The organism is Yinghuangia soli, from assembly GCF_021502675.1.
Classification (GTDB): domain Bacteria; phylum Actinomycetota; class Actinomycetes; order Streptomycetales; family Streptomycetaceae; genus Yinghuangia; species Yinghuangia soli.
In genome coordinates this window covers 54,351-111,277 of record NZ_JAKFHA010000007.1, presented here as the reverse complement: position 1 = coordinate 111,277, position 56,927 = coordinate 54,351, and the positions used below count along the sequence as shown (strand labels likewise).

The window sequence follows — 56,927 nt, the reverse complement described above, 5'->3', positions numbered from 1 at the left end:
CTCGGCCCCGAGGGCGAGGCCAAGCTGGCCGAGCAGGGCGTCTCGGTGCGCTGCCTGGTCACCGCCGACGGCGAGGTGCCGGACGCCGACGACCAGCCCGGCAACATCGCGATCGTGGCCCGCGCCTACTGACTGGCGCCTCCCGCCGTCGGAGCGCGGTCTTTGCCGCAGTCCGTACGCCCCGGATCCCCGGTGGATTGGGATCCGGGGCGTACGTCTGGCAGAATGGCCCGCTGAGTACCCGGAGCATCGTCGGACCCTCTCTCCGCATGACTTCGTGTCCACTGACCGGCCGGTCGCATGTCCCCACGTGTCGACGCGGTCGCTCACCCACGTCAAGATGCAGGAGACACCACTCTCGTGGCAGTCAAGATCAAGCTGAAGCGCCTGGGCAAGATCCGCAGCCCGCACTACCGCATCGTCATCGCCGACGCCCGCACCAAGCGTGACGGCCGCGCGATCGAAGAGATCGGTATCTACCACCCGATGGAGAACCCCTCGCGCATCGAGGTCGACTCCGAGCGTGCGCAGTACTGGCTGGGTGTCGGCGCGCAGCCGACCGACGCCGTCGCCGTTCTGCTGAAGCTCACCGGCGACTGGCAGAAGCACAAGGGCCTCCCGGCTCCGGAGAACGCCCTCCAGGTCAAGGCGCCGAAGGCCGACAAGAAGTCGCTCTTCGAGGCCGCCGCCAAGGAAGCCGCGGACGAGCCGAAGGACGGCGCCACCACGCCGAAGGCGAAGAAGGAGAAGAAGGCGGAGGCCCCCGCGGCCGAGGCTGAAGCTCCCGCCGCCGAGGCCGCCGAGTCTGCGCCGAGCGAGGGCTGACCATGCTCGAGGAGGCCCTCGAGCATCTGGTCAAGGGCATCGTCGAGAACCCCGACGACGTGAAGGTCCGGGCTCGGAACCTGCGTCGCGGGCGGATTCTCGAGGTCCGCGTGCACCCTGACGACCTGGGCAAGGTCATCGGGCGCGGCGGCCGCACCGCCCGGGCCCTGCGTACCGTCGTGACCGCCCTGGGCGGCCGCGGCGTCCGCGTCGACCTCGTCGACGTCGACCAGGTGCGCTGAACGACCTGGCGCGCACCATGCAGCGCAAAGGTGGCCTCCCCCATCGGCTCGGCCGATGCGGGAGGCCACTCTTTTTTGTCTTTCCGGCCGCGCCGCGGCCGCCGTCGAGGAGTGAACAGTGCAGCTGGTCGTCGCCCGGATCGGCCGGGCCCACGGGATCCGCGGCCAGGTCAGCGTCGAGGTACGCACCGACGAGCCGGAGGTGCGCCTGGCGCCCGGCGCGGTGCTCATGACCGACCCCCCGTCCGCCGGACCGCTCACCATCGCGGCCGGCAAGGTGCACAGCGGCCGGCTGCTGCTGTCCTTCGAGGGCGTGGCGGACCGCAACGGCGCCGAGGCGCTGCGCAACGTGCTGCTCATCGCCGAGGTCGACCCGGACGAACTGCCCGAGGACCCCGAGGAGTTCTACGACCACCAGCTGGTCGGGCTGGACGTCGTGCTGGCCGACGGCACGCTGGTCGGCGAGGTCCGCGAGATCGCGCACCTGCCGTCCCAGGACCTGCTGATCGTGCGTGCCGAGGACGGCCGCGAGGTCATGGTGCCGTTCGTCGAGGAGATCGTCCCGGAGATCGACCTGGAGGAGCAGCGCATGGTCATCACGCCGCCGCCCGGGCTGATCGACCCGGAGGAGGCGGAGGTGGCGTCCACGCGGGACGCCGAGGCCGGAGCCGAGGCCGGCGGGGAATCCGAGGGCGGTACGGAATGAGGATCGACGTCGTCTCGATCTTCCCCGAGTACCTCGCCCCGCTCGACGTCTCGCTGGTCGGCAAGGCCCGCGCCAAGGGCCTGCTGGACGTGCGCCTGCACCAACTGCGCGACCAGGCGCACGACGTGCACCGCACGGTCGACGACACGCCGTACGGCGGCGGCCCCGGCATGGTCATGAAGCCCGAGCCGTGGGCCGCGGCGCTGGAGGAAGTGGCGCCCCTGGACGGGGAGTCCGTGCCGCGGCTGATCGTCCCGACCCCGTCCGGCCGGCCGTTCACCCAGGAACTGGCCGTCGAACTGGCCGCCGAGCCCTGGCTGGTGTTCGCACCGGCCCGCTATGAGGGCATCGACCGGCGGGTCATCGAGGACGCCGCGACGCGCATGCGCGTCGACGAGGTCTCCATCGGCGACTACGTGCTGGCCGGCGGCGAGGTCGCGGTGCTGGTGATGGTCGAGGCGGTGGCCCGGCTGCTGCCCGGCGTCCTCGGCAACGCCGAATCGGTGCGCGACGACTCGTTCGCGCCGGGCGCGATGGCGAACCTGCTGGAGGGCCCGGTCTACACCAAGCCCGCCGAATGGCGCGGCCGCGAGGTGCCGCCCGTCCTGCTCTCCGGCAACCACGGCGCGATCGCCCGCTGGCGCCGCGACCAGGCCCTCGCGCGGACCGCGGAAAACCGCCCTGACCTGCTGGAACGCCTGACCGCAGGGGAAGCGGACAAGAAGGACAGGGCGACCCTTGCCGCACTCGGCTGGAGCGAGCGGGACGGCCGGTTTTCGCCGGACGCCACCCCTGTGGCAGACTGAACAGCTGTTGTCGTACGACCTGGTCCGGAACCGCGCTCGGCGCAGGCGCCGGAGGTGCCCCTGCCACAGGGGGAGCACCACTGCAGAGGTCGGCGGCCCTCTTTCTGTAGACACCACGACATGCCGTGGGTGACCTGTGGCACCTGCGAGAAAGCGACGCCATCATGGCCAACATCATCGACGGCCTCGACGCAGCCTCCCTGCGCGACGACGTTCCGGCCTTCCGCGCCGGTGACACCCTCAAGGTGCACGTGCGCGTCATCGAAGGCAACAAGTCCCGCGTCCAGGTCTTCCAGGGCTTCGTGCTGCGCCGCCAGGGTGCGGGCGTCCGCGAGACCTTCACGGTCCGCAAGGTCAGCTACAACGTCGGCGTGGAGCGCACCTTCCCGGTGCACACCCCGGTCATCGAGAAGATCGAGGTCGTGACCCGCGGCGACGTCCGCCGCGCGAAGCTGTACTACCTGCGCGACCTGCGCGGCAAGGCCGCGAAGATCAAGGAGAAGCGCGACGCTTCGGGCCGCACGGTCTGACGCAGCGCCTCCGATCAGGTCGGGGTGACCGGCCCGTTAGGCTCGTCCGCAATGGACGACGCAGCGCGCACGGTCGAGACGGGGGAGACCCCGCGACCCGCCGAACCGGACAACGGCCGCGGCTCCACGGTGGAGACCTCCACCGGCTCCTCGCGAAGCGAGGGCACGGAGCCGCGGCCGACCCATGCCCAGGAACGCTCGGCGGACCCGGCGGAGGACGATTCGGCGGGTGAGAAACCGGTGGGAGAGCCGGTCGGACAACCGGTCGGAGAGCCGGTCGGGGAGCAGGCGGGTCCGGATGCCGCCGAGGTCTCCGAGGCGCCGGAGGACGCGGGGGACGCGGTGCCTTCGGAGGACGTGGAGGACGCGGAGGGCTCGGAGACCGCCGAGGAGTCCGCGGAGGAGTCCGCGGAGTCCGAGCAGCCGGAGCGCCCGGACGACGACGGCGACTCGGAAGCCGCGGACGCCGAGGAGTCTTCGGAGACGTCGGAGTCCTCGGCCGAGGAAACCGACGGCGATGGCGAGGCCGACGCCAAAGACGACGCCAAAGACGACGCTGACGACGGCGCCGAGGCCGAGGCCGAGGCCGAACCCGAAACTGAAGCCGACAGCGAAGCCGAGGCCGTACCGGCCGCTGCCGAGGCTACTGCCCAGCTCCGCGTCCCCGCCGCGGCCCGCCCGGCTGCCGAGGGCGACGCTTCGGGTGACGCCGACGAGCGTGGCAGTGCAGAAGGCACCGAAGGCGCGGCCGGCGACGCCACGGCGCAACTGGCCGTCCCGGGCCGCCCGCGGAGTTCGTCCGGCGATGTGACCGCCCAACTGAAGGCGCCGGCTGCCGCGTCCGTACCGGCCCCGGCCCCCGTGGCGGAGACCGAGGCACCTGCGTTGCCCGCGGCGACGCCGGTCTCGTCGGCGGGCGGTGCCGCCACCGCCGCGACGGTCGTCCTGACCAAGCCCAAGCCCGAGGCCAAGCCGCAGCCCGCCGCGGCCACCACCGCCGTCACCGAAGCCGAGGTCGACAGCGACGCGGACGAAGACGAGGACGGCGAGGACGAGTACGCGCGCCGGCGCCGGTTGCCCGCATGGGTGGAACTCCCGTTGATGCTGGCCTTCGGGCTGCTGGTCGTCGTGGTGCTGCATTCGTACGTTGCGCAGCCGTTCGTCATCCCCAGCGGTTCTATGGAGAACACGCTGCAGATCGGCGACCGCGTCCTGGTCAACAAGCTTGCGTACACATTCGGCGACAAGCCCGAGCGCGGCGACGTCGTGGTGTTCGACGGGACCGGCGTGTTCACGTTCGACGGCAAGCGCGACAGCGGTTCGTCGAACCCGATAGGGCGCGCGGTCGAAGGCGTCGGGTCGATGTTCGGGTTCGGGAACTCCGGCGAGACCGACTTCGTGAAGCGCGTCATCGGGATCGGCGGCGACCATGTGGTGTGCTGCGATGCGCACGGCCGCATCACGGTCAACGGTGTCGCGCTGGAGGAGTCCGGCTACCTCTATCCCGGCGACGTGCCGTCGAAGGTGCCGTTCGACATCCGGGTGCCCGAGGGCGAGTTGTGGGTGATGGGCGACCACCGCGGGAACTCCGCCGACTCGCGCGAGTACATGGGCAAGCCCGGCGGCGGGTTCGTGCCGGAGGACCGGGTCGTGGGGCGCGTGGACTGGATCATCTGGCCGGTGGGCCGGATCGGCGGCATCGACCGCCCGTCGACGTTCTCGCAGCCCGGCATCGGCCGACAGGAGCCGCCGGCGGTCCCGGGCCGTGGGTAAGCGGGGCAAGCCCCGCGGATCACGGAGTTCGGGGGAGAGCGCGCGGCCGTCCGCGGCGGAGAGTCCGCGACCGCCTGCCGCAGAGGGCGCGCGACCGCCTGCGCCGGAAGGCCCGCCCGCGCTCCCGGACCCGGAGGCCACCGCGCAACTGCGCGCCGTCGTACCGCTCGGCGGCGCGGCGGCCGAACCTCCCGCGGGCACGGGTGAGGCAACGGGCGTACCGGTGGCGGGCGGTCGGGCCGCCGCGCGCGGGCGGACGCCGCGGCGGCGCTGGCGGCGCAAGGACAAACCGTTCTCGCTGATACGCGAGATCCCGATCCTCGTGGTGACCGCGGTGGTCCTCGCGCTGCTCATCAAGACCTTCTTCGTACAGGCGTTCTTCATCCCTTCGGGTTCGATGCAGCAGACGATCGGCATCGGCGACCGGGTGCTGGTCGACAAGCTCACGCCGTGGTTCGGCGCCGAGCCGGAACGCGGCGAGGTCGTGGTGTTCCGCGACCCGGGCGGCTGGCTCGGGCGCAAGCCGAAATCCGATCCACCGCCGGTGATCAAGCAGCTCAAGCAGGGTCTGGTGTACGTCGGACTGCTGCCGTCGGACGACGAGCAGGACCTGATCAAGCGGGTCATCGGGGTGGGCGGCGACACCGTCGTGTGCTGCGACGACACCGGGCGGATCACGGTCAACGGGGTGCCGCTGGACGAGCCGTACATCTATCCCGGCGACGCGCCGTCCAACGTGCCGTTCTCGGTCAAGGTGCCCAAGGGCCGCCTGTGGGTGATGGGCGACCACCGCGGCGATTCCTCCGACTCGCGCGCCCATCAGGACAGTCCCCACCAGGGCACGATCTCCGAAGACGACGTGGTGGGGCGGGCGTTCACGGTGGCCTGGCCGGTCAGCCGGTGGAAGGGGCTGCCGGTGCCGTCGACGTTCGAGGGTGCCGGAAAATTTGCCAATCCTGGCAACGCGGCTGCGGTTCTCTCGCCCGTTCCGGTCGTTATGGGGGTGGCGGGCGCCGTTCCGGTGATCCTGGTCCGTCGGCGTGTACGCTCGCGCCCGCGGGACCAGGGCTGCCAGGCGATCCCACCGGGCACGTGATGCGTGCCGACATTCGAAGCATGACGATGGACGGACGGCAGCGCGCCAAAGTGCCGGGCGCCGCCGTCATGGTCACAGGTACGAGGAGGCGCCGTGGGGGAAGTCGTGGTCGGAGCACGGTCCGCAGGTGGAGACGACGAGTCGGGCCGCCGGCCCGAGGAGCCGCACCGGCAGCCGGAGTCCGGGGAACCGGGCGGTGCGGACTCGCCGTTCCCGCCGGTCGGCCCGGGCGACGCGGCTTCGCCGGACGGTCCGGGGGCGCCCCCGGTGCCGCCCGTCCCGCCTCTCCCGCCGGGTCCGCCCGCTGCGGGGACCGGAGTTCCCGCGCAGGAACGTCCCCGTGAAGGCGCCGCCGCAGCCGGTGCCGGCAGCGGCGCGGAGGCCGGCGCCGAGGCCGAGTCGGATGCCGAGGACACCTCGGGCCGGCGCAAGAAGAAGCAGCGCAAGCCGGCGAAGAAGGGGTCCTTCTGGAAGGAACTCCCGCTGCTGCTGGGCATCGCGCTGGTGCTCGCGCTGATCATCAAGACGTTCCTGGTGCAGGCCTTCTCGATTCCGTCGGAGTCGATGGAGGACACCATCAAGGTGGGCGACCGGGTGCTGGTCGACAAGCTCACCCCGTGGTTCGGCGCGGAGCCGGAGCGCGGCGAGGTCGTCGTGTTCAAGGACCCGGGCGGCTGGCTGGAGGGCGAGCCGCAGCAGTCCGACAACGGTCTGGTGCGGGCCCTGCAGAAGGGCCTGTCGTTCGTCGGCCTGATGCCGTCGACGAACGAGAAGGACCTGATCAAGCGGGTCATCGGGGTCGGCGGCGACACCGTCGAGTGCTGCGACGCCGAGGGCCGCATCCTGGTCAACGGGGTGCCGCTGAACGAGACGTACCTCAAGCCCGGGGTCGCCCCGTCGGACAAGCCGTTCAAGGTCACGGTGCCCAAGGGGCGCCTGTGGGTGATGGGCGACAACCGCGCCAACTCCGCGGACTCGCGCGCCCACGTGGCACCGGGTGACCCGGCGGCGGGCACGGTCGACAAGGACCAGGTCATCGGGCGCGCGTTCACGGTCATCTGGCCGCTCGGCCGCATGCACTGGCTGGGTGTGCCGGACACCTTCGACCAGAAGGGCCTGTCGTCCTCGGCCGCGCCGCTGGCGTTCGGCGCGGCGGGCGCGGTGCCGCTGCTGCTGTGGCGGCGGCGCTGGACCGAGCCGAAGCGCGGCGACGCGGGCACCGGGGCGCCGCCGGCCTGAGCCGGGCCCGGACACCCCGGACACCCCGCACGCGCGCCGGAGCGGCGCGGCGCGAGGCCGGAACGAGACGCGACACGAGGCCGGAATTCGTACGCCAGTGCGAGTTCCGGCCTTCGTATGCCCGGCAGGGGCACAATCGGCAGATGACTTCGAACGCCGCCGCCCCGCCGCCCGCGGGATCCGTCAGCCCCTGGCCCGACGCGCTGCCGCATCCGGTCCCCGATTACCCCGCCGACCTGCGCGTCGACCTGGTCCGCAAGGCCGTGCGGGTGGTCCTGCTGGACGCCTCGGACCGGATCCTGCTGTTCAACAACAACGTGCCGGCCAGCCGCCCCTCCGAGTGGTGGGACCTGCCCGGCGGCGGCCTGGACCCCGGGGAGACGTACGTGGACGCGGCGGTGCGCGAGATCGCCGAGGAGACCGGCCTGCAACTGGCCCCGGAGGACATCGGGGCACCCACATGGCGGCGCAGCTCCACATGGACCCGCGGGGAGTACCGGAGGGTCCAGCACGAGTTCGTGGTGGTGGCCCGGGTGGCCGCGGAGGCCCCCGAGATCGACGCCCACGGGTGGACCGAGGAGGAGGTCGACGAGTACGTCGGCGCCCGGTGGTGGACCCTTGAGGAGATCGTCTCCAGCCCGCAGCACTTCTATCCGGGGCGGCTGCCCGAGTTGCTGCCCGGGTTTTTGGCGGGTGAGCTGGTGGACGAGCCGTTCGAGTGGTGGAACTGACCCGTACCGCGGGAGTGTGGACCGGACCGCGGTACACAATGGGAACGACAGCGAAGCGCAGGAGCGAGGGGCGCGCATGAGTGCGGAGGATCTCGAAAAGTACGAGACCGAGATGGAGCTTCAGCTCTACCGCGAGTACCGCGATGTCGTCGGCCTCTTCAAGTACGTCATCGAGACGGAGCGGCGCTTCTATCTCACGAACCAGTACGAGCTGCATGTGCGCTCGGCCGACGGCGAGGTGTTCTTCGAGCTCGCCATGGCGGACGCATGGGTCTGGGACATGTATCGTCCCGCCCGATTCGTGAAGAATGTTCGAGTTTTGACCTTCAAGGACGTCAACGTCGAGGAGCTGACGAAGAGCGATCTGGAGATGCCCTCGGGCAACGAAGGCTTCGGAGGATAGAACCTGCCGGTCCACCGGCCTGACGCCTGGTCCACCGCCCGGCCATACCCGATTCCGGGCGGGCCGGACACCCGCCGTCCACAGACGCGGTTGTCCACAGGCTGGTGATCGTGAACCTGCGCCTCCGCCCCCGAACCCGTCAGGGTCGGGGGCGGAGGTGGTCGTATGACCGGCAAGGGCGAAGAGGAAATCCGCGGCACGAGCGCACAGGCGTGCGCGGGCATGGCCGCGGGAGACAGCCCGTCCCAGGGCGCCGGCGGTGTTCGCCGTGGCCGGGCGGTCGGGGGTGCGGATCCGGCAGGCGGCCGTCCCCCGCGCGGTGGGCGGAACGGTGCGGTGGGCGGGTACGGCGAGCGGGTCGCGGAGCGGCATCTGGTCGAGGCCGGGCTCGTCGTGCTGGACCGCAACTGGCGCTGCGCCGCGGGTGAGCTCGATCTCGTGGCGCTGGAGCGCGGCCTGCCGCCGCCCGGTGCCGACCAGGCCGACTGCTTCGGCCCGCCGTCCGGTCCGGGCGTCCTCGTCGTGTGCGAGGTCAAGACCCGGCTGAGCCCCGGCTTCGAGCATCCGTGCGAGGCGATCGGCCGCCATAAGGCCGAGCGTCTGCGCGCGCTCGCCGAGCAGTGGATCGCGGCCCATCCCCATCTGGTGCGGCCCGGCTGCGACGTCCGGGTCGACCTGGTCGCGGTGCTCCCCTCGGCGCGCGGTGCCGCGCGCGTGGAGCACGTGAAGGGGGCGTGCTGACATGGCGTTCGCCCGGACCCGCTCGGTGACCCTCCTCGGGGTGGACGGCGTGGTGGTCGAGGTGCAGGCCGACATCGAGCCCGGCCTCGCGGTGTTCAACCTGGTCGGGCTGCCCGACAAGAGCGTCAGCGAGTCCCGCGACCGGGTGCGCGCCGCGCTGGTCAACTCGGACGAGGAATGGCCGCCGCGGCGCATCACCGTCGGACTCTCCCCGGCCACCGTGCCCAAGACCGGCAGCGGCTTCGACCTCGCGGTGGCCTGCGCGATCGTGGCCGCCAACGGCAAGCTCGACCCGGACCGGCTGGCCGACTGCATCATGCTCGGCGAGGTCGGCCTGGACGGCCGGGTGCGGCCGGTCCGCGGCATCCTGCCGTCCGTGATGGCGGCCGCCTCGGCCGGCTGCCGCAAGGTCGTGGTGCCCGAGTCGGTGGCCGTCGAGGCCCGCCTGGTGCCCGACGTCGCGGTGCTCGGCGTCCGGTCGCTGCGCCACCTCTTCGCGGTGCTGCGCGGGCTCCCGGTTCCGGAGGAGCCGGTCGAGACCGGCGGTCAGGGACCCGATCCCGACCTGCTCGGCCCGATGGTGGTGAGCGGCCCCGGGGTGCCCGGCGAACCGCCCCCGGACCTCGCCGACGTGGCCGGCCAGGCCCGGGCCCGCCGCGCGCTGGAGATCTGCGCGGCCGGCGGCCACCACCTCTACCTGCTCGGCCCGCCGGGCGCAGGCAAGACGATGCTCGCCGAGCGCCTGCCCGGGCTGCTGCCGCCCCTGCAGCCCACCGCGGCGCTCGAAGTCAGCGCGGTCCACTCGGTCGCCGGCACCCTGCCGCCGGACCGCCCGCTGGTCACCGAGCCGCCGTTCTGCGCGCCGCACCACTCCGCGACCATGCCGAGCCTGGTCGGCGGCGGCAACGGACTCCCGCGCCCCGGAGCAGTCTCGCTCGCCCACCACGGAGTCCTCTTTTTGGATGAATCGCCCGAATTCAGTACAAGAGCTCTGGACGCCCTGCGCCAGCCCCTGGAAGGCGGCATGGTCACCGTCGCGAGGTCCGCCGGGACCCTGCGCTTCCCGGCCCGCTTCCTGCTCGTGCTCGCGGCCAATCCCTGCCCGTGCGGCCGGTTCGCGGGCAAGGGGCTGGACTGCACGTGCTCGGCGGTCATGCGGGCCAAGTACCTCGCACGGCTGTCCGGGCCGCTGCTGGACCGGATCGACGTCCGGGTGACCGTGGACCCGGTCTCCCGCGCCGAACTGCTCGAACCGTCCGGCACCGGCGAGACCACGGCGGTGGTCGCCGCCCGGGTCCGCGAGGCCCGCGCCCGCGCCGCGCACCGCTTCGCGGACACCCCGTGGTCGGTGAACGCCGAGGTCCCCGGCCGCGAGCTGCGCAGCTGCTGGGCCACCGACCCGGACGCCCTGGCGATGGCCGCCCGCGACCTGGAACGCGGCCGCCTCACCGCGCGCGGCCTGGACCGCGTGCTGCGCGTCGCCTGGACCGTCGCCGACCTCCGCGGCCACGACCGGCCGACCTCCGACGACGTCGGCACCGCGCTGGAGCTCCGCACCGGAGTCGTGCGCGGAGCAGGCACCACCCTCGGCACCCGCCAAGGGCGGCGACCACCGGTCCCGGACAAGCCGGTGGACGCATCCCAGGAGGTCCTGGCCCACCTGGCCACCCTCGATCTGGACCGGGAGCGAAGGGAGATGGCCTATGCCCGGGACGGCGACGACGACAGCGGCGACGTGATGTGACACGTGGCTGCCTGCCCCAGGCCGTCGCCGGGCGCAACGTCCTCGACGACGTCCGCCCCGGTGACCCGCTGCCCGCGGCTGGGCACCGGGTGCGCAGTTCGTCGATGCTGCGCACCCACTGCAGCCCGAGGCCGGTCCGGGCCGTGGTCCGGGCCGGAGCTTGGGTGCGGGGCGGAGTCTGCGTCCGAATCCGCTTCCAGGCCTGAGGCGGAGTCTGCGTGTGCATCGGAATCGGCGTGCGAATCGAACTCGGTCCCATCATCGGAAGGGAGGCGTCGTGGACGAAGAGCATGTGGCTCGGGCCGCATTGGCGCGGCTGGCGGAGCCGGGGGATACCGCGCTGGGGGCGGCACTTCGGGTGCACGGTCCGCAGGAGGTGCTGCGCGTGCTGCAGGACGACGGGCCGTTGCCCACCGAGTTCCGCAAGCGGGATCCGGCGGGGTACCGGGTCCGGCTCGGCGGGCCGTCCGCGGCGGACGACCTCGCGACCGTGGCGCGGCTCGGCGGCCGGTTCATCGTGCCGGGCGACCGGCATTGGCCCACGCAACTGGACGATCTGGGCGATGCCCGTCCCGTCGGGCTGTGGGTGCGCGGTCCGGTGCCGCTGCGGCATGCCGCGCTGCGTTCGGTCGCGGTGGTCGGGGCGCGGGCGGGCAGCGACTACGGCACCTACGTGACGCACGAGTTGGCCATCGGCCTTGCCGAGCAGGGCTGGACGGTCGTGTCGGGCGGCGCCTACGGCATCGATGGCGCCGCCCACCGCGGCAGCCTCGCCGGAGGCGGGCCGACCGTCGCGGTGCTGGCCTGCGGGGTCGACGTCGCGTACCCGCGCGGCCATGAGCGGCTGCTGGCGCGGATCGGCGAGACCGGCACGCTGGTCAGCGAGTTGCCGCCGGGCGGCACGCCGAGCCGCGTGCGGTTCGTGGAGCGCAACCGCGTGATCGCCGCGTTGTCGCGCGGCACGGTCGTCGTGGAGGCGGCATTGCGCAGCGGGGCGCTGATCACCGCCCGGCGGGCCCGTGCGCTGGGACGCATGGTGATAGGGATTCCCGGGCCGGTCACCGCTCCGCAGTCCGCAGGCGTGCACCAGTTGCTGCGCGAGGAGGACACCATGCTGGTCACCGGTGCCGCCGAGGTGATCGAGAACGTCGGGCTCATCGGCGAGGACCTCGCACCGCGCCAATCCGGTCCGGCCACGGTCTGGGACACCCTCGGCGCGGAGGCCGCCCGGGTACTCGAAGCCGTCCCGCCGGGCGGCACGGCCGGCACCGAGGCCATCGCCCGCGACGCGGGCCTCGGCCGCACTGCCGCGCTCGGGCACCTCGAAGAGCTGCTGCGCCTGGGCCTCGTCCGCCACGCCCCGTCCACTGCTCCCGAGGACCATTGGCAGCGCCGGAGGGACCTGTGAAGACCGCCCGGTCCGCGGCAGGCGGCAATTGCCCGCTGCGGGCCGTGCGCAGGCAGTGCGGCGGGGCACGTCCGTGGCAGGGCCGCGCCCACTCGTCGTGGCGGTACTTGACCCCGGCGACCCGACTGATCACCGTGGGGGCATGGCTCCAGCAGAACGTACCGGCGCCGCATCCGGGCCTGCTCCGGGCCCCGCGGCCCCTTCAAGCCCTCCCACGCCCGCCGAACTGGCCGATGCCGCCGAGCGCTTCATCCGGCACCTGCGGGCCGAGCGCGGCCTGTCCGCGCATTCGGTGCGGGCCTACGCGGGTGACGTCGCGGCGCTGCTGGAGCATGCACGGCGCATGGGCGTCACCTCGCCGCGGGGGATCGACCTTGTCGTGCTGCGGAGTTGGCCGGCCCGGCTGACCAGTACCGGGAGCGCCCGCACCAGCATTGCCCGGCGGGCCGCCGCGGCACGGGCGTTCACCGGATGGCCGGCCGCGAACGGGATCGTGGACGACGACGCGGGCGCCCTGCCGGCCACGCCCAAGGCCCACCGCACCCTGCCACCGGAGCTGCGCCAAGACCAGGCGCGCGAGTTGCTGGAGACCCGCCCGGGACGCAGCGCGCGGCGGACCGCCGAACCGGGCGCCGAGGCAGGGTCGGCCTCGACCTCGGCGTCGGCGTCGGCCGAGGATGCCGCACCGGGCCCGCAGCCGCACGGAACCGCCAAGACCCGTACGCCTACAGGAGCCGCCGTACCCGCAGCCGACAAGGCAGGCAGGCCCGCAGGCGCAGCCGGAACGGCCGGAATTGCCGTACCCGACGGGGGTGACGGAGCGGCTGCCGCTGCATCCGCCGGCGACGAAGCCGACACGCCCGTCGGGCTGCGGGATCGGGCGATTCTCGAAGTGCTGTACGCGACCGGTGTCCGGGTGGGCGAGTCGGTCGGGCTGGACATCGACGACCTCGACCTGGAACGCCGCGTCATACGAGTGCTCGGCAAGGGCGGCAAAGAGCGCATGGTGCCGGTCGGCGTGCCGGCCGTGCGTGCGGTCTCCGCCTGGCTGGACCGGGGCCGCCCGGCCCTGCAGGGCGAGCGCAGCGGCGCGGCGCTGTGGCTGGGCGTCCGCGGCCGCAGGCTCGACCAGCGCGCGGTGCGCACGCTCGTGCACGACCGCCTCGCGCAGGTCCCGGGCGCGCCTGACCTCGGTCCGCACGGGTTGCGGCACACCGCTGCGACCCACCTGATCGAAGGAGGCGCGGACCTTCGTAGCGTTCAGGAGTTGCTCGGTCACGCTACGCTCGCGACGACGCAGATCTACACGCACGTCTCGGTGGAACGACTCAAGGCCACGTATGCCCAAGCACATCCCAGGGCGTGACGGCACCACCGCGACCGTGCCCGGGCCCGTCCCGGGTGGGGCGCGGGGTGGTGACCCGAACCGCGCGCTGGACGCCCTCTGGCGCGAGTTCAAGCTGTCCGGGGACTCGCGGCTGCGAGAGCGGCTGATCCTGCACTACTCGCCGCTGGTGAAGTACGTCGCGGGCCGCGTCGGCGTGGGCCTGCCCGCGAACGTCGACCAGGCGGACTTCGTCTCGTACGGCATCTTCGGGCTGATCGATGCGATCGAGAAGTTCGACCTCGACCGCGCGATCAAGTTCGAGACGTACGCGATCAGCCGGATCCGCGGCGCGATCATCGACGAACTCCGGGCGCTGGACTGGATCCCGCGGTCGGTGCGGCAGAAGGCGCGCAGTGTCGAGCAGGCGTACGCCACGCTCGAAGGCCGCCTCACCCGTACGCCGACGGATGCGGAGGTGGCCGGCGAGATGGGCATCCCGCTGGACGATCTGCATGCGATCTTCAGCCAGTTGTCGCTGGTCAACGTCATGGCGCTGGACGAACTCCTGCACGCCGGCTCGGAGACCGGGGACCGCCTGAGCCTGGTCGACACGCTGGAGGACACCACCGCCGACAACCCCGTCGAGGTCGCCGAGGCGCGCGAGATGCGGCACTTGCTCGCCCGCGCCGTCAACGCGCTCCCAGAGCGGGAAAAGACGGTGGTCACCTTGTATTACTTCGAGGGCCTCACGCTGGCCGAGATCGGCCACGTCCTCGGCGTGACCGAGAGCCGCACCTGCCAGATCCACACGAAAGCGGTCCTGCAGCTTCGAGGAAAGCTGGCCGACATGCGCTGAAGCGCCAAGACGCGCTCACGCGCTCACGCGCTCACGCGCTCACGCGGCAACGCTTACCGCACTCCCCGGTCCGACTCCACCTCGCCCGCCCCACGCGCACCCCTGACTTGGCGGCGCCCGCAACGCGCCGCCGACGCCCAAGGCTTGGGCAGACGGGCCTGCGCAATGGCCGGGGCCACGTCACGGCCGGTGGAGTGGCCCCCAGCCGCGGCCGATTCCCGAGGCCAGGGCCCACCAGTCCGCAGCGCAGTCGATCGCGGCACGGCGCGACTGCGGTGGGGTGCCGGCAGCGAGCCGCCGACGCCAGGGGTTCGGGTTTGGCCGCCATGGGCGGTCGGCGGCAGTTCGGCGGGTCGCAGGCGAGGAATCCGCTGCGAGTCCAGCGGCTCCGGCCGTTGCGCTGATCGGCGGCGGCCGGAGCGCTCGGGCCGCCGATCGCCGGGCCGGGGTCGACCGGTTCGCGCGACGGCAGGGCATGTCACGGCTGGAGGAGCCACCCGCAGCCGCAGTCGCAGCCGCGGCCGCAGCCGCAGCCGGGCTCCGGGGTCTGGGGCGACCGGTGCGCAGTGCGTGCGATTGAGGCGCGGCATGGGCGACCGCCGTGCGGTCGGCCGCGGGAAGGCAGGCAGTGCGCCGTCCGGGGCCCTCCTCGTATTCGCCTGACTACACAGGGTTTCTTTTCGGTCACTCTCCGGTTAGGGTGTGCGGCGATGCAGCGCACGGATCTTCGGTTCCCCACCCCGCGCCCGGCCGGCGACGCGAGTGCGTCCGAGCCGGCCGCGGCGGCCGGTCGCGACCAGATTGGTGGCGGTGCGGCGGACCGCTCCGACGGCGCACCCGCTCCCGGCGTACGTCGCTCGCGCGGGCGTGTGTTCCTGCGGCGCGTACGCCGGTTCGTTGCCCTGCTGCTGTGCGCCGTCCTCGCGGTGATCGCTGGTACCGCCGCGCGTGTGTGGTGGGTGGCCCGTCAGGACGCCCGTCCGACCGTCGATGCGATCCTCGTCCTCGGTGCCAGCCAGTACGACGGCCGCCCGTCGCCGGTGCTCCGGGCCCGTCTCGAACACGCCGTCGCGCTCTACCGGGAGGGCGTGGCGCCGCGCATCATCACGGTCGGCGGCAACCAGCCCGGCGACCGCTTCACCGAGGCCGATTCGGGGCGGCGCTGGCTGATCGCCCACGAAGTGGCCGAAACCAGCGTGCTGGCGGTCCCCGAGGGGCGCGACACGTTGCAGAGCGTCCGCGCGGTGCGCGACCTGATGCGCCGCCACCAGTGGCGCAGCGTGGTGATCGTCACCGACCCGTGGCACGCCCTGCGGTCCCGTTCGATGGCCCGTGCCGAAGGCCTGAACGCCTCGGTCTCGCCGGCCCGCCAGGGCCCCGCGGTGCGGAGCCGTTCCACGCAGGGCAAGTACGTGGCCCGCGAGACCGCCGCCTGGCTGCACTGGTGGCTCCTGCGCCGGAGCTCGGGTTTCGGCCACGGCGTGGTCTGACCGCGGATGTCGCCGCGCGTCCCTACTGTTGACCCATGGCCGACCGGATAAGGATGCCCGCCCAGCCGCAGACCGCGTACGGCGAGGACGACCGCGAGCGCTGGGTCCCCGAGCCCGGCAAGCGCGTCGGCCGCACGGCGTTCGAGCGCGACCGCGCCCGAGTGCTGCACTCGGCCACCCTGCGCAGGCTGGCCGGCAAGACGCAGGTCGTGGTGCCCGGCGAGAGCCCGCCCGACGGCCGCCAGGTGCCGCGTACGCGCCTGACCCACTCCCTCGAATGCGGCCAGATCGGCCGCGAACTCGGCAAGGCCCTCGGCTGTGACCCGGACCTCGTCGAGGCCGCGTGCCTCGCGCACGACCTCGGCCATCCGCCGTTCGGCCACACCGGCGAACAGGCCCTCGACCTCGCCGCGCAGGCCTGCGGCGGCTTCGAGGGCAACGCGCAGAGCCTGCGCCTGCTGACCCGCCTGGAGCCGAAGACCTTCGCCGAAGCGGGCACCGGCCCCGGCGGCGCGCACGGCCGCAGCGTCGGCCTGAACCTGACCCGGGCCGGCCTGGACGCGGTGCTCAAGTACCCGTGGCCGCGCCGCGAGGGCGTGCGGACCTACGGCGTGTACGCGGACGACCTCGCGGTCTTCGCCTGGGTCCGCCGCGACGCCCCCGAGGGCCGCCGCAGCCTGGAGGCCCAGGTCATGGACTGGTCCGACGACGTCGCGTACTCCGTCCACGACTTCGAGGACGCGGTGTACTCCGGCCGTCTCGACCTGGACCGCCTCGGCGACCCGGGCGAGCGCGCCGAGGTGCTGGCCCTCGCCGCGCGCCGTTACGCGCTGGCCCCCGAGGACGAGCTCGCCGAGGCCCTCGACCGGCTGCTCGCCACCGAGTTCTGGCCCAAGGGCTTCGACGCCTCGCGCCGCGCCCAGGCCCGCCTCAAGAACACCACCAGCGAGCTCATCGGCCGCCTGTGCCGGGCCGCGGAGACCGAGACCCGCGGCTTCTTCGGCCCGGTCCCGGGCGTCCGGTACGCCGCCGACCTCCTCGTCCCGCGCGAGGCCCGCCTCGAATGCGCGGTCCTCAAGGCGCTCACCGCGCACTACGTCATGGGCCGCGCCGACCTCGAAGACCTCCGCACCCGGCAGCGCGCCATCGTCACCGACCTCGTGGCGATGCTCGCAGCCGGCGCCCCGGCCGCGCTCGACCCGGCGCTGCGCCCGGACTTCGAGGCGGCCGCCGACGACGCCGCCCGCCTGCGGGTGGTCGTGGACCAGGTCGCCTCCCTCACCGACGAGGCCGCGATCCAGCTGCACCGCGCGCTCGACGCCTGAACTTCGCCGCGCTTTCCGGCCTGGTTTCCGCGGCGGCTTGACGCCCCTGCGAAGCTGATCACCGGAAGCCGCTATTCCGGCGGCCCCCACACGGCGCGGTCGGTACCGACGGCGCGGACGGTACGGACTGCATGGAGGCGGAAGTGCGCATCGAGCGCGTCCCGGTCGAGGAGATCTTCGAGCTGCGCTGGTCGGTCCTGCGCGAAGGACTGCCCAAGGAGACCGCCGTCTATCCGGAGGACGCGCCGGCCGACACGTTCCACATCGCCGCGTACGACGCGGACGACCGGGTCGCGGGCTGCGTCACCTTCTTCCCCGAGGAGTTCGAGGGCGCCCCGGGCGTCCCCGCGTACCGCTTCCGCGGCATGGCGAGCGCCCCCGACGTGCGCGGCCAGGGCTACGGCGCCGCGGTTCTCAAGGCCGGCCTCGCCGAGGTCGCCGCCCGCGGCGGCAAGCTGGCCTGGTGCAACGGCCGCACCTCGGCCCGCGGCTTCTACGAGCACCTCGGCTTCGAGGCGGTCGGCGAGGAGTTCACGACCCCGCCGACCCACGTCCCGCACTACGTCTTCACGTACCAGGTCCCGCAGGCCTGACGACCCGGCGAACGGGCGGGAGCACGCCGCACGCGCTCCTGCCCCTCCGGCCTGATCACCCCTCGTCCACCACCCAGCGCCGCGCCTCGCGCTCCTCCTCCGGCAGCGGCAGCAGCCGCAGCAGCCGTACGGTCTCCGCATCGGCGACGTCCGACTCCGCGAGCCGGTCCGTGGCGTACGACACGATCCAGTCGGCCAGTTCGGCCTCCACCGCCGCGGAATCCCACGGCGGAAAGACGAAAAGGGCCGGGTCCCCGTCGAGCAGCGACCAGGCCCACGAGCGGCAGCAGTCGCTCAGATGGGCATCGGCCGCCGGTGTCCGCTCGGCCTCCCACATCCGCAGCCACGGCGACGCCGACCCGACGGCCGCCGAACACGCGGTGAACACCTCGCCCACCCGCCCTTCGCCCGCCGGTCGCCGCAACGCGTCCAGGAACCAGGCGTCGAGGAACGCCGCGACCGGCTGCGCCATGCTCGGCGGCCACTCCTGCCAGCGCGCCGCCGCCAAGGCCCGCATCGCGGCCTGCGCGTCGACCTCCCCACCACGTGCCAGCAGCCCGACGACGTCCGGCAGGAGCCGCCGCATCAGCCCGGTGTGCTCCGACCAGTGATCGCGCTTCGCCACGGCCCGCGCCACCAGCCAGTCCGGCACGTCCGCCCGCGGATCGGCGAGCACGGTGCATTCCTCGTCCGAAAAGCACACCGGGCAGCCGGCCTCACGAGCGGCAAAGTCCATCCCCCGGAAGCGCGCCTCCACCGCCGCGACCGCCGCGGCCAACCCCGCCGGAACCTGCGATCCCCGGCCGACCCGCCCCCGGCCGACCTGCCCCCGATCCGCCCGCCCCCGTCGTCCCATGTCGCACGCCCCCTACACCGGAAGCAGCAGGTCGAGCCGCCACGGCAGTTCCTCCGCGTCCGCCCACCGCGCGTCGTCGTGCCGCCCCTCGCACGGCGGCACCACACCTTGCTGCCACGCAGCAGCATCGCGCGGGACACAGGGCACGCTCAGGAGCCGCAGGCGCCGGACCAGTTCCGGGTGCGCCCCGGCCGCGCCCAGCCGATCCGCGGCCGACCCTGCGAGCCACGCCGCAAGCTCGTCCTCGTGGCCGTACATGCCCAGTGTGCCCAGGCTCCCCGGGCACCGGTCCACGAGGTCCTCGCACCACGACCGCGCGGCAAGGGCGAGTTGCCGGTCCGCCGCGGCGGTCCGGGTACGCGCCCATATGCGCAGCCACTCGGTCGCCGACCCGGTCGCGATCGTGCAGCCGGCCAGGACGTTGTCGGCGTCGCACTCCGTGCCGGGCCGCCGCAGCGCGTCCTCGAACCACACACGGAAGAAGTCGCGCAGCACCCGCACCTGGTCCTCCGGCCAGTCCTGCCACCCGACCCGGCCGAGCCCGCGCAAGGTCAGCCAGTAGTCGTCGACCGCGCCGGTGGCGATGCCGCGGACGAGCGGCGGAAGCACGCGGCGGACGATCCCGGGCACGTCGTCCCAGCGGTCCGCCTTCGACGCCGCGCGATACACGAGGTGGTCCGGCAGCGGCGCATCCCGGGCGCCGATCAAGTCGAGCTCGGACCCGGCGAAGCACAGCGGGCATTCGTGGCCGCGGTCGCCGGGGACGTACCCCGCGAACGTCCGCTCGACGGCGTCCACCGCCGCGGAGACGTCCGGCGACAGCACGGGCAGAGGCAGAAGCAGGGGCAGCGGGGCGGCATCACGGGCCGCGGCAAGAGTCTCGTCGTGGGGCACGATGGCTCCCTCAGGACTCCGGCCGGAGCGCGTCGCGGCCGAAGATTGCGACGTTACCAGCGGACGGGCGGGGCGCGCTGCCAGGGTGTCGGGCACGGCACGTAAACTTCAGGGCATGGCGGGCCGTATTCGGGACGAAGACGTCAAGCGGGTCCGCGAGGCGGCTCGCATCGAGGACGTGGTCGGCGAGCATCTGCAATTGCGGAACGCCGGCGGAGGCAATCTCAAGGGCCTATGTCCCTTTCATGATGAAAAGTCACCTTCCTTCAATGTCTCGCCCGCCAAAGGTCTATACCATTGCTTCGGGTGTCAAGAGGGCGGTGACGTCCTCGAGTTCGTGATGAAGGTCGACCACCTCACCTTCTCCGAGACCGTCGAGCGGCTCGCCGCGCAGTACAACATCGAGCTGCGCTACGAAGAGGGCGGCTACACGCCCGGCCGCCAGCAGGGCCAGCGCACCCGGCTCGTGGAGGCGCACAAGGTCGCCGCGCAGTACTTCGTCGAGCAGCTCGGGTCCGCGGAGGCCATGGTCGCGCGGCAGTTCCTCGCCGACCGCGGCTTCACGCAGGCCGACGCCGAGCACTTCGGGATCGGGTACGCACCGGCCGGCTGGGAGCACCTCGTGCGCTTCCTGCGCGGCCGCGGCTACACCCCTGAGGAACTGCTCACCAGCGGTCTGGCCAGTGAAGGCCGCAAGGGGCCGATGGACCGCTTCCGGGGCCGGCTCATGTGGCCGATCCGGGACATCAGCGGCGACGTCATCGGCTTCGGCGCGCGCCGCCTGCGCGACGACGACAACGGCCCGAAGTACCTGAACACCCCCGAGACGCCGATCTACAAGAAGTCCCAGGTGCTGTACGGCCTGGACCTCGCGAAGAAGGACATCGCCAAGTCCGGCCGGGCCGTCGTGGTCGAGGGCTACACCGACGTGATGGCCTGCCACCTCGCCGGGGTGACCGGGGCCATCGCCACCTGCGGCACGTCGTTCGGCGAGGACCACATCAAGATCCTGCGCCGGCTCCTCATGGACAGCGGCGAATTCCGCGGCGAGGTCATCTACACCTTCGACGGCGACGCCGCGGGCCAGAAGGCCGCCCTGCGCGCCTTCGAGGAGGACCAGAAATTCGTCACCCGCACCTTCGTCGCGGTCGAGCCGAACGGCATGGACCCGTGCGACCTGCGCCAGGCCCGCGGCGACCAAGCGGTACGCGACCTGGTCGACGCGCGCGTGCCGCTCTTCGAGTTCGCGATCCGCAGCCGGATCATGGGCTACGACCTGGGCACCGCCGAGGGCCGCGTGGCCGCCCTGGACGCCGCCGCCCCGATCGTGGCGGACATCAAGGACCAGGCCCTGCGCCACACCTACGCAGTACGCCTCGACTCGTGGCTCGGCTTCCTCGACGAGCGCTTCGTCGTGGGCCGGGTCGGCCAGCTCGCCCGCTGGAAGCGCGAGCGCGCGGCGCGCGGCGATCAGCGCGGCCGCGACGGCGGCCCGGCGCAGGGCGGTCCGCAGCAAGGCCCCGGCGGCCAGGGCGGCGCCGGCCAGGCGGGGCCGGGGCAGCGCGGCGGCCGGCCCGACACCCGCGACCCGCGGCACATGGTGCAGCGCGAGGTGCTCAAGCTGGCGCTGCAGTACCCGGCCCTGGTGGCCCGGGTCTTCGACAGTTACGGCGTCGACGAGTTCACGCTCCCGCCCTACGCCTCCGTGCGTACCGCGATCGACTCCGCCGGCGGCATGAACTGCCCTGCGGTGCAGACCGGGTGGATCCCCGCGGTACGCGAGAGCGCGGCCGACGACGCGGTCCGCGCCCTGGTGACCGAGCTCGCCGTGGAGTCGGTGCGCACGGCCGGCGCCCCGGACGAGGCGTATGCGGGGGAGTGCCTGGTCCGGCTGCGCACGTTCTCCGCGGACCGCCGCATCCTGGACGTGAAGTCGCGGCTGCAGCGGCTCGACCCGGCCGCACAGGCCGAGGAGTACGCCGCCACCTTCCAGGAGCTGCTGGACCTGGAGAAGTACCGGCGCTCGCTCATCGACGGGGGTGCGGCCGCGCTCTGACGCACGACCGCACCCCCGATTCCCGCTGATTCCCCGCGCGGGTACGCGGGCCCGCCACACGCGTCACGCGTGCCCGGCCGCCGCCCCCGAAGCCGCCGGTACCGCGGCCCCGGCCGCGTCGTCCGGCAGCAGCATCCGCCGCGCCACCCGCGCCGCGGGCAGCAGCGCCAGGGCGAGCAGCACGATGCCGACCGCGAACGCCGTCTGGTACGCCCCCGGGGCGCCGCCTTCGCCGCGCCCGGCCAGGGACTCGGCGAGGACCAGCGACATGAGCGCCGTACCGGCCGAAGCACCCGTCTGCTGCACGATGTTGAGCAGCGTGCTCGCGGCCGGCACCTGCTCGGGGGACAGCGGCTGCATCGCGGAGGCCATCGTCGGCATCATCACCATGCCCATGCCCGCCCCGGCGGCGAAGAGCGCCGCGCACAGGGCCGCGTACGGCGGCGCGAACCCCACCAGCACGGCGAACGCGGTCAGTCCGGTCACCGCCAGCGCCAGGCCGGCGAGCAGCAGGTTCCGCGGCCCGACCCGGGTGATCAGCCGCGCGCCGAGCGGCATCGACAGCGCGGTGCCCAGGCCCTGCGGGATGAGCAGCAGCCCGGTGGCGGTGGCGCTTTCGCCGCGGACCGACTGGAAGTACAGCGGCACGAGCAGCATCAGCCCGAAGAACCCGGACATGAACAGCACCATCGCGGTGGACGACGAGGCCATCGACTTCTGCGCCAGCAGCCGCAGGTCGATGAGCGGGTGCTCGGCCCGCCGCGCGTGCAGCGCGAACCCGGCCAGCAGCAGGACGCCCGCGGCGGTCGGCAGCGCTGCGGCCGCGCCGGCGAAACTCCCGTGGTGCGCCCCGGTGGTCAGGCCGAAGATGAGCGCGGACAGGCCGGGGGAGACGAGCAGCAGTCCTCGCACGTCGAGCGGCTGACCCGGCCCGGACGCGTCCGGCGTCAGCAGGCGCGAGGCCAGCAGCAGCGCCACGACGGCGATCGGCAGGTTGAGGTAGAAGATCCAGCGCCATGACGCCGCGTCCACCAGCCATCCGCCGACCAGGGGCCCGGTCATCGGGATGAGCTGCATCGGGATGCCCGCGATGGCCATGACCTGCGGCATCTTCGCACCGGCCCGGCGCGTCATGATCGTCATGCCGACCGGCATGATCATGCCGCCGCCCAGGCCCTGCAGGACGCGGAAGGCGATCAGCGACTCGACCGACCAGGCCGCCCCGCACAGCATCGAGCCGAGCAGGAACACCCCGACGGACACCATGTAGACCCGGCGCGTCCCGAAGCGCGCAATGGCCCACGCGGCCACCGGGATCGCCGCGGCGAGGGCGAGGGTGTACGCCGTCGCCACCCACTGCACGGTGGTCAGCGGCGTCCCGAACTCCCCGGAGAGGCGGTTGAGCGAGACGTTCACGGCCGTCATGTCGAGCCCGGCCATCGCCATGCCGAGCACGACGACCAGGGCGACGCCCATCAGTTCGCGGCCGAGCGGTTCCCGGGGCGGGGCGGGCGCGCCCTTCGCGGCGTCCGGCGGCGAGGCGGGCGGGACCGGCGGGGCGGCCGACGCGGCGGCGGGCGGGAGCGGGGGAGTCTTCGTGCGCATGGCAGGACCTGTCCTCTTCGCGGCGAGGTGGCGGACGTACGAGGGGGCGTACAGGCAGACGTCTGGGCGGTTGTTCGGGGAGACGTACGGCGGGCAGGCGTACGGCGGAGCGGCCGGACGACGGGGCGGCCGGCCGAGGCGCGGCGCACCGCCGGATCAACTCCCGTACGGCCGCACCGCCTTCGCCTCCCGCAGGGCCCGCGCCCACCACACGACCTGGTCGAGCATCGTCTTGGCGGCGGCCCCGCAGCCGTCCGGGTCCTTGGGCAGCGGCCCGTCGAACGTGCCGGCCGCACCGTGGAAACTGACCGTGTCGCGGACCGTCACGGCGTGCAGCTCGGCGAAGACCTGCCGCAGGTGCTCCACGGCCCGCAGGCCGCCGGACAGTCCGCCGTACGCCACGAACCCGATCGGCTTGGCCTGCCACTCGCCGTAGTGCAGGTCGATCAGGTTCTTCAGCGGCGCCGGGAAGCTGTGGTTGTACTCCGGCGTGACCACCACGAACGCGTCGGCGGCGGCGAGCCGCGGGGTCACCGCGGCGAGCAGTTCGGCGTCCTCGGGGGCGGCGCCTTCCCAGCCGGGCATCGCCGCGGGCAGCGGGGTCGCGACCAGGTCGACGACGTCGACCGCGAGGTCGGCGCGCTCCGCGGCGAGGCCGGTGAACCAGGTGGCCACGGTCGGCCCGAAGCGGCCGTCGCGGGTGCTCGCCACGATGACCGCGAGCCGGAGGCGGTCCTCGGCGGCCGGGGCAGCGGTGCCGGCGGTGGCAGTGGTGGTGTCGGCGGCGGTCATGGGGTCCTCCCGAGCAGCGTGGAATGAGCGCGATCCGGCGCGCTGTGTACGCCGTATCGCTCTTGCGTACACCGTACACATCACTGTGTACGGTGTACAGCCATTGATACGGTGTACGCACTCGCCCGAAAGGAACCCCGGCCATGCCCCAGGAGCCCAGCCCCGCCGCCGAGCAGTCCGCCGAGCAGTCCGCAGAGCGGCAGTCGATCTGGGAGCGCATCGAGCGGCCCGCCAAGGCGCAGCGCACCACCCTCAGCCACGACGCCATCGCCGCCGCCGCCGTCGAGGTCGCGGACGCCGAGGGGCTGGACGCCGTCTCGATGCGCAAGCTGTCCGGCCATCTGGGGGTCACCACCATGGCCCTGTACCGCTACGTGGTGAACAAGGACGAGCTGTTCGAGCTGATGCTCGACAAGATCTACGGGGCCTACCGCAACCCCGAAGTCCCGGGCGAGACCTGGCGCGACGTCGTACGCGTGCACGCAGCCCAGGTACGGGCCATCTCCCTCGCGCACCCGTGGATCGTCGAACTCACCACCCGCCAGGTCGTGTTGCTCACACCGAACGTGGTGGCCACCATGGAGCGCATGCTGGCCGCGTTCGACGGCCTCGGGCTCGACGCCGACACAAGCTACGCCGCACAGCACACCGTCACGGCGTACATCCGCGGCGCCATGACCGACGAAGTCGGCCAACTGGAGCTCATGAAGCGGCACGAATGGACCAGCGGCGACGATCTGCGCGACGCGTACAGCCCGCAGATGATGTGGCTGATGGGCACCGGGCGCTACCCCGCGCTGCTGCGCTTCGCCATGGAGGCGCAGCGCAAGGACGACTTCGTGTGGCGTTTCGAGTCCGGGCTGGACAGCGTGCTGGAGGGAATCGGGGCCCGGTTCGGCATCTGACGGCCCGTCAACGAGCGGAATGCGCAGCTTTTCCGTCGATTCCGCCGGATCTGCCGTGGTGAAGCGACAATTTCGTCATTTTCGCCGGGTCCGTACTCTCGGCTTGCGGGTGGTGGGTGCCGCAGACTGGGGAGCGTGCCGCAGCACACCAACAGGCGCGCGGAGGCGCCCGGCCGGCCGCCTCCGCAGGACGTGAGGACGGACGCCTCCGACGCCCCGGCCGAATCGACGGTCCCCGTCGCCCCGGTCGAAGCGGCGGTCCCCGCCGCCGAGCCGCACGACACCGATGCGCCCGATGCGCCCGATACGGACGCGTCCGGTGCCACCGCACCCGAGGACGCGCAGAGCCCCTCCGCCGACCTCCTGCGCCAATACCTGCGCGAGATCGGCCGCGTCCCGCTGCTGACCGCCGCCGACGAGGTCGACCTCGCGCGCAGCGTCGAGGCCGGGCTGTTCGCCGAGGAGAGACTCGCGCACGCCGCCGCCCGCGGCGACCCGTTACTGGACGACCCGGCCCTGTGCGCCGAGTTGGCGCACCTGGTCGAGCAGGGCTGCGCCGCCAAGCGCCGCCTCATCGAGGCCAACCTGCGCCTGGTCGTCTCCGTCGCCAAGCGCTACGTCGGCCGCGGCCTGAGCCTGCTCGACCTGATCCAGGAGGGCAACCTCGGACTCATCCGCGCGGTCGAGAAGTTCGACTACACGCGCGGCTACAAGTTCTCCACGTACGCGACGTGGTGGATCCGCCAGTCGATGAGCCGCGCACTCGCCGACCAGGCCCGCACCATCCGCGTCCCGGTCCACGTCGTCGAACTCATCAACCGGGTGGTCCGCGTGCAGCGCCGCCTCCTCCAGGAGCGCGGCGAGGAGCCGACCGCCGAGGACCTCGCCGCGGTCCTCGACCTCGACCCCGGCCGCGTCGTCGAAGTCCTGCGGCTGGCCCAGGAGCCGGTCTCCCTGCACACCCCGGTCGGCGAGGACGAGGTCCTGCTCGGCGACATCGTCGAGGACGCCGACGCCACCTCGCCTGCTGAGTCCGCGGCGTACCTGATGCTCCGCGAACACCTGGAAGCCGTCCTGTCCACGCTCGGCGACCGCGAGAAGAACGTCGTGCGGCTGCGCTACGGACTCGTCGACGGGCAGCCGCACACGCTCGAGGAGATCGGCCGGCGCTTCGGCGTCACCCGCGAGCGCATCCGGCAGATCGAGTCCCGCACACTGTCCAAACTGCGCGACCGCACGTACGCCGACCAGCTGCGCGGCTACCTCGACACGTGACACCTCCGGCCCGGCGCCCGCGCCTCCCCGCGGCCGCCGGAGGCGGAATGCGCGGCACCGCAGACCGATTCGGCAGTACCTCCGGATCCGCGTCCGCCGCCTCCTAAACTGCGGCCATGGTCAGCATGCGCGGTCGTCTCGTCGCCGGGGTCCACTGCTCCCACCGGGCCGCCCGGATCGTCGTCTGCGACGGCGACAGCGGCGACGTGCTCCGGCAGACCGTCGTGCGGTTCGCGGACGGTGCGCACGGCGACCCCGTCTCGTGGCTGCGGGCGTTCGGCGAGGCCGCGGGCGGCGGCACCCTGGACGACGTCGAGGCGATCGGCGTCACCGCCCAGGGGCACGGCCTGATAGCGCTCGACGGGCAGGGCGTGGTGGTCGCGCCGCCGCTCCCGCACGACGACATCAGCGCGTCCGGCCCGGCCGCCGAACTCGTCGAGGAACTCGGCGGCCCGCAGGCCTGGCTGGGCGCCACCGGACTCGTCCCCAACGCCGCCACCGCGGTCGCGCACCTGCGCCGCTTGGCCCACTACGAGCCCGAGGAGGCCGCCCGCGTGGTCGCCGCGGCCCTCCCGCACGACTGGCTGACCTGGCAACTCCTGGGCTGCCCGGCGGAATTGACCACCGACCGGTCGGACGCCTCGACGACCGGCTACTGGTCGCCCGAGACCGGCGGCTGGCGCGAGGACCTCGCCGAGGCCGCCTTCCGCCGCCCGGTACGCCTGCCGCGCCTGGTCGCCCCCGGCGAGGCCGCCGGACGCACCCCCGAAGGCCTGGTGATCTCGGCCGGCGCCGGAGCCGAGGCGGCACTCGCCTTCGGACTCGGCCTCGAACACGGCGACGTGGTCGTCGCGGCCGGCGCCGCGGGGGCCGCCTTCGCGGTGCACGACAGCATGGTCGCGGACCCGTCCGTGGCCTGCCTCGCCGACGCCACCGGCCGCCGCATGCCGGTCGTCCGGACCCTCAACGCGGTCCGCGTGCTGCGCGGCACCGCCACCATGCTGGGCGTCGACACCGCCGGATTCGACGAACTCGCCCTGCGCTCGACGCCCGGCGCGTGCGGCCTGGTGATGCTGCCGTACCTGGACGGCGAGAGCGTCCCGCACCTGCCGCACGCGGCCGGCACGCTGACCGGCCTGCACCGGGAGAGCATGACCCCCGAGGCGTTCGCGCGTGCGGCGGTCGAGGGCATGATGTGCGGGCTCGCCGACGGACTCGACGTGCTGCGCGCCTGCGGCGTCCCGGTCGAACGCGTCTTCCTGGTCGGCGTGGGTGCCCGCTCCGCCGCGGTCCGCGCGGTCGCGCCGATGGTCCTGGGCGTGCCGGTGACCGTCCCCGAACCCGCCGAGGCGGCCCGCGCAGCCGCCCTCGGGGTGGCCCGGCAGGCCGCCTGGGCGCTGTCCGGCAAGCCGGACGTCCCGGCCTGGACCCGCCCCGCGACGGCCTTCGTGCCGCCGGGCGACGACGACCGGGCGGTCGGCACCGCGGTCCGCGAGCAGTTCGCGGACGTGCGGGACCGCATGTACCCGGACCTCGCGGCCCGCACGGCAGCCTCGGTCACCGGCCGCCACCGGCGCGGCTGACCGAGCCCGGCCGAGCCTGGCCGCGGCCGACCTGCGGCTGCCGCCGGCCCGTGGCAGATCCGCGGCCGGCGCCGGGCCCACCGCGCAGTGCCTTACGGCCTACAGGCCGTCGTCGTAGCGGCGGTTCGCCGCGTTGTGTCCGTTGTGCGCGTGCACGCCGGTGCCGCCGAACCGGTCCGGCAGATGCCGTCCGACGCGCTCCGGCAGGTGCTCGCCGATCTTCTGCACGGCCTTGCCGCCCGCGTCCCGGCTGAACCCCGCGGCGGCGTGCCCGGCGCTCTGCACGGGTGCGCTCTCCACGAAGCCGCGGGTGGCCTTGCGGATCTGCTCGTACCGGTCGCGGCCGGCCTTGGCGCCCAGGACGTACCCGACGGCGAGGCCGGCGACGAAGGTGATGCGGGTGCCCATGAGAGTCCCTCCGTGTGGTGCGGTCCCGTTTCGCTGCAGGTCCACGACTACCCGCGCGGACGGCAGTACAACCGCCCCGAGGGCAGCCCGGAGCACGGCAGGAAGGACCGGGTCGCCTGCGAGTCTGCCAGCCGCGGCCCGGTGCGCCGGCGACGCCTCGCCGACCGGCCCGGTGATCACCGCCGGAAAACCCGTGTACGAGGCACCCCGCGGAGTGCGCTAATGTATTCCACGCAGCGAACGCCGCAGAGGCGGGAAGCGCAATCCCCTGTAGCTCAATTGGCAGAGCAGCCGGCTGTTAACCGGCAGGTTACTGGTTCGAGTCCAGTCGGGGGAGCCCAAGCAGAGGAGCAGAACCAAGCCCCATGGTCGACGGCCATGGGGCTTCTTGCTTCCCCGCTGCGCTCAGTGGCGAGCCAGATACTCCTGAAGCTCCCGATGCCGGAATTGGTAAGCCACCCCGGCCACCCGCAGCAGCCCCGCCTCGCACCCCCAGTCGAGAAACCGCTCCAACCGCCAGGGGAGAGGGTTCCGCGACCACTTTCGAGTGCAAAGCAGGAGCGCGAGGTGCAGCGCACCCGTGCCGCCGAATGCCACCGCGGCGAACAGCGGGCCCCGATGAGTGCCAGGACGGCCATGGCCGCGCCTTCGAGGAGCCCTGCAATGGTTGCGAAGCCCGCGGCGATCGCGGCCATCAATATGAACTGCGTCCGCAGCGGATGCGGTTTCCGGACGCCAGCGGTAGCCGCACCGGCACCGGGTCCTCCGGTCGGCGCTCCTCCAACAGCCCCAGCATCAGCTGCAGGGCCAGCACGGTCTTGCCCGCGCCCGGTGCGCCCGTCACGACAAGCCGCCCGGGCCGCAGGCGCCGGTAGTACGCGACGCCCTCGCCCAACGTCCCCGCCCGGTCCGCGCCCGCGGCCGCATGGGCCGGTGTCGGGCGGAAGTCGAACGCCACGTCGATGGCCTTGTCGTGGTCCCCGAGCAGTTGCCGCGACGCAGGACCGCCGACGAGATTCCCCCATGACCGCCCAGCGTGCCCGAGCGCACCGCGGCCGCGCAGCGGAAACCGGCAGGTGGGGGTGCCCGGGCCAACCACGCCGCCGGCACTGCCCGTTGGGCCACTCGGAGCAAACTGCACGGAGGCGAAACGGCGAACGGAAGGGCCCGAGGCCATGCCTCGTCGGCCCGGCGCACGAATGCCGGAATGCCGGCCGCCGAAACCCGGCGAGCAGCGGCGCGCGCGGAACGGCTATGCTGCCGGGGCCGATACCGGTCAGGTGTCGGCACGGGGCGGTAGCTCAGCCGGTTAGAGCAAGGGACTCATAATCCCTCGGTCGTGGGTTCGAGTCCCACCCGCCCTACTCGTTATTGCGCGTGCGCGCAGGCGCCTTCGCGTGAACGCCCCTCCGGGCTGCGGGGTTTCCTTCGGATCTCCGGAGGGAACCGTACGCACCAGGTGCTGATGGCGATCACGGATTGTGTTTGCCCGGCTACTGTCGCGCTTCGCCCGCGAGCTTAGCAACCCTGTCCGCAATGATCTGCGGCGTTTCACTCGAACGGGTGCGTGGCGTTGGGGTGGCGTGCGTTTCCCCTACTGCCAGCGGAAACCCGCCTCCGAAGCCAACTTGGCGATGATGCCGTGGCCCTGCCCGCTCGGGTGGAACCAGTCCCAGTCGCTCAGGTCGCCCTTGGTGAACTTGTGCCGGTTGACCGCCCCGCCGTCGTATCGGCACTGGCCCGGCCACTCCGCGCAGACCCGGCGCAGCACGTCGTTGTACGCGGTGACGCGGTCGCGGACCCGCTGGCGCCGGTCGACGTCGTCGCGCTTGGTGGACTCCGGGTCGGACAGCGCGGTCTGGCAGACCCCCCGCGACCACACGGCCCGCGCCAGGCGTTCGCCATGGGCGACCTCCCAGAGCCGGATCACGTCCGGCACGCTCACCAGTAGGACGCGTACGCCGGGCAGGCCGTTCCGCAGCACGCCCAGGCCTTCCCGGAGTTGGGCCTCGAACTCGGAGACCGGGGTCATCTGGTCCTCGCGGTCGCGGCAGGCGTCGTTCGCGCCCATCAGGACGGTGACGTATTCGACGTGCTGCCCGACCGCCGTCCGGGCCTGGCCGGCGAGGTCGTTCATGCGGGCGCCGGTGCGGGCGTCGTTGAAGACGGCCGAGGAGGGAAGTCCGAGGCGGCGGGCGATGCTGTCCACGTCGTCGCCGGTGGCCCAGGACTTCGAGGGGCAGTCCTTGAGCGGGATCGAGCAGGCGTCGAACCCGCGGGTTATGGAGTCGCCGAGGGCGGCCATCGACCGCGGCCTGGGGAACGGCCCGGCCGCCGGTGCGGACGAGGAAGGGGCGAACGAGGAAGGGGCGGCCGACGAGGGCGCCTTCGCGGGCGCCGCCGAGGAGGGTGCCGGCGGTGCCGCGGACGCGGTGCCGGTCGGCTGGACCCGGGCCTGGAGGCCGTCCTCCGCGCCCGGCAGCGTGCCCCGGTCGCCGCCGCTGCCCGTGGCGCAGGCGGCCGTGGCGGCCAGCGCGAGCGCGGCGAGCAGACCCGCCGCGCGCCTGTACCGCCGCGGCGCCGTCCGACGCAGCCCCCACCGTCCCTCGTGCATCCCCGCCCCCTGCCGCGGCCCTTGCCGCCGCCTTGCTGCCCGCCCCGGCAATACCCCCACATGCGCGCCCTTCGGCCCCTACTCTCGAAGTGACGTGGTGTCGGCGGGGGTTGCCGTATCTGTCTGCTGTAGACGGTATGTCATCCCTTCGAGTGAATGCCGGACTGCGTGGGGATGGGGGGCTGTTCAGCGGGGCAGGGTGAGTGCAGTGACTCACAGCGTCGAGACTGTGAGTGACGTTTGGAACGCCGGGATCCGGTGTATTCCTTATTGCGCATACGGAGAGTGATTGTTTCGCGTGGTGCTTCCGTGATGCGTGAGGCACAATGAAAGGCGCAAACACCCGAGGAGCAGCGAGACAGCAGAAAACGGACGCACGGTAGGACACGTGAGTCGGAGCAGGGAGATCAAGGCAGGTCCCGAGGCCGCTGGGGAAGGCGAACCTCGTCCTTAGCCTGGAGGTCCCAGTGACGACACGTGGAGTCTTGTACGTGCACTCCGCGCCGCGCGCGCTGTGCCCCCACGTCGAGTGGGCCGCACAGGGCGTTCTTGGCGTGCGCTTGAGCCTGGACTGGGTCCGTCAGCCGGCCGCGCCCGGGATGCTGCGTGCCGAGATGTCGTGGCACGGCCGCCCCGGCACCGCGGCCAAGCTGGCGTCGGCGCTGCGCGGGTGGCATCTGCTGCGCTTCGAGGTGACCGAGGAGCCCTCCCCGGGCGCCGAGGGCGAGCGCTACAGCAACACCCCCGACCTGGGCATCTTCCATGCGGTCACGGGGGCGCATGGCGACATCCTCATCCCCGAGGACCGGTTGCGCGCGGTCCTGGGCCGCGCCGCCCGCGGCGAGTGCGACCTGCAGGGCGAGATCGAGAAGCTGCTCGGCAAGCCGTGGGACGACGAACTGGAGCCCTTCCGCTACGCGGGCGAGGGCGCCCCGGTCCGCTGGCTCCACCAGGTCGTCTGACGACCCGCCGACGAAAACGCCGAGGCCGGCCGGAGAATTCTCCGGCCGGCCTCGGCGTCGTCCGTTCCCGTGCGGCAGTGTCCGCAGCGGCAGCGCCTACAGCGGGATGTTGCCGTGCCGCCCGCGCTGCTGCGGTGCCGCGGCGATGGCCTTCGCCAGCGCGATCCGGCTCTCCGCCGGATCGACGACCTCGTGCACGACGCCGATCTCGACGGCCCGGGCCAGGCCGCCCGCGACCTTCTCGTGCTCGGCCGCGAGCTCCAGCTCGACCTGCGCCTTGAGCTCGTCCGGCACCTCGGCGAGGCGCCGCCGGTGCAGGATGCGCACCGCCGCGACCGCGCCCATGACCGCGACCTCGGCGGTCGGCCAGGCCAGGACCCGGGTGGCGCCCAGCGAGGCGGCGTTCATCGCGATGTACGCGCCGCCGTACGCCTTCCGGGTCACCAGCGTCACGCGCGGCACCACGCATTCGCCGAATGCGTGCAGCAGCTTCGCGCCGCGGCGCACCACGCCGTCCCACTCCTGGCCCACGCCGGGCAGGTAGCCGGGCACGTCCACGACCACGACCAGCGGTACCCCGAACGCGTCGCACATCCGCACGAAGCGCGCCGCTTTCTCGGCCGACGCCGAGTCCAGGCAGCCGCCCAGCCGCAGCGGGTTGTTGGCGACCACGCCGACCGTCCGGCCGCCGAGCCGGCCGAGCGTCGTGGTGATGTTCGGCGCCCACTTGGGGTGCAGTTCCAGGCCCGGCTCGTCGAGCAGGCCGTCGACCACCGGGTGCACGTCGTACGCCCGCTTGGGCGACTCGGGCAGCAGCGCCGCGAGTTCGCGGCGGTCGAGCTTCGCCGGGTCGATCTCGCCCTGGTCGGCGAGCAGCGACGCGAGCTGCCGGGCCCGGTCCAGGGCGTCCTGCTCGGACTCCGCGACGACGTGCACGACGCCGCTGCGCCGGCCGTGCGGCTCGGGGCCGCCGAGCCGCAGCGCGTCGACGTCCTCGCCGGTCACCGAGCGGACCACGTCCGGTCCGGTGACGAATACGCGGCCTTCCGGGGCCAGGATGACCAGGTCGGTCAGCGCCGGCCCGTACGCCGCGCCGCCCGCCGCGGCGCCGAGCACCACGGAGATCTGCGGGATCCGGCCGGACGCCAGCGTCATCGCGTGGAAGATGCGGCCCACCGCATCGAGCGAGGACACGCCTTCCTGCAGGCGCGCGCCGCCCGAGTGGAACAGCGCGATGATCGGGCAGTCCTCGGCCAGCGCGCGCTCGTACGCGTCGACCACGACCTGGCAGCCCTCGACGCCCATGGCGCCGCCCTGCACGGTCGGGTCGGAGGCGTACGCCACCACGCGGGTGCCGCCGACCGTGCCGACGCACGCGAGCATGCCGGAGCGGTCGTACGGCGAGATCTCCTCGTAGCTGCCCTCGTCGACGAGCCGCTGCAGGCGCAGCCGCGGGTTGCGCGGGTCGCTGTCCCGGGCGGGCCGGCCGGGTGCGGCGGCCGCCGGGCGGTTCTCGATGACGGTCATGTCGGTGTGCTCCGTCCTCGGCGGGCGTCAGCCCACGCTGCGGAAGGCGACGACCACATCGTGCCCGCCGAACCCGAACGAGTCGTTGAGCGCGACGATCTCGCCCTCCGGCAGCGGCCGCGGGTCGTTGCGGACGATGTCCAGGCAGACGTCGTCGTCCGGGTCGTCGACATTGATGGTCGGCGGGGCCATGCGGTGGTAGACCGCCAGCACGGTCGCGACCGACTCGACCGCGCCGGTGCCGCCGAGCAGGTGCCCGGTCATCGACTTGGTGGAGGTCACGCAGACCTTGTCGGCGGCTTCGTCGCCGAGCACCGAGCGGATCGCCTTGAGCTCGGTGATGTCGCCCGCCGGGGTCGAGGTGCCGTGCGCGTTGACGTGCACGACCTGGTCGACGCTCGCGCCGGCGTCCTCGATGGCCAGCGCCATCGCGCGGGCGATGTCGCGGCCTTCGGGCTCGGGCTGCGCGATGTGGTGGCCGTCCGAGGTCATGCCGGCGCCGGCCACCTCGGCGTACACGCGGGCACCGCGGGCGGCGGCGTACTCGGCGCTCTCCAGGACCAGGCAGCCGGCGCCCTCGCCCATGACGAAGCCGTCGCGGCTCTTGTCGTAGGGGCGCGAGGCGCGCTGCGGCTCGTCGTTGCGCTTGGACATCGCCATCATGTTGGCGAACGCGGCCATCGGCAGCGGGTGGATCGCGGCCTCGGTGCCGCCGCAGAGCACCACGTCGGCGCGGCCCGAGCGGATCATCTCCAGGGCGTACGCGACGGCTTCGGCACCGGAGGCGCAGGCGCTGACCGGGGTGTGCACACCGGCCCGGGCGCGCAGCTCGATGCCGACGTTGGCGGCCGGGCTGTTGGGCATGAGCATCGGGACGGTGAGCGGGCCGACGCGGCGCGGGCCCTTCTCCTTGAAGACGTCCCAGGCGTCCAGCAGCGTGGTGACGCCGCCGATGCCGGAGGCGATGACCACGCCGAGGCGCAGTTCGTCGACGGTCTCGCCGGAGCCGTCCTCGGCAGGGGTGTTCTTGGCCGCGAAGCCGGCGTCGGCCCATGCCTCGCGGGCCGCGATCATGGCGAACTGGCCGGACCGGTCGAGCTTGCGGGCCTCGACCTTCGGCATGACCTCGAGCGGTTCGACGGCGACCCGGCCGGCGAACTGCACGGGGATCTGCTCGGCCCATTCCTCGGTCAGCGTGCGGATGCCGGACTTGCCGGCCAGCAGTGCGGACCAGGTCGACGGGACGTCGCCGCCGACCGGCGTGGTCGCGCCCAGACCGGTGACGACCACGGTGCGCGGGGTCTCGGTGCGCTTGGTCGGGCTCACTGGAAGATCACTCCCACGAAGTTCGGTACGGAAGGTGGTTCAGGGGCGGCCGGCCGGGGGTGCGGCGGCCGCGGGCGGTGCTGTGCTCGTACTGCGGGTCTTGCCGGTACTGCGTCTGCGGGTATTGCGTCCGCTGGTACTGCGTACTGCCGGTTCTGCGGGTATTGCCTGTGCGGTGCTGCGTGCTGCGTCCGGAACGCGGCTCGGGCCCCGGGTATACAACCCCCGGGGCCCGAGATCCGTCACTTGCCGGAGGCGTTCAAGATGTAGTTGACCGCGTCGCCGACCGTGCGCAGACCCTTGACGTCGTCGTCCGGGATCTTGACGTCGAACTTCTCCTCGGCGGCCACCACGACCTCGACCATCGACAGCGAGTCGATGTCCAGGTCCTCGGTGAACGACTTGTCGAGCTGGACGTCTTCGACCTCCGTGCCCGCGATCTCGTTCACGATCTCGGCGAGACCCGCGAGGATCTCCTCCTGGCTTGCCATGGTGCTCCTTGAATCGTCGGTGTTGCCGGTGTGGTGTCCACGGCCGCGGCACGGATGCCGGGCCGATGCTGCAGGGAGTTCGGTAAGAGCCTCGCGCGGCGGACTCAGGGAAGCGTAATGACCTGTCCCGCGTAGACGAGACCGGCCCCGAAACCCATGACCAGAGCGGTGCCGCCGCTGGGCGCCTCGCCGGTCTCGAGCATGCGCTCCATGGCCAGCGGGATGGAGGCCGCGGAGGTGTTGCCGGACTCGGCGATGTCGCGCGCGACGGGGACCTCGGCGGGCAGCTGCAGCGCCTTGATCATCGCGTCGGTGATGCGCATGTTGGCCTGGTGCGGGATGAAGGCGTCGAGCTCGCCGACGGCCACGCCGGCCGCGTCGAGGGCCTCCTTGCACACCTTGGCCATCTCCCAGACCGCCCAGCGGAAGACCTTCTGGCCTTCCATGCGCAGCGTCGGGAAGGTCGCCTCGGCGTTGTCGCGCAGCTCTTCCCACGACTCGGTCTGCTCGATCGCCTCGGAGTTGGAGCCGTCCGAGCCCCACACGACCGGGCCGATGCCGGGCACGTCGGACGGGCCGACCACGACCGCGCCCGCACCGTCGCCGAAGATGAACGCGGTGCCGCGGTCGTCCGGGTTGGTCAGGTCGGACAGCCGCTCGACGCCGATGACCAGCACGTACTCGGCGCTGCCGCCGCGGATCAGGTCGTTGGCGAGGGTGAGGCCGTAGCAGAAGCCGGCGCACGCCGCGGAGACGTCGAACGCCGCCGCGCGGCCGCCGCCGGCGCCGAGCCGGTAGGCGATCTCGGTGGCGATGGCCGGGGTCTGCTTGAGGTGCGTGACCGTCGAGACGATGACGCAGCCGACCTGGTCGGCGGAGATGCCGGCGTGCGCGAGCGCCTTGCCGGCCGCCGCGATCGACATCTCGGCGACGGTCTCTTCGTCGTTGGCCCAGCGGCGGGTCTTGATGCCGGACCGCGACTGGATCCACTCGTCGGACGAGTCGATGCGCTCGATCAGCTCGGAGTTCGGTACGACCCGGACCGGCCGGTAGCCGCCGACGCCCCAGATGCGGGCGTGCGGTGCTCCGACGGCGGGACGGATGGAAGCGGTCACGCGAGGTCCTCCCGGTCGAGATGGTTCAGCGCAAAAGTCGGCTGTGCTGCGCTTGTCACACGGCACCCCTGGGGTGGATGCGGAGCAGCGGCATGCCGGGTGCCACCGGGTCGCCGTCCTCGACCAGCCACTCGACCACGGTGCCGCCGTGCGGCACGGTGATCGCCTGCTCGTCGCGGTGCGAACGGACGACGCCGACCTCGGCGCCGGGCGCCAGGTCGTCGCCGGGGCGGATGCCCGCCTGGTGCACGATGCCCTTGAACGGTGCCACCACCAGGCGCCACGTCGGCGACGCGTCGATCTGGCTGGGGGTGCCGTGCTTTTCGACCAGGGCGCGGGCGGCGTCCAGGTCGTCGGGGGTCTTGAGGGCGACGGTCTCGATGCCGGGCAGCGCGCGCTTGGCCAGCCCGGTCAGCGTGCCCGCCGGGGTGACCTCGATCATCGCGGTGACGCCCAGGTCGCGCATGGTCTCCATGCACAGGTCCCAGCGGACCGGGTTGGAGACCTGGCTGACCAGGCGCGCGACGATCTCGCGGCCGTCGTGCAGCACCGCGCCGTCGGTGTTGGAGATGTACGGGGTGCGCGGGTCGCGCACGGTCACGCCGGGGACCAGCTCGGCGAGCCGGGCCACCGCGGGCGCCATGTGGTGGGTGTGGAACGCGCCGGCCACCGGCAGCGGCCGCACCCGGGCCTTCTCGGGCGGGTCGGCGGCGAACGCCTCCAGCTGCGGGAGGGTGCCGGCCGCCACGATCTGCCCGGCGCCGTTCATGTTGGCCGGGGTCAGGCCGTGCTCGGTGATCTTGGCGACCACCGCGTCGGGGTCGCCGCCCAGAACCGCGGACATGCCGGTCTCGGTGACCGCCGCGGCGGCGGCCATCGCCTTGCCGCGCTCGCGGACCAGGACCATCGCGGACTCCGCGGTGATGACGCCGGTGCCGGCCGCCGCGGTCAGCTCGCCGACGCTGTGCCCGGCCGCGGCGCCCACCACGCGGTACGCGTCCGACGGGTGCGGGAACAGCGCGAGGGCGGCCACCAGGCCGGACGCGACCAGCAGCGGCTGGGCGATCGCGGTGTCCCGGATCTGCTCGGCGTCGGCCTGGGTTCCGTAGTGGATGAGGTCGAGCCCGGTGACCGCGGACCACCACGTGAGGCGGTCGGCCACCCCGGGCAGGTCGAGCCAGGGCGTGAGGAAACCGGGAGTCTGGGCACCCTGTCCGGGCGCGACGAGTACGAGCACGTATCAACCCTCCCGCGAGAGAGGGGGGTGCACCCCGTGTCGGCGCTGACGAAGATCAGAAGGGGGTTTTGTAGGACTTCTACAAAACGCCGTCCGCGGCGGCCAGCCGCCCGAGGATCAGCGACACCTGCAGCGTGAAAGCGGAACGGGCCTCCGTCGGTACCAGGCCGGTGACGTCCATGACGCGTCGCAGCCGGTAACGCACGGTATTCGGGTGCACGAAAAGCATGCGTGCCGCGCCTTCCAGGGAAGAGGCCTGCTCCAGGTACACCGACAGTGTCTCCAGCAACGCGGAACCCGCCGCGTGCAGCGGTATGTAGATCTCCTCCACCAGCTGCCGCCGGGCTTCCTCGTCGCCGGCCAGCGCGCGTTCGGGCAGCAGGTCGTCGGAGAGCACCGGCCGCGGGGCGTCCGGCCAGGCCGCGCAGGCGCGGTGGCCGGCGGTCGCCGACTGTGCCGACCCTACAGCCGCCAGCAGATCGGGCACGCTCGGCCCCACGACCACCGGGCCCGGCCCGAACTGGCCGATCAGCGAGCGCGTGGCGCGCAGCGGGTCCTCCGCGCCGCCCAGGATCACCACGAGGCGGCCGCCCTGCACGCCGGTCAGCACGTTGAGGCGGGCGTTGCGGCCGGCCCGGTGGATGCTGTCCACCACGGCCTGGGTGTCGCCGTCCGGGGCGTTGCCGACCACCACCATGACGGATTCCGGCGAGCCCCAGCCCAGCGCCGCGGCCCGGGACAGGATGCCCTCGTCGGCCTCGCCGCGCAGCAGCGAGTGCACGACCAGCGCCTCCAGGCGGGCGTCCCACGCGCCGCGCGCCTCGGCGGCGTGCGCGTAGACCTGCGCGGTCGCGAAGGCGATCTCGCGGGAGTAGAGCAGCAGCGCCTCGCGCAGCACCTGGGCGTAGCCGGGGGCGGCGAGTTCCTCGATCTGCGCCTCGACGACCTCGATGGTCACCCGGACGAGTTCGACGGTCTGCGGCAGCGTGATGGCCCGGGTCAGCTCGCGCGGCGCGGTCCCGAAGACGTCGGCGCTGACCGCGTACGGGGCCTCGGGGTGCCGGAACCACTCGGTGAACGCGGCGATGCCGGCCTGCGCGACGAGGCCGATCCACGACCGGTTGTCGGCCGGCATGTTGCGGTACCACTTGAGGGTCTCGTCCATCCGGGCCGCGGCGGCGCCGGCCAGCGTGCCCGCGGACTTCTCGAGCCGGCGTACGGTCGCGGCCCGCTTGGCGGCGTCGGATCCGGAAGATCGGGAGGTCACGGGGACCATCATGACCCCTCGCGGGCCGATCGGCGTACGCGGTCGTCCCGGGCGCCCTGCGCGACGGCCGCGTGGACCGCGCGGGCGAGCCGGGCGCCCCAGACCGAGCGGGGGCCGCCGAAAAGCTCGGGCTCGTCGGCCGGACCTGCGACGGGGGCGGCGATGCAGATCGCGTCCGAGGGGGTGCCGGTGCAGGCGTAGCCGGTCTCGATCAGGGCCTGAACTTTGGCCTCGGTGGCCGTGGCGACCGCGTTCACCAGGGCCGCGTCGCTCATCGGGACCGGTAGCGCGGCCACGATGTTGATCGTGCCGGGGGCCGGGATCCCGGCCGCACCTGGCTCCGGGGCGGCGGCCCAGACGGGGATGCCGATGCCGGTGGTCGCCCACGCGCGCACGCCCTGGTCCTCGCCGGACGTGTACGCGTCGACCTGGGCGGCGGTCATGAGCCCGACCCCGGGGGCCGCCGGGTCGAGGCCCTGCGCGGCGGCCGCCTCGGTCAGGTGCCGGGCCGGGTCCATCCGCGAATACCCGGGCTGCACCTGCATGTTCACCAGCCACTCGCGGTCGCCGAGGCCGCCGCCGAGGATCGCGCTGGAGACCGTCCGCCAGCCCGGACCGAGACGCCAGACCAGGGTCGGCCACCCGTCGTGGCGGACGAGTCCGGGCGAGGGGAAGGGCCGCGTGACGGGCGCCTCGTACCGGGAACCGCCGGACGGCGCAGGCAGCGTGGTCATGTCACGCATCCGCCTTTCGCACCGGGACCGCGGTGTCGCGACCCGGCCGCACCAAGTGCACCTGCGGCCGCCCGTCCGTGCCCGTCGTGACCTCGACGTGCGCGTTGTAGTGCCGGGCGATGCTCTCCGGGGTCAGTACTTCGGCGGCCGTCCCGGACGCCACCGCGCGGCCCTCGACCAGGAGCAGCAAGCGGTCCGCGTACTGCGCGGCGACCCCGAGGTCGTGCAGCGTGGTCACCACCGTGAGGCCGTCGTCGCGGCGCAGCCGGTCGACGAGTTCGAGCACCTGCTGCTGGTGGCCGAGGTCCAGCGCGGTGGTCGGCTCGTCGAGCAGCAGCACCGGGGCCTGCTGGGCGAGCGCCCGGGCCAGGACGGCGCGCTGGCGTTCGCCGCCGGACAGCCGGCCGACCTCGCGCTCCGCGAAAGAGCCGAGGTCGAGGCGCTCCAGCACGCCGTCGACGATCGCCCGGTCGCTGCGCCCGGGCACCGCGAGGTAGCCCAGATAGGGGGTGCGGCCCAGGAGGACGTACTCGCGCACCGACATCTGCGCCGGGACCACCGGGTCCTGCGGCGTGTACGCGATGGTCCGGGCCAGCTTGCGGGCCGCCAGGCCGCGCAGCGGGACCCCGGCCGCGGTTACCGTGCCGGTATAGGGGAGGAGCCCGGCGACGGCCTTGAGCAGCGTCGACTTGCCGGCCCCGTTGGGGCCGATGACGGCCAGCCAGCCGCCCTGTCCGACCTGCGCGTCGATGCCCTGCAGGACCGGGCAGCGGTCGCGGGCCACGTCGAGGCCGGCGATCTCCAGGCCGGTCACAGGTCCACCCGCCGCGTGGCGCGCAGCACGACCACGAAGAACGGGGCGCCGATGAACGCGGTGACGACGCCGATCGGCAGTTCGCCGGGTGCCGTGACGGTGCGCGCGATGATGTCCGCGACCACCAGGAACGCGCCGCCGGCCAGCACCGACAGCGGCAGGATGCGGCGGTAGCTGCCGCCCGCGAGGCGGCGTACCGCATGCGGCACGACGATGCCGAGGAAGCCGATCAGGCCGCTGATCGCCACCGCGGTCGCGGTGGCCAGCGAGGCGGCGAGCAGCACGAGGAAGCGCACCTTCGCGGCGTCGACGCCGAGTACCGCGGCCTCCTCGTCGCCGACCGTCATGACGTCGAGGAGCCGGCCGTGCAGCAGCAGCACGAAGACGCTGACCGCGGCGTACGGGAGCGCCAGTTGCACTTCGGTCCAGCCGACCGAGGTCAGGCTGCCGAGGATCCAGCTGTAGATGCGGCGCAGTTCGTCGACCTTGTCCTGCATGACGAACGTCTGCACCGCGGACAGGAATGCGGAGACCGCGACCCCGGCGAGCACCAGCGTGACGGTGCCCTCCACGCGTCCCGCGGTGGCGCCCAGCGCGTACGCCATGAGCACGCCCGCGATCGCGCCGACGAAGGCGGCCAGCGGCACCACGCCGATGCCGGCCACCGATTCGACGTCCCAGTAGCCGATCACCAGGGTCGCGCCGAGCCCCGCGCCGGCCGCCGCACCGAGCAGGTACGGATCGGCCATCGGGTTGCGGAACACCCCTTGGTAGCCCGCCCCCGCGACCGCCAGCAGGCCGCCGACCAGCACCGCGCCGACCACGCGCGGCATGCGGATCTCCATGAGCAGCGCGTACTCCACGGGGGTCAGCCCGTGGTCGACGCTCACCCCCGGCAGCAGGTCCATGAGCGCGAGGAGCACGCCGCGGACCGGCAGGTCGGCCGCGCCGACCAGCAGGCCTGCGATCACGGCGCCGACCAGCAGCACGGTGCCGACCGCGTACGCGACGTACGCGCGGCCTTCGGCTGCCGGCCGGCGCCGGATCGCAGGACGGGATATCACGCGCCGGCGCCGGCCTTGTCGACCGCCTGCGCGACGGCCTTCACCAGGTCGACCACGCGCGGGCCCCAGCGGGACGCGATGTCGTCGTCGAGGGCGACCACGTTGCCGGTCTGCACGGCCTTGATCTTGTCCCAGCCCGGGCGCTTCGACACGGTGTCCAGGTTCTGCTGGCAGCACTTGGTGTCGGCCAGGAAGATCAGGTCCGGGTCGGCCTGCACGATGTGCTCGGTGGAGACCTGCGGGTAGCCGGAGCCGCTCTTGTCCGCCGCGTCCGCGATGTTCTTCAGGCCGAACAGCCCGTAGACCTCGCCGATGAACGTCTTGGACGTGACGCTGTAGCCGGAGTTGTCCAGCTCGTGGAAGTAGTTCAAGGGCGCCGCCGGCTTCTTGGCCTTGGCGACGATCTCCTCGATGTCCTTCTTCATCTTGGCGGTGACCGCGGCGGCCTCGCCGGCGTGCCCGGTGGCCGCGCCGAGCTTGTCGAACTGCGCGTACATCTCGGTGAAGTTCTTCGCGGCGGGCACCTCGACGACCTTGATCTTCAGGGTCTCGAGCTTGGCCTTCACGCCGTCGATGTCGTCCGAGATGACGACCATGTCCGGGGTGTACTTGGCGATCGCCTCGACGTTCGGCTTGAAGCCGGACAGCTCGGTCTTGGGCGCCTCGGCCGGGAAGTTCGACTGGTCGTCGACGGCCACGACCTGCTTGCCGGCGCCGATCGCGTACAGCATCTCGGTGGCCGACGGGGTCAGCGAGACGATCTTCTTCGGCGCGTCCGCGGCGGGCGCGGAGCTGCCGCCGGGGGCCGCCGAGCCGGCCGGTGCGGCGTTGCCCTTGTCGTCCTTCTTGTCGTCGCCGCAGCCGGTCAGGACGAGCGCGCCCAGGACCACCGCGGCGGCAGGCCGCAGTATCGTGCCGAGCTTCATGAGGGTTCTCCCACGTGCTACCCACGGGGGAGGGGACGCAGGACCCGTGGACGGTTCGCCCTTCCTACGAGGGCTGACGTCGTCGACGCAGGCGAGGCGACCTGGCTCGTCCCCCGGCCGCCGGGGCGGGAGGGCATCTCAGTTGCGGGACAGCGCCGGAATCGCACCGGACTTCGCTGCACACTGCGTCTCGGCGAACGGTTCCGCCGGATTCACGACGATACCAACCGGGCATCGGCCCTACCGTTGCGGGGACGGCCGGGGCAAGACCGCCGCGCGCCCGCCCGCTTCGTTCCGCCCCCGCCGGCGCGTACCCGCGCCCGCACCGCACGACCCGGAGAGTGGCATGACCCCCTACGACGTACGCCGCGCCACCGACCGCTTCCACACCGAGGCGGGCTGGCTGGACTCCCACCACAGCTTCTCGTTCAGCCGGCACTACGACCCGGCCAACACCCACTTCGGGCTGCTCCTGGTCAGCAACGACGACATCGTCGCCCCCGGCACCGGCTTCGACACCCACCCGCACCGCGACATGGAGATCGTCACCTGGGTGCTGTCCGGCTCGCTCGTGCACCAGGACTCCGAGGGCCACAACGGCGTCATCCAGCCCGGCCTCGCGCAGCGCATGTCGGCCGGCGCCGGGATCCTGCACTCGGAGAAGAACGACACCGGAGCCGCGGCCGCCCCCGAACCCGTGCACTTCGTGCAGATGTGGGTGCTGCCCGACGAGGCCGGCATCACCCCCGGATACGAGCAGCTCGACGTCTCCGCCGAGCTCGACCGCGGCGGCCTGGTCACCGTCGCGTCCGGCCGCCCCGGCCACGACGCGGCGATCCGTATCCACCAGAAGGACGCCGCGCTGCACGTCGCCCGCCTCGCCCCCGGCGAGTCCGCGGCGCTCCCGACCGCCCCGTACGCGCACGTCTTCGTCGCCAAGGGCAGCGTCGACCTCGAAGGCGCCGGGCCGCTGGCCGAGGGCGACGCGGTCCGCATCACGGGCGCGCAGGGCCAGCACCTCACCGCCACCGCGCCTGCCGAAGTCCTCGTCTGGGAAATGCACGCCGCCATTGCGGGCGCCTGACGCACCGCCTTCGCTGCCGCGCCGCGACCGGGGCGCTGCCGACACACTGTCGTCCGATGCCGTCCTGCTGTCGTCCCGCTGTCGTCCCGCGCCGGCATCGTGGTCCCGTGCCCACCCACGAGACGTCCCCGGACCCCGAGGCTGCTGCGCCCAAGCCGTCCACCCCGGCCGAACGCACCCGTCTGGAGACCACCCAAGCCACCCGCGACCGGATGAGCCGCCAGCGCAGCCGCGACACCAAGGTCGAGGTCGAACTGCGCAGGCAGCTCCACCGGTTGGGGCTGCGCTTCCGCATCCACCGGCGGCCGCTGAAGGGCGTGCGCCGCGAGGCCGACGTCATCCTCGGGCCCGCCCGCATCGCCGTCTTCGTCGACGGCTGCTTCTGGCACGGCTGCCCCGAGCACGCCACCTGGCCGCGCAACAACGCCGAGTTCTGGCGTACCAAGATCGAACGCAACCAGGCCCGCGACCGCGACACCGACGCCAAGCTCGCCGCCGCCGGCTGGCTCTCCGTCCGCGTCTGGGAACACGAGGAGCCCGCCGAGGCCGCCGCCCGCATCGCCGCCCTCTCCGCGACCCGCCGGGCCTGACCCCCGCGTGGGGCGTCGACGCGCGGACGCGCACACGGCACGATGGGCGCGTCCGCGAAGTTCCGCCCCGCCGAGAGGGAGCCATGTCCGCCGACGAACGCGCCTACGACCTTGTGCTGTTCGGAGCCACCGGCTTCACCGGCGGGCTCACCGCCGAGTACCTCGCGGACCACGCCCCCGACGGCTGCCGCTGGGCCCTAGCCGGCCGCGACCTCGCGAAGCTCACCGCGGTCCGCGACCGCCTCGTGGACCGCAACCCCGGCTACGCCGACCTGCCCCTCCTCGTCGCGGACTCCTCCGACCCGGCGTCGCTCCGCACCCTCGCCGAGAGCACGCGCGTCCTCGCCACCACCGTCGGTCCGTACATCACGCACGGCGAACCCCTGGTCGCCGCCTGCGCCGAGGCCGGCACCGACTACCTCGACCTCACCGGCGAACCGGAGTTCGTGGACCGCATGTACGTCGCGCACCATGAGACCGCGGTCCGCACCGGTGCCCGCCTCGTGCACGCCTGCGGCTTCGACTCGATCCCGCACGACCTCGGCGTCGCCTTCACCGTCGCGCAACTGCCCGAAGGCGTACCGATCCGCGTCGAAGGCCAGGTCCGGGCCGGCGGCACCATCTCCGGCGGCACCTTCGCCTCCGCCCTGACCTCCTTCTCCCGCCTGCGCGCCTCCCGCGAAGCCGTCCAGGCCCGCCGCCGCCTCGAAAAGCAACTCGCGCACAAGGCCGAGCCCGACGCCCCCGCCGCCCGCTCCGCCCGCGCCATCGACGGCCGCCCCCGCCGCGACCCCGACACCGGCGACTGGCTGATGCCGCTCCCCACCATCGACCCGCAGGTCATCGCCCGCTCGGCCCGCGCCCTGGACCGCTACGGCCCCGACTTCACCTACTCCCACTACGCCTCGGTACGCCGCCTCCCCATCGCCGTCGCCGGCGCCGCGGGCGTCGCCGCCCTCGTCCTCCTCGCCCACATCCCGCCCGCCCGCCGCGCCCTCCAGTCCCGCCTCGCCCCCGGCGACGGCCCCAGCCCCGAACGCCGCGCCAAGGCCTGGTTCGCCGTCCGCTTCGTCGGCACCGGCGGCGGTGAACGCGTCGTCACCGAAGTCCGCGGCGGCGACCCCGGCTACACCGAGACCTCCAAAATGCTCGCCGAAGCCGCCCTCTGCCTCGCCTACGACGACCTCCCCACCACCTCCGGCCAGGTCACCACCGCCACCGCCATGGGCGATGCCCTCACCACTCGCCTCCAGGCAGCCGGCATCGAATTCCGCCGCCTGGAACCCGCCGAACCGCCCAAGCCGTAGCAACGCGCCCCAGTCGCACCGCTGCGCCCCTGACCGAATCGGGATGCCGTGAAGTACGTCGTCGCCGCAGCCAAGGCACCGACCGTCGACGCCTGCCGCCATGCCCTGGGCGAGCGTCCCGACGTCGAGTTCCGCGTCGGCTCCGCCCCGGAGACCGGAGCCGACTGCGACGCGGCGATCGTGTCCTGGCCGCCGGCACATGACCGCTACGGCGGGTTCCCGAAGGCCGGTGCGGCGCAGGTCCTGGTGAACGAACGAGGGGACGGAGCACCGGGCTTCATCCTGGCCACACCGCCGCCGCAGGCTTCGTCCTACGGGCCCGCCGATTCCGACGTCGAGGACCAGGCGCTCCGCATCCTCGACGCCTGCGTCGCCGAGTTCCTGCGCGAATTTCCGGAGTCCCGGGAGGACGCCAAGATCCTCATCCACCTCGAAGGCGCCGCCTTGGACCACCCCGACCTCGGGCCACCCCTGAAGGGAATCCGCGAATTCCTGGACCGGCCGCGTTGAACCCAACTGCGCGGGGGTGGGACGGGCTACTTCGGGGCTTGCTTAGAGTGGGCTCTAAGTACGTAGCGTCTTAGCCGCGGCCCCATGCGGTGGCCGCGCACCGCCCCAGGAGGCTTCATGTCGCTGGCTCATGCGTCGCAGCCGGTCCCGGACGAGGAAGTCGGTCGCTTCACGATCAGCGAGGTCGTGGAGAAGACCGGCCTGACCGCGCACACGCTGCGCTGGTACGAGCGGATCGGGCTGATGCCGCAGGTCGGGCGGGAGGCGCCGCGGAGCGGGGGCGGGCAGGCCGGGCGGCGGCGGTACAGCGAGCGGGATCTGGCGTTCCTGGAGTTCGTGGGCAAGCTGCGGCTGACCGGGATGCCGGTCGCGGACATGATCCGGTACGCCGAGCTGGCCCGCGCCGGCGAGGGCACGATCGACGAGCGGCGGCAGATCCTGGTGGACCACCGCGCCGAGGTGCGCGAGCGGATCGCGGATCTGACCGCCTGCCTGCTGGTCCTGGACTACAAGGTCGAGCACTACGAGCAGTTGTGCGGGGTGTTCGAGACGACGCGCGCCGCGGGGGCGGAGGACGTTCTCGTACGCGCAGAATGCGGAGACGGCAGATGATGCGTACGACGGCACTTGGCACCGGCGGACCGGTCAGTTCGGTCCAAGGGCTCGGCTGCATGGGCATGAGCGACTTCTACGTGGGGGCGGGCGCGGACCGGACCGAGTCACTGGCCACGCTCGGGCACGCCCTCGACATCGGGGTCACGCACTGGGACACCTCGGACATGTACGGGACGGGCGAGAACGAGCGGCTGCTCGGCGCGTTCTTCCGCGGCGGCCGCCGTGACGAGGTGCTGCTGGCCACCAAGTTCGGCATCGACCGCAACCCGGAGGAGGGTGCGCGGGGGATCCGCGGCGACGCCGAGTACGTGCGGCGGGCGTGCGACGCGAGCCTGGCCCGGCTCGGGGTGGAGACGATCGACCTCTACTACATGCACCGCCGCGACACCGAGGTGCCGATCGAGGAAACCGTCGGCGCGATGGCCGAGCTGGTCGCGGCCGGCAAGGTGCGGCACCTGGGGCTGTCCGAGGTGACCGCCAAGGAGATCCACGCGGCTGCCGCGGTGCACCCGATCGCCGCGATCCAGGCCGAATGGTCGTTGTTCGCACGGGACATCGAGGAGTCGGTCGTTCCGGCGGCGCGCGAGGTCGGCGCGGCGGTGGTGCCGTACTCGCCGCTGGGGCGAGGCTTCCTGAGCGCTCGGTACGCGAGCTTCGCCGAGCTGCCCGAGGACGACACCCGCCGCCTGCAGCCGCGCTTCAACGGCGAGAACGCCGAGGCGAACGCGACCCTGCTGGTCCCGCTGCGTGAGGTGGCCGGCAAGCGCGGTGCGACGCCCGCGCAGATCGCGCTCGCCTGGATCCAGCAGCGCGCCGAGGTCTGGGACATGCCGGTCGTCCCGATCCCGGGCACGACCAAGCGGACCCGGCTGGACGAGAATGCTGCGGCCGTCGACATCGTCCTGACCGACGACGAACTCGCTTTGCTGGACCCGATCTCGGCTCAGGTCGCGGGCGAGCGCTACCACGTCATGACGCACACGTACGTCGGACCGGGCCGCGAGTGACAAAAGCGAGTGGCAAAAGGGGGTGATTCCACGCGCGTCGCCCGCCGGTTTCAAGTCGCACAACCACAGGAATCGGACACAGAGGGCGACGCGCACCCCGAAATTGATCACTCTGCGTACCCCTTAGGTCACGAATAGGCTTCGGTCGCCACCCGAGGGGTTGTGACCTCCCCGTCACCAGGCGTAGCACGGGAAGCCTGCGGGCGGTCCGGCCGGGACCGGCGCACCCCTTGGGGGTCTTGTGGCGGAAGTGGTTCTGAACGGGGTAGGCAAGGTGTACGCGGACGGCACCCGGGCCGTCGAATCCCTCGATCTGGCAGTCGCGCACGGCGAGTTCCTGGTCCTCGTCGGGCCGTCCGGGTGCGGCAAGACCACCGCGCTGCGCATGGTCGCGGGCCTGGAGGACGTCAGCGAGGGCACCATCAGCATCGGCGACCGCGTCGTCAACCAGGTGCCCTCGCGCGACCGCGACGTCGCGATGGTCTTCCAGAGCTACGCGCTCTACCCGCACCTCAATGTCCGCGACAACATCGGATTCGGCCTGCGCCTGCGCAAGTTGCCCAAGGCCGAGATCCGCAGGCGCGTCGACGAGGCAGCCCGCACCCTCGGCCTGGAGGAGCACCTCGCCCGCAAACCCCGGCAGCTTTCCGGCGGCCAGCGCCAGCGCGTGGCCATGGGCCGGGCGATCGTGCGCGAGCCGCAGGCGTTCCTCATGGACGAGCCGCTGTCCAACCTGGACGCCAAACTCCGCGTCCAGATGCGCGCCCAGATCGCCCGGCTCACCCGCGAACTCGGCGTCACCACGCTGTACGTGACCCACGACCAGGTCGAGGCCATGACCCTCGGCGACCGCGTCGCGGTGATGCGCAAAGGCGTGCTGCAGCAGGTCGCGCCGCCGCAGGAGCTGTACGACCACCCGGTGAACCTCTTCGTGGCCGGCTTCATCGGCTCGCCGGCGATGAACCTGCTCACCGGCCGCCTGGAGCAGGCCGAGGACGGCGGCCTGACCGTGCACCTGGGCGGCCAGCACCTCGCCGTACCCGCCGAACTCCTCGACCGCCGGCCGGCCTTGCGCGCGTACGCCGACCGCCAGGTGATCGTCGGCATCCGCCCCGAGGATTTGTACGACGCCGCCGACGAGTCCGGCGAGCCGCCCGCCGGCACCCTGCTGCGCGCCGACGCCGACCTGGTCGAGTCCATGGGCTCCGAGGTGCACGTCCACGTACGCCTCGACGTGCCCCCGGCGGTCACCGACGACGTACGCGAACTCGCCGAGGACGCGGGCGCCGCCGACCAAGTGCCCGACCCCGGCACCGCGCAGACCGAGGTGGTCGCCCGCTTCGGCCCGCGCACCCGGGTCCGGGAGGGCGACACCGCCGCACTGCGGGTCGCCGTCGAGCGCATGCACTTCTTCGATCCGGGCACCGGCCTCTCCGTTGCGGACCACGCGCAGGACCACGTGCAAAACCCGAAGGAGAAATCGTGAGGCGTTTCGCGGGAACCCTGGCGGCGGCACTGCTCGTCGTCGGACTGGCCGGCTGCGGCGACGACGACGGCGACAAGAAGGAACCAGGAGGCCCGAGTTCCGGAGCCTCGGCGCCCGCGCTGCCCCGACTGGACGGCACCACGGTCAGCGTCGCCGGCGTCTGGACCGCCGACGAGCAGGACGCCTTCAAGAAGGTCCTCGCCGATTTCGAGAAACGCACCGGCGCCAAGACCGAGTTCATCCCGACCGGCGACAGCGCCGCCACCTTCCTCGGCCAGAAGGTCGCCGGCAACGCACCCCCCGACGTGGCGTTCCTCGCCCAGCCCGGCGCCCTCCAGCAGTTCGCCCAGAAGGGCTGGGTCAAGCCGCTCGGCCCCGAGGCGCAGCAGGCCGTGCAGGCCAACTTCTCGCCGCAGTGGCACAAGCTCGGGTCGTACGAGAACAAGCTCTACGGCGTCTACTACAAGGCCGCCAACAAGTCCCTGGTCTGGTACAACACCAAGGTCTTCGACACGGCCGGCGCCACCGAGCCCAAGACCTGGTCCGAACTGCTGGCCACCGCCAACCTCGTCTCCGACTCCGGCACGCCGCCCTTCGCGACCGGCGGTGCGGACGGCTGGGTGCTCACCGACTGGTTCGAGAACGTCTACCTCAGCCAGTCCGGCCCGGAGATGTACGACAAGCTCGCCAAGCACGAAATCCCGTGGACCGACCCCTCGGTGGCCAAGGCGCTGCAGACCCTCGCGCAGGCCTGGAGCCTGCCCGGCGGCTTCCCGGGCGGCACCGGAGGTGCGCTGCAGACCGAGTTCCCCGCGTCGGTGAGCCAGGTCTTCGGCTCCACCCCGGCGGCCGGCATGCTGCCCGGCGCGGACTTCGTCGGCACCAACATCATCAAGGACACCAAGGCCAAGATCGGCACGGACGCGAAGTTCTTCGCGTTCCCGGCCGTCGAACCCGGCAAGGCCCCCGTGGTCACCGGCGGCGACGTCGCGGTGGCCATGAAGGACACCCCCGGCGCGCAGGCCCTGCTCGCCTACCTCGCCTCTCCCGACGCCGCGAAGGTGTGGGCGGGGCAAGGCGGTTACCTCTCGCCCAACAAGAACCTCGACCCCGCCGCCTACCGCGACGACGTCACCCGCGGCATCGCCCAGAAGCTCATCGCGGCCGGCGACGAGTTCCGCTTCGACCTGTCCGACACCGCCCCGTCGGCGTTCGGCGGCACGAAGGGCGAGGGCATGTGGCGCGACCTGCAGGACTTCCTGCGCAACCCGTCCGATGTCGCCGGCGCCCAGGCCAAGTTGGAAGCGGACGCCGTCAAGGCGTACGCCGGGACCTGAGGGCGGGCGGGGACGCGATGGGGGAGAAGACCGGCGGACCACCCCGCGCCGGCGCCGGTACGGGGCGGCCCGGGTCCGCGGGCGGGGATTCCCGCGGGCCCGGGGCCGGCCGGCTGCTGGGCTGGCTGTTCCTGCTGCCCGCTCTGCTCGTGCTCGGCGTGCTGGTCGCCTATCCGATCGGCTGGACGTTCGTGCGCAGCCTGTTCGGCGCCCGCGGCTGGTCGGACTTCAGCGGACTGGCCAACTACCAGGACCTGTTCACCGACGACGACACCTTCACGGCACTCAAGAACAACCTGATCTGGGTCCTCGTGGTGCCGGCCCTGGTCACCGCGATCGGCCTGGTCTTCGCGGTGCTGACCGAGCGCGTGCGCTTCGCCACCGCGTTCAAGATGATCGTGTTCATGCCGATGGCGGTCTCGATGCTCGCCGCCGGCATCACCTTCCGGCTGGTCTACGACCGCGAACCCGAGAAGGGCGCGGCCAACGCCGCACTCGTCAGCGTCCACGACGCCTTCGCCGAGGCCGCTCCCTACCCCGGCGCCCGGCCGCGCCCGGGCTCCGGCCTGGAACCGGCCGGCGGCGGCTTCGCGACCGCCGCCGAATCCCCCGGCGGAAGCGTCGTCATGCTCCCCCTGGTCGCCCTGGCCGACGACAAAGTGCCGGGCCGCGCCCGCCCGGCCGCCGCCCCGCCCGCCGCACCCGGCCAGGTGACCGGCGTCGTCTGGGTCGACTTCGGCCGCGGCAACACCGGCCGCCCCGGCGTGATCGATCCCGGCGAACGCGGACTGCCCGGCGTCAAGGTCGAGGCGGTACGCGGCGGCCGCACGGTGGCGAGCGCCACCACCGCCGCAGACGGCTCCTTCACGCTCCCGGAGCGCGCCGCCGCCGCCGGACCAGTGCAACTCCGGCTTGCCGCAGCCAACTTCGAGCAGGCGTTCCGCGGCTACGACTGGCTCGGGCCCAACCTCATCACGCCCGCCATCATCGGCGCGTACGTATGGATGTGGGCCGGCTTCGCGATGGTCCTCATCGCCGCGGGCCTCGCCGCGATCCCGCGCGACGCCCTGGAAGCGGCCCGGGTCGACGGCGCCACCGAGTGGCAGGTCTTCCGCCGCGTCACCGTCCCGCTGCTCTCCCCGGTGCTGGTCGTGGTGCTGGTGACCCTGGTCATCAACGTCCTGAAGGTCTTCGACCTCGTCTACATCATCTCGCTCGGCTCCTCGCAGAAGGAGGCCAACGTGCTCGCCCTGCAGATGTACCTGGCGTCCTTCGGCGGCGGCGACAACCAGGGCCTCGGCAGTGCCATCGGCATCGTCCTGTTCCTGCTCGTCCTGCCCGCGATGCTCTTCAACATCCGCCGCTTCCGAAGGGAGAGCAAATGACCGGGGGAGCCGCACCGGCGGCGTCCGCACCGCTGCCCGCCCCCGAGGCCGCGCCCGAACCCGGACCCGGGCCCGGGAAGCGCGGCGACGGCGGCATCCACCGGTCCCTCGCCTCCCGCATCGCCGGACGCACCGGCGGCGGGGCGGTCGCGGTCGGGCTGGTCCTGGTCGCGCTGTTCTGGATGATGCCCACCTTCGGACTCCTGGTCTCGTCGCTGCGCTCGCCGCAGGAGACCGGGACGTCCGGATGGTGGAAGGTCTTCACCGAACCCGGCCAGATGACGTGGGACAACTACGACCGGCTGCTGTCCGACGACGACATGATGCGGGCGTTCTTCAACACGATCTGGATCACCGTGCCCAGCACGGTCCTCGTGATCCTCATCGGCGCACTCGCCGCGTACGCCTTCGCCTGGCTCGAATTCCCGGGCCGCGACTGGCTCTTCCTGATCGTCGTCGGCCTCCTTGTGGTGCCGGTGCAGGTCGCGCTGATCCCGGTCTCCCAGTTGTACGGCGACGTAGGCCTGTTCGGCACCATCGCGGGCGTGGTCCTATTCCACGTCGCGTTCGGGCTGCCGTTCGCGGTCTTCCTGCTGCGCAACTACTTCGCGGGCATCCCCAAGGACCTGCTGGAGGCCGCCCGCATGGACGGCGGCACCGACCTGACCATCTTCTTCCGGGTCATCCTGCCGCTCGGCCGACCGGCGATCGCCTCGTTGGCCATCTTCCAGTTCCTGTGGGTCTGGAACGACATGCTCATCGCCCTCATCTACGCCGACAACGACTCGGCCCCGCTGACCGTCGCCCTGCAATCGCAGTCCCGGGCCTTCGGCGCCAACATCGAAGTCCTGGCCCCCGGCGCGTTCCTCTCCCTCATCGTCCCGCTGCTGGTCTTCTTCGCCTTCCAGCGGCACTTCGTGCAGGGCGTCATGGCGGGCGCCGTCAAATAGGAAACACCGGCCCGCACCCCGGCCATATAGGAGCGTGGCGTTCCTGATTGGCTCGTAGAGTCGTCCGCATGACGACCGAAAGCATGCGCGTCCTCAGCCTCCGCGAGCTCAACCGCGCCACGCTCGCCCGCCAGCACCTGCTGGAGCGCGTCGCCATGCCCGCCCGCGACATGGTCGCGCACCTCGCCGGCCTGCAGGCGCAGCACCCGATGTCGTCGTACTACACGCTGTGGACCCGCATCGCCGACTTCGACCCGCAGGAACTGGTCACCCTCATGACCGACCGCGACGTCGTCCGCATCGCCATGATGCGCTCCACCATCCACACCCTTACTGCCGACGACTGCCTCACCTGGCGCCCGCTCATCACCCCGGTCATCGACCGTATGACCAAGACCTCGCACGGCAAGGGCTACGGATCCGCCGACAAGGACGAACTCATCCGCATCGGCCGGGAGTTCGTGGATGAGAAGCCGCGCACCTTCGCCGAGGTCGGCGCCTTCCTCGGGGCCCGCTGGCCGGACGCGCAGCCCAGTGCGCTCGCGCAGGCCCTGCGCGCGTGGGTCCCGCTCGTCCAGGTCACCCCGCGCGGCCTGTGGGGCCGCAGCGGCGCGGTCGCGCACACCACCGCCGAACACTGGCTCGGCCGCGAGCAGGCCGCCGATCCGTCCCTCGACGACGTCGTCCTGCGCTACCTCGCCGCCCTCGGCCCGGCGTCCGTCAAGGACTTCCAGGTCTGGTCCGGCCTCACCCGCACCAAGCCGGTCTTCGAACGCCTGCGCCCGCAGCTGGCGGTGTTCCGCGACGAGAACGGCCGCGAACTCTTCGACCTCCCCGAAGCCCCGCGCCCGGACGCCGACACCCCGGCTCCGGTCCGCTTCCTGGCCGACTTCGACAACATCTTCCTGTCCCACGAGGACCGCTCCCGGGTGGTCACCCGCGAGTGGCAGCAGTGGGGCCTCGACCAGGGCAACATGCTGTGGGGCGGCCTCCTGGTCGACGGCGCCGGCCGCGCGGCCTGGCGCATCGAACGCACCAAGGACACCGCGACGCTCCTCATCTCCTCCGGCCCCGAACCCAAGAACGCCCTCAAGGCCCACCGCGCCGCCATCGAGGCCGAAGCCGCCAAGCTCATGTCCTTCGCCGCCCCCGACCGCGACAAGCACGACATCGTGTACAAAAGCCCGAAGTGGTTCAGGCCTGAGCCGCGGGGGGTCCCCGAACCCGCGAAGGGCGCCCCGGCGGTGCGGCCGGGGCGCCCTTCGCTTCACTGCGTTTTCGTGCTTACAGCACCTTGGACAGGAATGCCTTGGTGCGGTCGTGCTGCGGGTTGGTCAGGACGTCGCGCGGGTGGCCGGACTCGACCACCACGCCGCCGTCCATGAACACCAGGGCGTCGCCGACCTCGCGGGCGAAGCCCATCTCGTGCGTCACGACGATCATCGTCATGCCGTCCTCGGCGAGGCCGCGCATCACGTCCAGCACCTCGCCGACGAGTTCGGGGTCGAGCGCCGAGGTGGGCTCGTCGAACAGCATCAGCTTCGGCTCCATGGCCAGCGCGCGGGCGATCGCCACGCGCTGCTGCTGGCCGCCGGAGAGCTGCGACGGGTACGCGTTTATCTTGTCGGCCAGGCCGACCCGGTCGAGCAGACGCTTGGCCCGCTCGTACGCGACCGCCTTGGACTCCTTGCGGACCTGCATCGGCGCTTCCATGACGTTGCCGATGGCCGTCATGTGCGGGAACAGGTTGAAGCGCTGGAACACCATGCCGATGTCCCGGCGCTGCAGCGCGACTTCGGAGTCCTTGAGCTCGTAGAGCTTGTCGCCCTTCTGCCGGTAGCCGACCAGATGGCCGTCCACCCACAGACGCCCGGCGTTGATCTTCTCCAGGTGGTTGATGCACCGCAGGAAGGTCGACTTGCCGGACCCGGAGGGACCGACCAGGCAGAAGACCTCCTGGGGGAGGACTTGCAGGTCGATGCCCTTCAGAACCTCTACGAGGCCGAACGACTTGTGCACGCTCTCGGCCAGCACCATTGGCTGCGACGACTTCATGAGCGGGGCACCTCCGAGCGGCGCAGCGAGAACACGAGCTGGCGGACCCTCTGGAACGGGGTGGCCGGCAGGCTGCGCTGCGACCCCTTCGCGTAGTGACGCTCCAGGTAGTACTGCCCGATGCTGAACACGGTGGTCAGCGCCAGGTACCAGATCGACGCGGTGAAGAGCAGTTCGGCGGTGGCCAGGCTGTCCTGGGAGCGGACGCCCTGGTTGAAGAACAGCTCCGAGTACTGCACGGCCGACACCAGCGACGACGTCTTGAGCAGGTCGATGAACTGGTTGCCGGTCGGCGGGATGATGACCCGCATGGCCTGCGGAAGCACCACGCGCTGCATCGTCTTGGCGCGCGACATGCCCAGCGCATGGGACGCCTCGGTCTGGCCCTCGTCGACGGACTGGATGCCCGCGCGGATGATCTCCGCCATGTAGGCGCCCTGGTTGATGCCGAGGCCGAGCAGCGCCGCGAGGAACGGCGTCATGAACGTCACCATCGGCTCTTCGTAGAAGCCGACGTTGAAGTTCGGGAAGATCAGCGCCAGGTTGTACCAGATGACGAGCTGGACGTAGACCGGCGTGCCGCGGAAGAACCAGATGTAGAACCAGGACACGGTCTGCATCACGGGGTTCCGGGACACCCGCATCACCGCGGCGAGAGTGCCCAGCGCGAGGCCCAGCAGCATCGACAACACGGTGATCTTCACCGTGTTCCAAGCGCCCTTGAGGATCAGGTCGTCGTCGAGGTAATCGAAGGTGACGTCCCAGTTCACCTTGGCGTCGGAGAACGCCAAGCCGATGAGACCGACCACCGCGAGCACGATGACGGCGCTGATCCAGCGGCCGTAGTGCCGGACCGGGATCGCCTTGATCGGGACAGGGCCCGCGGCCACGGGAATCGCGTCGTGGCCGGCAGGCCCGGCCGGCGTGCCGCCGGCCGGGCCCTTGTCTATGGGAGGAGTCACAGGAGCTTGCCTTCGGGCGCGGGGAGTCAGGATCCGCCGTTGATCTTGGCCTCGGTGACGGCGCCCTGCTTGACGTTGCGGGCCTCGAGGATCTTGCCGTACTCGCCATTCTTGATGATGGCGTCGACGGCTTCCTTGATCACGTCGCGCAGCGCCTGGTCGTCCTTGCGGACCGCGATGCCGTACGGGCCGGCGTCGATCTGCTCGCCGACGACCTCGAAGTCCTTGCCGTCACCGGAGACCTGGGCGTTGTACGCGGCGACCGGGAAGTCGTTGAGGTCCGCGACGCTGCGGCCCTGCTTGAGCTGGAGCAGCGCCTCGGTGTCCTTCTCGAACGTGAGGATCTTGATCTCCGGCTTGCCGGCCGCCTTGCACTTGTCCTGCTGGGCGATCGCGAGGTCCTCGTTGACGGTGGCCTTCTGCAGCGCGACCGTCTGACCGCACAGGTCGTCGAGGGTCTTGATGTTCTTCGGGTTGCCCTTCTGGACCAGGATCGAGGTGCCGGCCGTCATGTAGTCGACGAAGTCGACACCTTCGCCGGCCTTCTTGCCGTCCTTGTCCAGGCCTTCCTGGCGCTTCTTGTTGTCGCTCATCGACGACATGATCAGGTCGATGCGCTTGGTGTTCAGCGAGATGATCAGGTCGTCGAAGGCCTGGTTCTGGAACTTCAGCTCGACGCCCAGCTGCTTGCTGATGGCGGCCGCGATGTCCGGGTCGACACCGATGATCGTCTTGCCGTCCTTGTCGTAGTACTCCATCGGCGCGTACGCGACGTCGGAGCCGACGTTGATGACCTTGGCGTCCTTGTACTTCTGCGGGACCTTCGCGTACAGCGGCGCGGCGGCGGTGCTCGGCGACTGCTGGCCGGCCGAGGTCTGGGTGCCGGCCGACGGCGTCGTGCCCTCGTCCTTCTTGTCGTCGTCACCGCAACCGGTGAGCAGGAGCGCTCCGGCCACAAGCACGGCGCCGGCCGCGAGAGTACGGCGACGCGCCGAGAGTGCAGTCATCGAGGGTCCTCCATGGTGAAGCGGATCGGCCGACCTGGGACTGGTGGCACGAGATGTCGACACGGACATTTGTTCGCCCGCACCGAGATCACGTGGCAGTTTCCCATCATGTGGACCGATCGGGGGATGCCCGTCATGTCAATTTCACATAACGTCTGACGCGCGTAGCGGCCCCGTCGCAGGGCGAGCGGACCGGAAGCCTACCGTCCGGTAGTACCCCGTTCCGCAGCTGACCCGCTGTCAGAACCCCCTGTACCGCTCAAACGGCGCATCGCCTCCGGGTGGCAAACGTCGGAGGGGCCCGGCCCCGGGGCAGCCGGACCGGGCCCCCCCCGGGGGGGGCCCC

Annotated in this window: 54 protein-coding genes, 2 tRNA genes and 1 pseudogene (1 of these 57 only partly in view); 37 read left to right on the top strand and 20 right to left on the bottom strand. The window is 72.4% G+C overall.

The features are described from left to right. The 19 genes from proS to LZ495_RS15085 all read left to right on the top strand — a co-directional run. Positions 1-132 carry the 3' end of a proline--tRNA ligase gene (proS, locus tag LZ495_RS15175; protein WP_235052717.1) on the top strand. The gene continues 1,281 nt to the left of window position 1, outside the view, so the window shows 132 of its 1,413 coding nt (coding positions 1,282-1,413); its start codon lies beyond the left edge, outside the window; the stop codon is at positions 130-132. A gap of 228 nt (positions 133-360) precedes the next feature. After that, positions 361-825: a 30S ribosomal protein S16 gene (gene rpsP, locus LZ495_RS15170; RefSeq protein WP_235052716.1), complete on the top strand. Its 465-nt coding sequence runs from the start codon at positions 361-363 to the stop codon at positions 823-825. Between the two features lie 2 nt (positions 826-827). Further along, positions 828-1,067, top strand: a complete 240-nt coding sequence (locus LZ495_RS15165; protein WP_235052715.1) for an RNA-binding protein — start codon at positions 828-830, stop codon at positions 1,065-1,067. A 118-nt stretch (positions 1,068-1,185) separates the two neighbouring features. Continuing rightward, the gene (gene rimM / locus LZ495_RS15160; RefSeq protein WP_235052714.1) at positions 1,186-1,773 is read left to right on the top strand and encodes a ribosome maturation factor RimM; all 588 of its coding nucleotides are present in this window, start codon (positions 1,186-1,188) and stop codon (positions 1,771-1,773) included. Further along, positions 1,770-2,579, top strand: coding sequence for a tRNA (guanosine(37)-N1)-methyltransferase TrmD (trmD, locus tag LZ495_RS15155; protein ID WP_235052713.1), 810 nt, complete (start codon positions 1,770-1,772; stop codon positions 2,577-2,579). Before rimM ends, trmD begins: the two co-directional genes overlap by 4 nt. Before the next feature lie 164 nt (positions 2,580-2,743). Further along, on the top strand, positions 2,744-3,109 hold the full coding sequence (rplS, locus tag LZ495_RS15150; protein ID WP_235052865.1) for a 50S ribosomal protein L19: 366 nt from the start codon (positions 2,744-2,746) through the stop codon (positions 3,107-3,109). A 51-nt stretch (positions 3,110-3,160) separates the two neighbouring features. Continuing rightward, entirely contained in the window at positions 3,161-4,882 is a 1,722-nt protein-coding gene (lepB, locus tag LZ495_RS44860) for a signal peptidase I (protein ID WP_308268143.1), read from the top strand. A 334-nt stretch (positions 4,883-5,216) separates the two neighbouring features. Beyond that, positions 5,217-5,978, top strand: a complete 762-nt coding sequence (gene lepB / locus LZ495_RS15140) for a signal peptidase I (RefSeq protein WP_372498573.1) — start codon at positions 5,217-5,219, stop codon at positions 5,976-5,978. A gap of 93 nt (positions 5,979-6,071) precedes the next feature. Beyond that, positions 6,072-7,217 (top strand): signal peptidase I, encoded by a 1,146-nt coding sequence (gene lepB, locus LZ495_RS15135; RefSeq protein WP_235052712.1) that lies wholly within the window; start codon positions 6,072-6,074, stop codon positions 7,215-7,217. A gap of 143 nt (positions 7,218-7,360) precedes the next feature. Beyond that, entirely contained in the window at positions 7,361-7,948 is a 588-nt protein-coding gene (locus tag LZ495_RS15130) for an NUDIX hydrolase (protein WP_235052711.1), read from the top strand. Positions 7,949-8,024: 76 nt separating this feature from the next. Then, positions 8,025-8,351: a DUF2469 domain-containing protein gene (locus LZ495_RS15125; protein WP_235052863.1), complete on the top strand. Its 327-nt coding sequence runs from the start codon at positions 8,025-8,027 to the stop codon at positions 8,349-8,351. A 336-nt stretch (positions 8,352-8,687) separates the two neighbouring features. Beyond that, complete coding sequence (locus LZ495_RS15120; protein ID WP_235052710.1) at positions 8,688-9,092, top strand: YraN family protein; 405 nt, start codon at positions 8,688-8,690, stop codon at positions 9,090-9,092. 1 nt (position 9,093) lies between these two features. Continuing rightward, positions 9,094-10,836, top strand: coding sequence for a YifB family Mg chelatase-like AAA ATPase (locus LZ495_RS15115; protein ID WP_235052709.1), 1,743 nt, complete (start codon positions 9,094-9,096; stop codon positions 10,834-10,836). Between the two features lie 277 nt (positions 10,837-11,113). Beyond that, the gene (dprA, locus tag LZ495_RS15110) at positions 11,114-12,244 is read left to right on the top strand and encodes a DNA-processing protein DprA (protein WP_235052708.1); all 1,131 of its coding nucleotides are present in this window, start codon (positions 11,114-11,116) and stop codon (positions 12,242-12,244) included. Between the two features lie 142 nt (positions 12,245-12,386). Next, on the top strand, positions 12,387-13,610 hold the full coding sequence (locus LZ495_RS15105) for a tyrosine recombinase XerC (protein WP_235052707.1): 1,224 nt from the start codon (positions 12,387-12,389) through the stop codon (positions 13,608-13,610). Continuing rightward, entirely contained in the window at positions 13,585-14,427 is an 843-nt protein-coding gene (gene whiG / locus LZ495_RS15100) for an RNA polymerase sigma factor WhiG (protein WP_235052706.1), read from the top strand. The genes LZ495_RS15105 and whiG overlap by 26 nt, the downstream gene beginning before the upstream one ends. A gap of 710 nt (positions 14,428-15,137) precedes the next feature. Further along, complete coding sequence (locus LZ495_RS15095) at positions 15,138-15,917, top strand: YdcF family protein (RefSeq protein WP_235052705.1); 780 nt, start codon at positions 15,138-15,140, stop codon at positions 15,915-15,917. A 35-nt stretch (positions 15,918-15,952) separates the two neighbouring features. Beyond that, positions 15,953-17,242: a deoxyguanosinetriphosphate triphosphohydrolase gene (locus LZ495_RS15090; protein WP_235052704.1), complete on the top strand. Its 1,290-nt coding sequence runs from the start codon at positions 15,953-15,955 to the stop codon at positions 17,240-17,242. Positions 17,243-17,385: 143 nt separating this feature from the next. Next, positions 17,386-17,835, top strand: a complete 450-nt coding sequence (locus tag LZ495_RS15085; RefSeq protein WP_235052703.1) for a GNAT family N-acetyltransferase — start codon at positions 17,386-17,388, stop codon at positions 17,833-17,835. Between the two features lie 55 nt (positions 17,836-17,890). Here the strand turns inward: LZ495_RS15085 and LZ495_RS15080 are convergent, their stop codons facing one another. After that, positions 17,891-18,511 carry a hypothetical protein gene (locus LZ495_RS15080; RefSeq protein WP_235052702.1) on the bottom strand — a complete coding sequence of 207 codons (621 nt, stop codon included), beginning with the start codon at positions 18,509-18,511 and terminating at the stop codon, positions 17,891-17,893. A 192-nt stretch (positions 18,512-18,703) separates the two neighbouring features. Further along, positions 18,704-19,585: a hypothetical protein gene (locus LZ495_RS15075; protein ID WP_235052701.1), complete on the bottom strand. Its 882-nt coding sequence runs from the start codon at positions 19,583-19,585 to the stop codon at positions 18,704-18,706. A 115-nt stretch (positions 19,586-19,700) separates the two neighbouring features. Between LZ495_RS15075 and dnaG the strand changes: the two genes are divergently transcribed. Beyond that, positions 19,701-21,641, top strand: a complete 1,941-nt coding sequence (gene dnaG / locus LZ495_RS15070; RefSeq protein ID WP_235052700.1) for a DNA primase — start codon at positions 19,701-19,703, stop codon at positions 21,639-21,641. Positions 21,642-21,704: 63 nt separating this feature from the next. Here dnaG and LZ495_RS15065 read toward each other — a convergent pair whose 3' ends face one another. Both LZ495_RS15065 and LZ495_RS15060 read right to left on the bottom strand, forming a co-directional pair. Next, complete coding sequence (locus LZ495_RS15065) at positions 21,705-23,246, bottom strand: DHA2 family efflux MFS transporter permease subunit (protein WP_235052699.1); 1,542 nt, start codon at positions 23,244-23,246, stop codon at positions 21,705-21,707. A 156-nt stretch (positions 23,247-23,402) separates the two neighbouring features. Beyond that, positions 23,403-24,038: an NADPH-dependent FMN reductase gene (locus LZ495_RS15060; protein ID WP_235052698.1), complete on the bottom strand. Its 636-nt coding sequence runs from the start codon at positions 24,036-24,038 to the stop codon at positions 23,403-23,405. A gap of 143 nt (positions 24,039-24,181) precedes the next feature. Between LZ495_RS15060 and LZ495_RS15055 the strand changes: the two genes are divergently transcribed. The 3 genes from LZ495_RS15055 (at position 24,182) to LZ495_RS15045 (ending at position 27,801) form a co-directional block, all read left to right on the top strand. After that, a complete protein-coding gene (locus LZ495_RS15055) occupies positions 24,182-24,943 on the top strand; it encodes a TetR/AcrR family transcriptional regulator (RefSeq protein WP_235052697.1) in 762 nt (253 codons plus the stop codon). A gap of 135 nt (positions 24,944-25,078) precedes the next feature. Beyond that, positions 25,079-26,218, top strand: a complete 1,140-nt coding sequence (locus tag LZ495_RS15050; protein WP_235052696.1) for an RNA polymerase sigma factor — start codon at positions 25,079-25,081, stop codon at positions 26,216-26,218. Positions 26,219-26,334: 116 nt separating this feature from the next. Further along, positions 26,335-27,801, top strand: coding sequence for an FGGY family carbohydrate kinase (locus LZ495_RS15045; protein WP_235052695.1), 1,467 nt, complete (start codon positions 26,335-26,337; stop codon positions 27,799-27,801). Positions 27,802-27,900: 99 nt separating this feature from the next. Here the strand turns inward: LZ495_RS15045 and LZ495_RS15040 are convergent, their stop codons facing one another. After that, positions 27,901-28,209, bottom strand: coding sequence for a YtxH domain-containing protein (locus tag LZ495_RS15040; RefSeq protein ID WP_235052694.1), 309 nt, complete (start codon positions 28,207-28,209; stop codon positions 27,901-27,903). Positions 28,210-28,473: 264 nt separating this feature from the next. Between LZ495_RS15040 and LZ495_RS15035 the strand changes: the two genes are divergently transcribed. Beyond that, a tRNA-Asn gene (locus LZ495_RS15035) sits at positions 28,474-28,546 on the top strand. 357 nt (positions 28,547-28,903) lie between these two features. On the opposite strand, the gene LZ495_RS15030 is transcribed toward LZ495_RS15035, so the two are convergent. Beyond that, positions 28,904-29,167 carry a DNA/RNA helicase domain-containing protein gene (locus tag LZ495_RS15030; RefSeq protein ID WP_235052693.1) on the bottom strand — a complete coding sequence of 88 codons (264 nt, stop codon included), beginning with the start codon at positions 29,165-29,167 and terminating at the stop codon, positions 28,904-28,906. Positions 29,168-29,499: 332 nt separating this feature from the next. Here LZ495_RS15030 and LZ495_RS15025 point away from each other — a divergent pair. Then, positions 29,500-29,573: transfer RNA gene (locus LZ495_RS15025), tRNA-Ile, on the top strand. A 230-nt stretch (positions 29,574-29,803) separates the two neighbouring features. Here the strand turns inward: LZ495_RS15025 and LZ495_RS15020 are convergent. Next, positions 29,804-30,823 carry an SGNH/GDSL hydrolase family protein gene (locus tag LZ495_RS15020; RefSeq protein WP_235052692.1) on the bottom strand — a complete coding sequence of 340 codons (1,020 nt, stop codon included), beginning with the start codon at positions 30,821-30,823 and terminating at the stop codon, positions 29,804-29,806. Between the two features lie 467 nt (positions 30,824-31,290). Between LZ495_RS15020 and LZ495_RS15015 the strand changes: the two genes are divergently transcribed. Then, positions 31,291-31,785 (top strand): DUF3145 domain-containing protein, encoded by a 495-nt coding sequence (locus LZ495_RS15015; RefSeq protein ID WP_235052691.1) that lies wholly within the window; start codon positions 31,291-31,293, stop codon positions 31,783-31,785. Between the two features lie 96 nt (positions 31,786-31,881). Here the strand turns inward: LZ495_RS15015 and LZ495_RS15010 are convergent, their stop codons facing one another. From LZ495_RS15010 to LZ495_RS14965, 10 genes and pseudogenes are all read right to left on the bottom strand, one after another. Next, positions 31,882-33,312, bottom strand: coding sequence for an acyl-CoA carboxylase subunit beta (locus tag LZ495_RS15010; protein WP_235052690.1), 1,431 nt, complete (start codon positions 33,310-33,312; stop codon positions 31,882-31,884). A 27-nt stretch (positions 33,313-33,339) separates the two neighbouring features. Then, positions 33,340-34,638, bottom strand: a complete 1,299-nt coding sequence (fabF, locus tag LZ495_RS15005) for a beta-ketoacyl-ACP synthase II (RefSeq protein WP_235052689.1) — start codon at positions 34,636-34,638, stop codon at positions 33,340-33,342. 242 nt (positions 34,639-34,880) lie between these two features. After that, positions 34,881-35,129, bottom strand: a complete 249-nt coding sequence (locus tag LZ495_RS15000; RefSeq protein ID WP_235052688.1) for an acyl carrier protein — start codon at positions 35,127-35,129, stop codon at positions 34,881-34,883. 104 nt (positions 35,130-35,233) lie between these two features. Continuing rightward, positions 35,234-36,244: a beta-ketoacyl-ACP synthase III gene (locus LZ495_RS14995; RefSeq protein ID WP_235052687.1), complete on the bottom strand. Its 1,011-nt coding sequence runs from the start codon at positions 36,242-36,244 to the stop codon at positions 35,234-35,236. Positions 36,245-36,551: 307 nt separating this feature from the next. After that, positions 36,552-37,481: pseudogene (locus LZ495_RS14990) on the bottom strand (ACP S-malonyltransferase); the annotation flags it as partial. A gap of 79 nt (positions 37,482-37,560) precedes the next feature. Then, the gene (locus tag LZ495_RS14985) at positions 37,561-38,748 is read right to left on the bottom strand and encodes a PucR family transcriptional regulator (protein ID WP_235052686.1); all 1,188 of its coding nucleotides are present in this window, start codon (positions 38,746-38,748) and stop codon (positions 37,561-37,563) included. An 8-nt stretch (positions 38,749-38,756) separates the two neighbouring features. Continuing rightward, positions 38,757-39,482 (bottom strand): adenosylcobinamide amidohydrolase, encoded by a 726-nt coding sequence (locus tag LZ495_RS14980; protein WP_235052685.1) that lies wholly within the window; start codon positions 39,480-39,482, stop codon positions 38,757-38,759. Between the two features lies 1 nt (position 39,483). Then, the gene (locus tag LZ495_RS14975; protein ID WP_235052684.1) at positions 39,484-40,296 is read right to left on the bottom strand and encodes an ABC transporter ATP-binding protein; all 813 of its coding nucleotides are present in this window, start codon (positions 40,294-40,296) and stop codon (positions 39,484-39,486) included. After that, complete coding sequence (locus LZ495_RS14970; protein WP_235052683.1) at positions 40,293-41,360, bottom strand: FecCD family ABC transporter permease; 1,068 nt, start codon at positions 41,358-41,360, stop codon at positions 40,293-40,295. Before LZ495_RS14970 ends, LZ495_RS14975 begins: the two co-directional genes overlap by 4 nt. Then, positions 41,357-42,286 carry an ABC transporter substrate-binding protein gene (locus LZ495_RS14965; protein WP_235052682.1) on the bottom strand — a complete coding sequence of 310 codons (930 nt, stop codon included), beginning with the start codon at positions 42,284-42,286 and terminating at the stop codon, positions 41,357-41,359. The genes LZ495_RS14970 and LZ495_RS14965 overlap by 4 nt, the downstream gene beginning before the upstream one ends. 346 nt (positions 42,287-42,632) lie before the next feature. Between LZ495_RS14965 and LZ495_RS14960 the strand changes: the two genes are divergently transcribed. The 11 genes from LZ495_RS14960 (at position 42,633) to LZ495_RS14910 (ending at position 53,942) form a co-directional block, all read left to right on the top strand. After that, the gene (locus tag LZ495_RS14960) at positions 42,633-43,370 is read left to right on the top strand and encodes a pirin family protein (protein WP_235052681.1); all 738 of its coding nucleotides are present in this window, start codon (positions 42,633-42,635) and stop codon (positions 43,368-43,370) included. A gap of 107 nt (positions 43,371-43,477) precedes the next feature. Beyond that, positions 43,478-43,960, top strand: a complete 483-nt coding sequence (locus tag LZ495_RS14955) for a very short patch repair endonuclease (RefSeq protein WP_308268134.1) — start codon at positions 43,478-43,480, stop codon at positions 43,958-43,960. Between the two features lie 83 nt (positions 43,961-44,043). Further along, entirely contained in the window at positions 44,044-45,267 is a 1,224-nt protein-coding gene (locus tag LZ495_RS14950; RefSeq protein ID WP_235052680.1) for a saccharopine dehydrogenase family protein, read from the top strand. A 48-nt stretch (positions 45,268-45,315) separates the two neighbouring features. Beyond that, complete coding sequence (locus LZ495_RS14945; protein ID WP_235052679.1) at positions 45,316-45,777, top strand: hypothetical protein; 462 nt, start codon at positions 45,316-45,318, stop codon at positions 45,775-45,777. Between the two features lie 117 nt (positions 45,778-45,894). Next, positions 45,895-46,389: a MerR family transcriptional regulator gene (locus LZ495_RS14940; protein WP_235052678.1), complete on the top strand. Its 495-nt coding sequence runs from the start codon at positions 45,895-45,897 to the stop codon at positions 46,387-46,389. Continuing rightward, entirely contained in the window at positions 46,386-47,399 is a 1,014-nt protein-coding gene (locus LZ495_RS14935) for an aldo/keto reductase (protein ID WP_235052677.1), read from the top strand. Before LZ495_RS14940 ends, LZ495_RS14935 begins: the two co-directional genes overlap by 4 nt. A gap of 241 nt (positions 47,400-47,640) precedes the next feature. Beyond that, a complete protein-coding gene (locus LZ495_RS14930) occupies positions 47,641-48,885 on the top strand; it encodes an ABC transporter ATP-binding protein (protein WP_235052676.1) in 1,245 nt (414 codons plus the stop codon). Continuing rightward, positions 48,882-50,222, top strand: a complete 1,341-nt coding sequence (locus tag LZ495_RS14925) for an ABC transporter substrate-binding protein (RefSeq protein ID WP_235052675.1) — start codon at positions 48,882-48,884, stop codon at positions 50,220-50,222. Before LZ495_RS14930 ends, LZ495_RS14925 begins: the two co-directional genes overlap by 4 nt. Positions 50,223-50,239: 17 nt before the next feature. Next, complete coding sequence (locus LZ495_RS14920; RefSeq protein ID WP_235052674.1) at positions 50,240-51,607, top strand: ABC transporter permease subunit; 1,368 nt, start codon at positions 50,240-50,242, stop codon at positions 51,605-51,607. Further along, positions 51,604-52,557, top strand: coding sequence for a carbohydrate ABC transporter permease (locus tag LZ495_RS14915; RefSeq protein WP_235052673.1), 954 nt, complete (start codon positions 51,604-51,606; stop codon positions 52,555-52,557). Before LZ495_RS14920 ends, LZ495_RS14915 begins: the two co-directional genes overlap by 4 nt. A 68-nt stretch (positions 52,558-52,625) precedes the next feature. Further along, a complete protein-coding gene (locus LZ495_RS14910) occupies positions 52,626-53,942 on the top strand; it encodes a winged helix DNA-binding domain-containing protein (protein ID WP_235052672.1) in 1,317 nt (438 codons plus the stop codon). Here LZ495_RS14910 and LZ495_RS14905 read toward each other — a convergent pair. The 3 genes from LZ495_RS14905 to LZ495_RS14895 are packed head-to-tail and all read right to left on the bottom strand — an operon-like array spanning position 53,842 to position 56,581. Next, entirely contained in the window at positions 53,842-54,612 is a 771-nt protein-coding gene (locus LZ495_RS14905) for an amino acid ABC transporter ATP-binding protein (RefSeq protein ID WP_284701859.1), read from the bottom strand. The genes LZ495_RS14910 and LZ495_RS14905 overlap by 101 nt on opposite strands. Then, positions 54,609-55,574, bottom strand: coding sequence for an amino acid ABC transporter permease (locus tag LZ495_RS14900; protein ID WP_235052671.1), 966 nt, complete (start codon positions 55,572-55,574; stop codon positions 54,609-54,611). Before LZ495_RS14900 ends, LZ495_RS14905 begins: the two co-directional genes overlap by 4 nt. A 26-nt stretch (positions 55,575-55,600) precedes the next feature. Further along, on the bottom strand, positions 55,601-56,581 hold the full coding sequence (locus LZ495_RS14895) for an ABC transporter substrate-binding protein (RefSeq protein WP_235052670.1): 981 nt from the start codon (positions 56,579-56,581) through the stop codon (positions 55,601-55,603). Positions 56,582-56,927 lie beyond the last annotated feature (346 nt).

What these genes read in the sequence shown, in the direction of transcription:
- LZ495_RS14960 (WP_235052681.1), top strand. Translation starts at nt 42,633, where the DNA reads ATGACCCCCTACGACGTACGCCGCGCCACCGACCGCTTCCACACCGAG.
- LZ495_RS15090 (WP_235052704.1), top strand. Translation starts at nt 15,953, where the DNA reads ATGGCCGACCGGATAAGGATGCCCGCCCAGCCGCAGACCGCGTACGGC.
- whiG (WP_235052706.1), top strand. Translation starts at nt 13,585, where the DNA reads ATGCCCAAGCACATCCCAGGGCGTGACGGCACCACCGCGACCGTGCCC.
- LZ495_RS14980 (WP_235052685.1), bottom strand. Translation starts at nt 39,482, where the DNA reads ATGACCACGCTGCCTGCGCCGTCCGGCGGTTCCCGGTACGAGGCGCCC.
- LZ495_RS15060 (WP_235052698.1), bottom strand. Translation starts at nt 24,038, where the DNA reads ATGACCGCCGCCGACACCACCACTGCCACCGCCGGCACCGCTGCCCCG.
- LZ495_RS15115 (WP_235052709.1), top strand. Translation starts at nt 9,094, where the DNA reads ATGGCGTTCGCCCGGACCCGCTCGGTGACCCTCCTCGGGGTGGACGGC.
- LZ495_RS15010 (WP_235052690.1), bottom strand. Translation starts at nt 33,312, where the DNA reads ATGACCGTCATCGAGAACCGCCCGGCGGCCGCCGCACCCGGCCGGCCC.
- rplS (WP_235052865.1), top strand. Translation starts at nt 2,744, where the DNA reads ATGGCCAACATCATCGACGGCCTCGACGCAGCCTCCCTGCGCGACGAC.
- LZ495_RS15065 (WP_235052699.1), bottom strand. Translation starts at nt 23,246, where the DNA reads ATGCGCACGAAGACTCCCCCGCTCCCGCCCGCCGCCGCGTCGGCCGCC.
- lepB (WP_308268143.1), top strand. Translation starts at nt 3,161, where the DNA reads ATGGACGACGCAGCGCGCACGGTCGAGACGGGGGAGACCCCGCGACCC.
- LZ495_RS15125 (WP_235052863.1), top strand. Translation starts at nt 8,025, where the DNA reads ATGAGTGCGGAGGATCTCGAAAAGTACGAGACCGAGATGGAGCTTCAG.
- LZ495_RS14905 (WP_284701859.1), bottom strand. Translation starts at nt 54,612, where the DNA reads ATGAAGTCGTCGCAGCCAATGGTGCTGGCCGAGAGCGTGCACAAGTCG.
- LZ495_RS14910 (WP_235052672.1), top strand. Translation starts at nt 52,626, where the DNA reads ATGACGACCGAAAGCATGCGCGTCCTCAGCCTCCGCGAGCTCAACCGC.
- LZ495_RS15055 (WP_235052697.1), top strand. Translation starts at nt 24,182, where the DNA reads ATGCCCCAGGAGCCCAGCCCCGCCGCCGAGCAGTCCGCCGAGCAGTCC.
- LZ495_RS14965 (WP_235052682.1), bottom strand. Translation starts at nt 42,286, where the DNA reads ATGAAGCTCGGCACGATACTGCGGCCTGCCGCCGCGGTGGTCCTGGGC.
- LZ495_RS14915 (WP_235052673.1), top strand. Translation starts at nt 51,604, where the DNA reads ATGACCGGGGGAGCCGCACCGGCGGCGTCCGCACCGCTGCCCGCCCCC.
- LZ495_RS15105 (WP_235052707.1), top strand. Translation starts at nt 12,387, where the DNA reads ATGGCTCCAGCAGAACGTACCGGCGCCGCATCCGGGCCTGCTCCGGGC.
- LZ495_RS15040 (WP_235052694.1), bottom strand. Translation starts at nt 28,209, where the DNA reads ATGGGCACCCGCATCACCTTCGTCGCCGGCCTCGCCGTCGGGTACGTC.
- LZ495_RS15045 (WP_235052695.1), top strand. Translation starts at nt 26,335, where the DNA reads ATGGTCAGCATGCGCGGTCGTCTCGTCGCCGGGGTCCACTGCTCCCAC.
- LZ495_RS15130 (WP_235052711.1), top strand. Translation starts at nt 7,361, where the DNA reads ATGACTTCGAACGCCGCCGCCCCGCCGCCCGCGGGATCCGTCAGCCCC.
- trmD (WP_235052713.1), top strand. Translation starts at nt 1,770, where the DNA reads ATGAGGATCGACGTCGTCTCGATCTTCCCCGAGTACCTCGCCCCGCTC.
- LZ495_RS15165 (WP_235052715.1), top strand. Translation starts at nt 828, where the DNA reads ATGCTCGAGGAGGCCCTCGAGCATCTGGTCAAGGGCATCGTCGAGAAC.
- LZ495_RS15095 (WP_235052705.1), top strand. Translation starts at nt 15,138, where the DNA reads ATGCAGCGCACGGATCTTCGGTTCCCCACCCCGCGCCCGGCCGGCGAC.
- LZ495_RS14920 (WP_235052674.1), top strand. Translation starts at nt 50,240, where the DNA reads ATGGGGGAGAAGACCGGCGGACCACCCCGCGCCGGCGCCGGTACGGGG.
- LZ495_RS14935 (WP_235052677.1), top strand. Translation starts at nt 46,386, where the DNA reads ATGATGCGTACGACGGCACTTGGCACCGGCGGACCGGTCAGTTCGGTC.
- LZ495_RS15020 (WP_235052692.1), bottom strand. Translation starts at nt 30,823, where the DNA reads ATGCACGAGGGACGGTGGGGGCTGCGTCGGACGGCGCCGCGGCGGTAC.
- LZ495_RS14950 (WP_235052680.1), top strand. Translation starts at nt 44,044, where the DNA reads ATGTCCGCCGACGAACGCGCCTACGACCTTGTGCTGTTCGGAGCCACC.
- dnaG (WP_235052700.1), top strand. Translation starts at nt 19,701, where the DNA reads ATGGCGGGCCGTATTCGGGACGAAGACGTCAAGCGGGTCCGCGAGGCG.
- LZ495_RS14940 (WP_235052678.1), top strand. Translation starts at nt 45,895, where the DNA reads ATGTCGCTGGCTCATGCGTCGCAGCCGGTCCCGGACGAGGAAGTCGGT.
- LZ495_RS14895 (WP_235052670.1), bottom strand. Translation starts at nt 56,581, where the DNA reads ATGACTGCACTCTCGGCGCGTCGCCGTACTCTCGCGGCCGGCGCCGTG.
- LZ495_RS15000 (WP_235052688.1), bottom strand. Translation starts at nt 35,129, where the DNA reads ATGGCAAGCCAGGAGGAGATCCTCGCGGGTCTCGCCGAGATCGTGAAC.